Raw genomic sequence first — 57,671 nt, 5'->3', positions numbered from 1 at the left:
TGTTGCGAGTGCCGGATTTTTTGTAAACAATGCCGACGGTTAAGAATAGTAGCGCCGAAATTAAGCCGTGGCTAACCATTTGTAAAACAGTTCCCAGCATACTAATCGGAGTAGCTGCGGCGCTAGCTAACAAAATGTAGCCCATGTGAGCGATCGAACTGTAAGCTACAATTTTTTTCATATCTTTTTGGGCGATCGCGCAACTCGCCCCGTAAAGCACACTCACCACCGCCCAACTCGCCAAAATCGGCGCCGCCACCGCCCACGCATCCGGAAACAAACCCAAACCAAAGCGCAGCATCCCATAAGTTCCCAGCTTCAAAAGCACCCCCGCCAGCAGCACCGAAACCGGCGTCGAAGCTTCGACGTGAGCATCCGGCAGCCAAGTATGAAAAGGCACCAAAGGCATCTTAATGCCAAAAGCCAGCAACACCCCTGCCAGCAAAATAATTTGCCTTACCAAAGGCAATGGCAATCCTCCTTGCAAATGCGATGCGCCCGCTGGACCAACCATATCGAAACTTGAAGCACCGCTAAGCCAACCAGTCCCCAAGAAAGCAGCCAGCAGCACAATTCCCGAAAATGCAGTATAGATTAAAAACTTAGTAGCAGCATAACCCCGGCGCTCGCCTCCCCAAATCGCAATTAACAGGTAAAGCGGAATCAATTCTACCTCAAAAAACAGGAAAAATAGCAGCAAATTTTGAGATAAAAAAGCCCCTGTTACGCCGCCAGTAATTAACAGAATCAAAGAATAATAAAGTCGAGGTCTGCGGATCGACTCATCCGTAGCGTAAATAGCTACCGCTGTCAGCAGAGTATTTAAAATTACCAAAGGCAGAGCCAAACCATCAACACCGAGATTGTAATTCAATCCCAAAACATCTATCCAAGGAATAAATTCCGAAAACTGCAACTGACTGGTACTGGCATCAAACTGAACTGCCAAAATCACCGATAGAATAAAAGTTATACCCGCAATGGCGATCGCGACATTCCGAACTATTTTAGAACTCACTGAACCGGGCCAGAACCCAATCAGGGCAGCAGCCAACATTGGTATCCAGATTAAAGCACTGAGCATCAATTAATACTTTCCTTTGTTACACAGTATTTAGAGCTATATTTAACATTAACGCAAAGCAACTACATATAAAAGCGATCGGCTGATTTTCTTGTTAACATAGATTCCAATGTCTCTGGAATCCTCCTATGACCTCAAGTCTTACAGATCGAGAAGATTTGCAAATTAAATCCGGTTCTCCTTCCACCCGCCTCACCGTTGCCGACTTGGAAGAACTGCAAGCTATACTCTCGGAAGCAAATCTCGACTACCAACTCGAACTGGTAGACGGGAAGATTATCCTTATGGGCCCATCAGACATTGTATCGAGCGAAATTGGACTTGAGTTTGGCAGACTTTTGGGGAACTGGGTCAAACCTCGCAAACTCGGACGAGTTTTTGAGTCCAGGGGCGGGTTTATCCTTCCCAATTCCGATATCAGAGCACCCGATGTTTCGTTTGTGGTAGCCGCTCGCCTCAAACAAAGTAAAAGGTATTTTGCCGAACTCGTTCCCGACTTAGTTGTAGAAATCAAATCTCAGTCCGATCGCCTCAAACCCCTGCGAGAAAAAATTTTATCATTTATCGAACTCGGAGCCAAAGTAGGAATATTAATCGACCCAGACAAGCGCACAATAACAATTTACACTCCGACAGCCGAGCCAGTTGTATTGAGAGACGGCGACATGATTTCAATTCCCGAACTTTTGCCCGGTTGGGAAGTTGCGGTGACCGAATTGTGGCCGATCGATTTTGAGTAAAACTAGATAAAAAAGGAGACAAACCCCGACTAAAATCATCTGCGTTCATCCGCCCTCATCTGCGGTTTAAGATTAAATAACATCAGACAAAAAGCAGACAAACCCCGAAAAATTAATCTGCCAACCTCTACAGTTTAAAACTGCCAAATAATCAACGCCAGCAACACAGCAACCCCCGCCACAATAGTCAACACATAAAACTGCGACTGACCGGTGCCGCTGTACTTCAACCCTTCGCCGCTGAAAATTGTGGCAAAACCAAACAAATTCACCGCCCCGTCCACCACATACTTATCAGTCCAAGCGCTGATTTTAGAAATCGAAGCCACAGCCCAAACAACAGTCAAGCGGTAAACTCGATCGATATAAAAATCGTAAGCAAACAAATCCTGCACCGCCGGCACCGGCAGCCGTACCGGTCGAGGTAAAACCCCGTACCAATAAATCGCCACCCCAACCGCAACGCCAATCAACCCAGATAACAACAACAGCGGCGTATCCAGCGTCTTCAAAAGCAAATTTAAAGCATCAAAATCTCCCGTTTCCGCCCAAGGCCCAGTCCAACTAATTAATAGTTGCCACTCCTGCAACATCCAAGGCACCAACAGCCCCATCACTGTCAAAATTACCATCGGCAAAGCCATCGGCCAACCAACTTCTGGAGCTCTGCGAGTTTTCGGCTGCGGTTTTCCCACAAAAACTAAACCGAATATGCGAGTTAAATTTAGTGCTGTCAAACCATTAACTAAAAGCAGCACAATTACCAGCCACAAAGGCACCGTCCAAAAACCGTTGAGCCAGCGCCGCATCGCCCAAAAGTTGCCCAGAGGCAACAGGGCTACCATCCCCGCAGCGCCTACTAAATAAGCCGTAGTCGTGGCAGGCATCTTCGACCACAACCCACCCATTTCTGTTAAATCCTGAGTGTTAGTTGTGGCAATAATTGACCCTACGCTCATGAATAATAGGCCCTTGGCGATCGAGTGGGCGAACAGCAACAGCAAAGCAATGTCAACTTGATTTAGCCCCACGGCGATAAACACCAAACCCATAGAAGCGCTGGTAGAATGCGATAGTGCTCTTTTGATGTCGATTTGGGCGATCGCCACCAAGGAAGCGCCAACAGCAGTCACTGCACCCAACACCACCAGCACCGCATCAGTCACGGGCGACAGCGCTAAAACAGGCTGAAGTTTAATTAAAACATAAGCCCCAGCGCCCACAACTACCGTATTCCTCATAATCGAAGCCGGGTTGGGCCCTTCCATCGCCTCGTCGAGCCACAAATGGAAGGGAAATTGAGCGCACTTGGCCGTAGGTGCGGAGATTAAAGCCAAACCTAAAAGAGTCGCCACTAGGGGAGACAAAGTTGCAGTTTCCGCCCATGTTTCCAAATCGGAAAAATTCAAACTTCCTGCTAAAGTTGAAAGCGTCACTACTCCCATCAGCAGTGGCACGTCTCCTACACGCTTGGTTAAAAACGCATCTCTAGCGGCTGTTACTACCAGCGGTTGAGCGTACCAAAACCCGACTAGCAAGTAAGTTGAAAGCGTCAGCACTTCCAACAAAGCGTAAGTTAGAAGCAGCGAGTCGCTAATGGCAATGCCGCTAATTGCTGCTTCAAAAAAACCCATCAGCCCAAAAAATCGAGCTAGCGCCCAGTCTTTTTCCATGTAGCCAAGAGCGTAAATTTGTGCTAGCAAACTCAGAACACTAACTAACTCCATTGCTCCGACGCTGACGGTGGAGATTTCTATTGCAAAAGACAAATCTAAATCTGCTGCTTGCACCCAGTGCACTAGCAACTGTTGGGGTGGTTGATCCCAAGTCGCTGTAAAAATAACTGACCCGTGTATGAAAGCCACCACCGTCATCAGCAAATTGAAGTAAGCTGCAGGTCTCGGGCCTGTTCTGCGAACGGTTCCCGTAGACCACGGCAAAGTTAAAATTGCGCCTATCAAGCCATATAAAGGTACCCACCAACAGGCTTGGAGGAGAAATTGAGTCATTTAATTTATCCCTTAAACTTGAAATTACTGGCTGCCTTTATACAAAAACAGTCGCGGGCGATCGCACGAGGCCCTAAAACTTTGACTAAAGCCGATCGTATAGTTGTGGCAAAATAATTTGCACTCCAGATTAACTATACATTAAAGCATCAAAACTGATAATTATCTCAACACAAAATTACTGGCTGAGCAGAAGAGGCACTCAAAGAAAAAAATCCCTGCCGAGGGGTCAAGACTGCCTTTTTTGCCGATTTCCCTGCGATCCCCCTTTTGAAATCCCCAATTTTCCAGGCAGTGATCAGCTCCGGCTTCACATACCGAACTCTACTTTATGAGTATTCTTACTTACTTTAATCCCCCCTCGCTCTCGGTATCTACCCCTCTAAATATTAAGATTATTAAATAAATATTAAATTATTTTAAGTAACATAAAAAATTTTAATTTTTGTTATTAAACATTATGATGTTAGTTTATATTGTCAAGGTGGACAGATTCCCCTATTCTTATAGGATAGGAAGCTTTACACTGCATTACTAAAAAATGTGGGCCTCCCCGTCCAAATTTTTAGATTTCTCAAAGATTTGTAACGGTAATTTCGCTCATCCTCAAAGGAGATTCAAAAATGTCAATTGCCGTGGGAATGATTGAGACAAAAGGTTTTCCCGCTGTTGTGGAAGCGGCCGATGCTATGGTCAAAGCTGCCCGCGTTACCCTCGTGGGCTATGAAAAAATCGGCAGCGCCCGCGTCACCGTAATTGTGCGCGGCAACGTGTCGGAAGTCCAAGCCTCAGTCGCAGCAGGAGTGGAATCAGTCAAGCGGGTCAACGGCGGAGAAGTCGTCTCTACCCACATCATCGCTCGCCCCCACGAAAACCTAGAATACGTTCTGCCGATTCGATATACAGAAGCAGTAGAACAGTTCCGAGGCTACTAAGTTCTTAGCGCACAAAAATTTCGTTTAAGGAAAATTTGTGCGATCGTCAAAAATTAACTGTTTAGTTCCCCAAATATTCAATCAGGAGTAAAACCAATGGCAATTGCAGTTGGCATGATCGAAACATTAGGCTTCCCGGCAGTGGTAGAAGCCGCTGACGCGATGGTCAAAGCAGCCCGCGTCACCTTGGTAGGCTACGAAAAAATCGGTAGCGCTCGCGTTACGGTCATTGTAAGAGGAGATGTCTCCGAAGTGCAAGCTTCCGTCGCCGCCGGAGTAGAGTCAGTGAAGCGCGTTAACGGCGGACAAGTGATGTCCACCCACATTATCGCCCGCCCTCACGAAAACTTAGAGTACGTGCTGCCGATTCGCTACACCGAAGCTGTAGAACAGTTCCGTGAAGGCGTGAGCGGCATTCGCCCCCTCAACAGATCATAAGATAGGCGATTCCCTACGGGATAGCTTCGCTTCACGGCGGTGAGGGGCGTTTGGTAATTAAAAATTAAAAATCGCGAGGTTTTTGATTTAGCATTTTTAATTTTTAATTGAGGTGGGTATGGGATATTGGTTATTAGTCATGAGTCATGAGTCATTAGTCATTAGTTACTAGACGAAGATCTAAAAGGCGGACAGCGGACTGAGGACAGAGCTAATAAAAAAAAGACAAGTGACAGTGTAAAAATGACAATTACCAATTACCTATTACCTATTACCTAAAATGCAAATGGCCAAAGTTCTCGGCACAGTTGTCAGTACCCAAAAAGAGCCGACGCTGAGAGGATCGAAATTTCTACTGCTGCAATTCATCGATGAGGAAGGTTCGCCAGTTCCCGGCTATGAGGTAGCCGCTGATTGTGTGGGTGCTGGTATCGATGAATGGGTTTTAGTAACCCGAGGCAGCGCAGCCCGGATTGCACCCGGAAGCGAAAACCGTCCGATCGATGCTCTGGTAGTAGGCATTATAGATACTGTCAATGTAGAAAACCGCCTCATTTACAGTAAAAAAGACGACCCATACGGCTAGTTGCAACCGTTAGCAGTTAGCAGTTAGTGGAAAAATAACTAACAACTAACAACTAACAACTAACAACTACCAACTAACAACTAACAAAAAGATTTTTCAGCTTAGGAGAACTTAATTTATGGCAGTCCGCAACGTTGCGGCTCCCCCGACGCCTTGGTCGAAAAACTTGGCTGAGCCCAAAATTCACGATACCGCCTTCGTACATTCCTTTTCTAACATTATTGGGGATGTGCATATCGGTTCTAATGTGATGATTGCCCCCGGGACATCTATTCGCGCCGATGAAGGTACTCCTTTTTATATCGGACAAGGAAGCAACATTCAAGACGGAGTAGTGATTCACGGCCTAGAACAAGGCCGAGTCACAGGAGACGACGGCAAATCCTATTCTGTGTGGGTGGGGAAAAATACTTCCCTCACCCACATGAGTTTAATTCACGGCCCTGCCTACGTGGGCGAGGATAGCTTTATCGGCTTTCGCTCTACGGTGTTCAATGCCAGAGTGGGCAAAGGCTGCATTGTCATGATGCACGTACTAATTAAAGATGTGGAGATTCCCCCGGGTAAGTACGTGCCTTCGGGAGCCATCATCACTAATCAGAAGCAAGCCGATCGCTTGCCAGACGTTCAAGATTCTGACGTTCAATTTGCAACCCATGTCATCGGCATCAATGACGCTCTGAGAACGGGTTATCGCTGCGCTGAGAACATCGCCTGTCTAGCACCAATTCGCAACGAGAAAAGTACAAACCCAAACATGAATCAAACCAAATATTCTACCCATGCCGGCACCCAATTGAGTCCAACTCTTGCCGATAGCATCCGCAATTTACTAGCCCAAGGATACAGCGTGGGAGCCGAACACGCCGACGCGCGCCGCTTCCGTACCGGTTCTTGGCGCACTTGCGGCCCGATTTCCTCAACCCGTGACTCAGAAGTAATCGCGGCTTTGTCAGCTTGCATGGCTGAACACCAAGGAGAATACGTCCGCTTGATCGGGATTGACACCAAAGCCAAGCGCCGCGTACTAGAAGAAATCGTCCAAAGACCGGGAGACAACGGCTCTAACGGTTCTAACGGTGCGAAAACTCACCAATCTAACGGTAAAGTTGCACAAGCTTCCAACCACAATAGCGGTTCCGTGTCAAGCGGAAAATTGAGTGCCGAAACAGTGGCTCAGGTTCGCGGCTTGCTAGCTCAAGGCTACAAGGTGGGGACGGAACACGCCGACGCGCGCCGCTTCCGCACCGGTTCTTGGCAAAGCGGGGCTTCGCTGCAAGTGAGAAACGAATCTGAGGCGATCGCCGCTTTGGAAGCTGTGATGAACGAGTACCCGGGCGAGTACGTGCGCTTGATCGGGATTGACCCGAAAGCTAAGCGACGCATAGTTGAAGAAATTATTCAGCGTCCCGACGGCCCGGTTGGTCAATCGGCTAACCCGGCAGGAACATCTAAGTCGGCAGCAACATCGGGATACAAAGCAGCTTCGACTGGTTCGGCGAGCAACGGAAGTTTGACCGGCAAGACGATCGACCAAATCCGCAACCTGCTTTCCCAAGGCTACAAAATTGGCACGGAACACGCCGACGCGCGCCGTTTCCGCACCGGTTCTTGGAGCAGTTGTGCCCCGATCGCATCCAACCGCGAATCTGAAGTGATTTCTGCCCTCGAAAGCTGTCTCAAAGAACACAGTGGCGAGTACGTCCGTTTGCTTGGCATCGACTCCAAGGCGAAGCGCCGGGTCCTCGAAGAAATTATCCAACGACCTTAATTTGCCTGGTAATTAGCTTGTTTCTCCCGTTAAGCCCTCGCACAGGTGCCCACGGGAGAAATCCAAGCGGATTGAAGTTGGATTTGAGATAGTTAAAAAGCTCGATTGAGAAGGGCTGGCCAAAATCTAGAATCTTCTGGAACTTTCTAGAAAACGTTAAAGCATCAATCTTCTCAGTATTAGTAAATTATCGTTTCTTAGATTGACATGGTTAAATTTATTAGTCGAAAAAACCCATAATTTAAAGTCCTTTGATCTAAAAAAATAGCTCCTTTCATGGTGAAGTTGAATGTATTTATCGCCACTGCAATTAAGTAGCAACTCTCAGATTTTGATGAGTGGCGATGTAGTTGTGAATGAGGGTGCGGCGATCGCCCCTGGAGCAATCCTGCAAGCAGCTCCGGGCAGCCGGATCTCGATCGCCGCCGGTGCCTGTATCGGTATGGGAGTTATCCTTCACGCCCGTGAAGGTACTCTGGAAATCGCGGCGGGCGTTATTCTGGGTGCAGGGGTGCTGGTGGTAGGTGCGGGAACGATCGGGGAAAATGCCTGTATTGGCGCCGGAACGACCCTAATCAATCCTTGTATCGAAAAAATGCAAATTATGCCAGCAGGTTCTCTAATGGGAGATACCAGCCGCCAAGCCGCTGCAGAAGAAGCAACCGCAACAGCGCCAACAGCAGCGCCAACATCACCAGAAACCCCCGAAGCGACTACGCCACCAGTCGATCGACCGATCGAGCCGATCGAGCCGCCACAACCCGCCCCAACACCGCCTCAAACGGAGCCGGAGACTGCCCCAGACCCGCCGGAATCCACCACCGCAGAGCCTCCCCAACCAGGGGAAACGCCGACTATTCTCTACGGTCAAGCTCACATCAATCGGCTGTTGGGGACGCTGTTTCCGCACCGGCAAGCTTTTAATCGATCGGACGAAAACGGCCAAACTCTATCGGGCGGTTCCGGGTAGCCGTCATTTCGGCAAAAGGCAGCTATGCTGAAGGCAGAAAGATCAAATATAAATAGGTAATCTCATATTATTGGTAGCTCAGCAATTTGTCAGGCCTTGCAGCAGCAATCAGTGTCTTGTAGCTCGTGCAGTCTGTCTTCTCATCTGAGAAACTAAAACTATCAACAAATTTTTATTTTGGGAAGTTTCTAAGGGTAATAGAAGATGGACGGACAAACAGATCGTAACAGTCACGAAGAGCGATCGCAGCGCCAGGAATACTTCAAAGACACTGCTTTGGGTTTGGTATCCACCAAGAGTTTTCCGGCAATTGTGGGGACTGCTGACATGATGCTGAAGTCGGCAGGAGTGATTTTAGTAGGATACGAAAAAATTGGTTCCGGTCACTGTACCGCGATCGTCCGGGGCAGAATTTCGGATGTGCGTTTGGCTGTGGAAGCTGGAGCTCAAACTGCCGAACAGTTCGGGCAGTTTGTTTCTAAGTTGGTGATTCCTAGACCTTTGGCTAATTTGGAAGTGGTTTTGCCGATCGGCTTTCGGCTGACTGAACTTTCCGAAAGTGGCAATTATTCTCGGCTTAGCAATCAGGCGATCGGTTTGCTCGAAACGCGGGGATTTCCGGCAATGGTCGGTGCTTGCGATGCTATGCTCAAATCCGCAGACGTACACTTGGCAGCTTACGAGAAAATTGGCGCCGGTTTGTGCACGGCAATTATTCGCGGTGCAGTTGCAGATGTAGCAGTAGCCGTAGAGGCCGGGATGTACGAAGCTGAGCGAATTGGCGAGTTGAACGCGGTGATGGTAATTCCGAGGCCTTTGGAAGATTTGGAACAAACTTTACCGCTGGCGAGTTGCTGGATCGAGCACCGTAAACCTGTGATGATGCCCGTGTCGGTTAAGGAAAAGGAACAAGAATTGATTGAACTTCCAGATTTGGAGAAATTGACTGTTTATGTGGAAGAGGAAATCAATCGGTAATTGGTAATTAGGCAACAAAAGTTTGTAGAGACGTACTGCAGCAAATAATGGGACGAAGTTTGTCAAAAAAATATAGAGTTTACTCGGTAGGACTGCTGGCAACAATTTATACTGAATAGCGGTCTCAAACTTAATTTGGCGATCGAGCCGATCGCCGTCGCATCAAGAGACACACAGCACCAAGTAAAACTAGACTTTTGAGATCCAGTCGATCGTCGGGTAAACAATCGAACTGACTAATAAGTAAATCCAGCCGACGTGCACAGCCTTTCAACAGGATTTAACTACTGTTAAAATGAACCTAAAATCCTGTTTCCGGTAGATAGCCTACAATCAATTTGAGGGTAATCTAATAACGGGTGGCAAAAAAAGAGAAGTTTAACAGTTATTTAACTCAAAACTGACAGCACAGGAATCAACCCCCAGCATCAAGCAATCCTGAAAGTTGACCTATGAACCTCAAACAATTTTACAAGCGTGGTTTGCACAGCGCCAAGAAAGGAAACTATGAAGCAGCACTTGAGGACTTCGATCAGATACTGCAAGTCAATCCCGCCGATGCCAAAGCCTATAACAATCGCGGCTTGGTTTACTACTACATGAAAGACTACCAAAAAGCGATCGCAGACCTCAGCCAAGCCCTAGATATCAATCCTAATTTCTTCGAGGCTTACTTGAATCGAGGCAATGCTTGGCGTCATCTCGGAGAACACGAAAAAGCCATTGAAGATCTCAACTGCGCTTTAGCAAATAAGCCTAACAGCCATGCTATCTACAACAACCGGGGACTTGTACTTGCTAATTTAGGAAATTACGAAGAAGCAATAGAAGACTACAATCGAGCTCTCTCTCTCAATTCCCACAATTATAAAACCTATTACAACCGGGGGCGCGCTTACTACCTTTTGGGAGAAAAAGAGGCAGCAACAGAAAACTTTAACGAAACGCTGCGGTTGAATCCTAAATATATCAAAGCTTACATAAATCGAGGTCTCTGTTACCACCAATTAGGAGACAATACGCAGGCGATCGCCGATTACAACACTGCACTCGGCATCGATCCACAAAATGTTTATGCCTATTATAACAGAGGTTGCGTTCGCTATAAATTAAAACAAATGCAGCTTGCAATTGAAGACTTTGACAAAGCAGTGGAACTAGAACCCAACTATGTTAAAGCTTATCTCAACCGGGGTTTAGCGCTGTATAAACTTGGAGATGTGACGGCAGCAAATAGAGATTTTTACCACGTAATGTGCATTAATGCTGAAGCTTATGTATACTACCAGGCCCAGCGGTGCACGCCTGATATTAATTCGTACTTTAAGGAAGCGCCACAGGTAGAACTTAATAATGCTGTCGAATACTACAACACAACCTTAAATACGATGTCAACTTCTTTAAGTTCAGCAGCATTAAACGCGGTCTGGAATCAAGAAGATTTGGAGAACAGAGACTCGATTATCTGTGAAGGTGAATTTATTAATGATTGATTTAGTCAGTAATCAGGAAGCTTGCGTACTTAGTGGGCTAAAATGTTACAATAATATCCAATTTTAGGACACTAAGTACGGAAGAACCATAAACATTAACTGAAACTATTCCATAATGCCATTCAAGATTTTAAGTTCAGCCGTTCTCCGGCAAGGGGAACTTCAATTTCCGTTTAACACTTCAACAATTGAATCAGTAAGTTCCTGAAAGCTTGCTCTCCCAAGCCGCCCGACAGCAGCAAGGGCTAGGTTCTCTTCGATATGTTTTGGCGCTTTCATCCCTACAAGGGCACTCAGGAGGCCAGGGGCGCTCCGGGTATATTGGAGCGCCCGCTGGCAGTCTGTCCGCAAGCTTTCGCCAAAGGCAGAAGCAATCTTTTCTGGGATCTGACCGATAACCTGCGCTTCACAGATCGACCTACTGGCGATCGCCCAAATGCCTAAGCGATCGGCAGCTTCCAATACTGAGACTTGTTCTCCTTCGATTGTTTGAGTTGGAGTTAGCACCGCTTCCGGCATCCCCATATTCAAAGGAAGCTGGATAAACCGAAACCGATCCTCTTTGTTCCCAGCTACTTCCCGAGCAATGGACTTCGCACGCGCCAAATCGATATGGTTTGTTTCAGTTGGAAGTACGCGAAAAGCATTCCAAGTTGCCAGACCGTAATTGGCAATTTTTCCAGCTAAAACTGCACCTTCAAGTACCTCAAAAACTTCTCGCAACCGATTGTAAAAAGTATCTGGTTCAACTTGAGAAAGTAGCTTTTCTGGATTGTGAAGATAGTAGACATCGATTGTCTCAATGCCGAGGTTGGCGAGGCTCCAATTAAGCTGATCTTTAATGTATTCTGGGTGGATGCAGTAACGCTCCTGGGCCAAATCTGCCATGCTGACAGTAGAGTTGCTTGGCTCGACGTACTGCTGATAAAACCAGTCTACATGGTTTGGATTTGGATGCGGAACAACGCCGCCTTTCGTACAGATAATTAGTTCATCCCTTGAAGCTTCTCCCGATTCCAGGAGACGCCGGATAGCCTTTCCGACACTCCGCTCTCCGTACTGGTAGCGGTAGTTGATTGCTGAGTCAATTACGTTGGCACCCCGCCGAACCGATTCAACTACAGCTTCCGCCACCAGAGTGTCAGTATACTCATCTGGTTCGCCAAGGTAAGTGCCAATTCCAATCGAGCTGACAACAAGCGAACCAGTTTCTCCGAAGTGATCAGCTGCACAATTTTTGTTGTGCCGTTCCCTGTAACGCCGCGTTCCTTCTGCGGTAGCTCGGCCTGTGATCGCGATCGCATTACTACTTCCTAACATAAAAATCTTTTGCCTTCTGTTACATAAAATAATCAGGAATTCCGCAAGTCTAAGTAATGCTTGATTTAAAATCCTCCTCAAAGTGAGCAAGGTAGAAGCGCGATCGCTCGCGCGTCTACATTTTTAGACCAGATGTTTGGAAGCCTCTATTAACTGGCGATCGACGAGATAGGAAAAATAAGTCCGAAACAAACTCGCATCCGCTTGCGGGCAGATAATGTCCGTTCCAGAAAGTCCCTTCAACGCATTCTGGCAATCGAATTGCAGCGTGGCAGATTTAGCCATTTCTGCTTCCGAAACTTTTTCCGAGAAAAGACCGACAAGCGGATACAACGCATTTTCTGGAGAATATCCAGCGCGATTGATTATTTCTGCTTGCCAAGTCTCAGACGAAACTCGTTTGATTGGATAACCCATGGAGCAAATCCAGCCAAGCAATTCACTCATTTGAAAGGACTGAGGGTTGACTAAATGAAAAGTCTTTCCGAGCAATTCTTTTTGGCTCGAAAGATGAACGATCGCTCGGCTCACATAGTCAACAGGCGCTACATTCATCAGCTTATCGTCATCGGGCGCACATCCAAGTTGCACGCAACCAGCGATTAACCTGTACAGTAAGTCACTGGGATTGCAAGCCCCTGTTTGGCTGTCCCCAGAAATGCGACCTGGCCTGTAAATGCTAACAGGAACGCCCCGACCGCGCGCGACCTCTACTAACTTTTCTGCCACCCACTTAGTCTGAGTGTAAGCGCCTTTTAGACCCTCTCCGGGAGTTAGTTCATCCTCCTCTCGCACCACCTTAATCCCAGATTCCCCCATTGCCGAGAAAACGGAAATCGTAGAAATTAAATGGACGGGTTTTAGCTTAGTTTGACTCGCCAATCTCAGAACTTCCTGCGTCCCCAAAACGTTAGCGGGTTTGAGAACAGAGTAGGGATAAGTAAACTTGACAAACGCGCCATTGTGGTAAATGACATCAATTTTACTCGCTAAAACTCGGAACTGCTCCTCGGAAAGCCCCAAAAGTGGTTGAGACAAATCTCCAGCAATTGGGATAATGCGATCGCTGCTGCTTTCATCCCAAATTAAATAGGATTCGAGGCTGCTTTGAATCCGCTTTTTAGCTGATTCTGAATCGGCAGAACGGACTAGGCAATAAATTTCTGCTTGAGTTTGTTGCAAGAGGTCGCGGAGTAAAAAGGCTCCCAAAAAGCCCGTCGCCCCTGTTAAGAAAATGCAAGCTGGTTCAGTTTTTGGCTCGCTCAATGGAGTTGCAGGGCGAATTGCCGGATCTAAAACAACTTCAGCGTTAATATCGAAACTTGCAGTGCGATCGCCCGCAGAATCCGCCCCATGCTTCACCTCAATATTCTTTGCTAAAGCAGCGATGGTAGGCGCTTCAAAGAAACGGCGCAAGGGCAATTCCTTTTGGAAAGAATCTCTTACCTTTGCTAGCAACTGAGTAATCAGTAATGAATGTCCCCCCAAATCAAAGAAATTGTCATAAATTCCCACTTTTTCCAGCCCTAGCAGTTGGGCCCAAATCTCAGCCAGCATTTTCTCAATGGGAGTGCTAGGAGCGACAAAAGTATCTGCTAAATCGGCTCTCGCCGCCTCCGGCGCTGGCAGCGCCCGCCGGTCTATTTTTCCATTAGCAGTGAGGGGCAATGCTTTCAGTACGACAAAAGCAGAAGGAACCATGTAGTCGGGCAGTTTTTCTTTTAAAAATGACCGCAGCTCGTTAATAGCGATCGCTGATTCCCTCGCGGGTACAACATAGGCAACTAAGCGCTGATTCCCCGGTTCATTTTCCAGTAGCAAAACTACTGCTTCGCGCACAGCGGAATGTTGAGATAGCGCTGCTTCTATTTCCCCCAATTCAATGCGGAACCCTCGCAGTTTAACTTGGCTGTCGATCCGTCCTAAAAACTCAATATTTCCGTCCGGCAAATACCGAGCCAAATCTCCTGTTTTATACAGACGCGCTCCTTGTTCGGCGTCGAAGGGGTTGATGATGAATTTTTCTGCTGTTAATTGGGGTTGGTTTAGATAGCCGCGAGCTAAAGAAGCACCGCCGATGTATAACTCGCCGGACACGCCAATGGCAACTGGCTGCAAGTGCGAATCAAGTAAATAAATCTGCGCGTTATTGATAGGGCGACCGAGGGGAACTGTCTCAGAAATACAATTTTCTCGGTCTTTGATGGGATAAGCCAGCACGCCTACGGTTGCTTCTGTTGGCCCGTAATGGTTGAAGACTGAACAGTCTGGGGCGTATTTCTGAATAGTTTCGAGCAAATTCCAACTTAAGGGCTCGCCGCCAAGGATTAATCGCTTTTTCGGCAAAACCTGCGCCGGATCAGAAGCAGTTAATAAAGCTTTTAGATGGGAGGGAACGATTTTGAGACAGTCAATGGAATGCTGCTGAAAGTAAGTAGCGATCGCCTCTGGATCGGTGGCGCGTTCCTGGGAAATTATGTGAAGGCTTCCTCCCGTACATAAAGCTGGAAAAATTACTGTATTTCCTAAGTCTGCTGCCAAGGTAGAAACGGTTGCGAAACTGCCACCTGATGGCAGGTTTAGCCGTTCCTGAATGCTGTAGAGGTAATTGACCAGCGATCGGTGTTCAATTGCCACTTTCTTTGGCGTGCCAGTGGAACCGGAAGTATAAATGACATAAGCTAAATTTTCAGGAGAGAGAGGAGGAGAGGGAGAGGGGGAGACAGAGGGAATTTCTGCATCTAAGCAAACGATTTTTGCCTGAGTTTTTGGCAATTTTTCGATTAGCTGTTGTTGCGTTAATAGCACTGCCACTCCGGCATCCTGCAACATCAAGGCGAGGCGCTCTTTTGGCATGGCCGGATCGAGTGGCAAGTACGCGCCGCCTGCTTTGAGAATGCCGAGCATTCCGGCGATCGCATCCACAGATCGCTCAGCACAAATTCCCACTAATCCTTCGGATTTTACTCCTAATTGTTGTAGGTAATGAGCGATTTGGTTGGCGCGGGCGTTGAGTTCTCGGTAGGTGAGTTGCTGATTGTCACACACAACCGCAAGGCGATCTGGTACGCGCTCCACTTGTTGCTCAAATAGCTGGTGAATGCACTTGTCTTTTGGGTAATCTTTCTGTGTTTGGTTGAACTCAACTAAGACTTGGTGGCGGGCGCGATCGCTCAGAATTTCCAACTCGCCGAGAGCGGTTTCTGGCTGATTAGCAGCACTTTTTATTAAGGTGTAGAATTGCTCTGCTAAACATTGGATCGCTTGTTCCCCTATCAAGGCCGGATCGTAGTGAAACTCAGCGATGAGAGCATCCTCTCGGCGCACGCAGGAGAGTTTAACTTTGAAGTGATCGCCGCAGACATATTGCTGGTAAATTGAAAAATCTACGCCAGCCGCCGCATACTTTTCTACTTGTTCCTCGAACTCAAAGCAAAATGGCAATCCAGCCGATCCGTTTATATCATCCCGGTTGAAATATTCCTGCCATTTATAAGCCTCGCTTTCGGATTGCTGAATTTCCTGCCAAACTTCCTGAAAGGTAAAATTTTCTTGCAGTTGGCTGCGAAGCGGTAAAAACTTGGCAAATAGACCGAGTGCTGGTTCTAATTCTTCATATTTGCGATTGTCGAAGGCGGTGCCAATAATGATTTCTGCCTTTCCCGCCCGCCGCCAGAGCAACGTTTTCCAGCAAGCTAGAAAGAAAGCAGATATTGAGGTTTTGTAGCGGCGGGCGATCGCTTCTATTTCTTCTAGTAAACTCAGTTCTATTTTAACCTCAAAAAAATTCGGTTCAAATGGATCAGACGCGCTGCTCTTTTTATTTTCAAAAGGCAATTTTAAACTGGCTAGCGCCGAGTAATCTGGATCAGTCCAATATTTTTTGCCCTCTGCCGCCTCTTCATCCTCAATCAATTCATTCTGCCATTCCGAATATTGGACATATTGCACCACTTCGTCGGCCAGTTCCTCACCTTGCAAGCAAGCTGCATAACACTGGCTAATGTCTCGAATTAAATTTTTGATGGTGCGGGAATCGGCGCACAGGGAAGGCAGGCTAACAAGCAAAATGTGCCTGTTTGCTGATAGAGAAATTAAGAATAACCGCCAAATTGGATTTTGCTCGAAGTTGAAAACTGAGCGCTTTTCGTTTTGAAAAATTTCAGGGAGTTTAGCCGCTTGTTCTGGCGGGGTCAAGCATTCGAGATTAACGATCTGCCAGGAAATTAAGCTGCGATCGCCAATCACTTGAATCGGAAATTTAATCCCAGAACGTCGCTGAAAGCTCGTCCGCAGAATTTCGTGGCGATCGCTGACTTTTTGCAGCGCTTCTTTTAAGGCATTAGCTTGGAGATTGCCCTCGATCAAAATCGCACATTGAGCGCGGTAAGCGGGACTATCTTGTTGCAACAGCCACAGATATTTTTGTTGAGGAGAAAGCCGAAATCCATTAATTGTTTGCATGGGTTATATTGCTTTATGTTTTAGGATCGCTAGGGACTTAAGTCCAAAGCTGATAGATCAAGTCCGTTAAAACTCACATCTTGCACCATTCTCAAGAACAGGCTTTCCGGCCTGTTCCACAAAGAGTATATTTTCTTGTGGGGTGGGCATCCTGCCCGCCCATAAAAGGCTGATTGAGAAGGGTGCAACATAGGATTTAAAACAGACTATGGGAAAGGCGTTGAAGTGGCGAATACTGGCAATTCTAACTTCCTAGCAGAGTTGGAGAAAACCGAATTTTGCGCGATAGAAGCCAGCTTTTAAATCTCTGCTTCACCGATCATTTCGCCCATCGCTACCACAATTTTGCGCGGCCCGACAAATGGATTGCGACTGTGAGCAGCCAACATATTATCTAACATTAATATGTCGCCAGCTTCCCAAGGGAAACTAACGGTTGCCTGCTGATAGACGGCCTGAATTTCTGCCATTACCGAGTCTTCAATGGGAGTGCCGTCGCCGTAATAAACATTGCGAGGCAGGTTGGCTTCTCCAAAGACAGATAATAAGGAGTTGCGGACGGCGGGATCTAAGCAGGAAATGTGGTGCAAAGGAAGTTGGTTGAAAAATACCATCTCTCCAGTTTTGGGGTGCTTGGCGATCGCGGGCCTCCGCTTGCTAGTTCTGAGCTTATTTCCGTCTTTCCACTCAAATTCAATCCCCGCTTGACGGCAATATTGTTCCACCTCTGTTTTATGGGCCGTTTTGAAAAATTCTTGCCAGCTTACATCGAGTCCGTCGGTGTAATTGCGGACGTACATCAGTTGCTTTTGGGCGAATTTTTCTCGGAGTTTGGGGTCGAGCAACTGGTAAACTTTCCGACAATCAACGATCGGGGTTTCGCCGCCTGACTGCGCGGGTTGAACGCAGAAAAACCAGATTTTCATGGGCCAACGGTGCAGGTGCGAACTTTCGTTGTGAAAGAAGATGGTTTGCTCGGCAGGATAAGGGGTCGAACCGTAAACTTTTCCGCCGATTCCTTCGCGCGGCAAATCTCCGTACTCGCCGAACAGTTGCGGACAAATCCCCAAGGCAAACTGCTCGAAAGTAGAAACTAAGGGCTCGGTGAAGCCTCGAAACAAAATTGCGCCGTGTTGCTGCAATTTTGTTTCGATCAAAGTTCGGCTGTTTTTTGCCCAATCAATGAGATCGACATCGCTGGCAGCGGGTTTAATGACTAGCGGCAATAGTTCCCCAGGCTGGAGAAATTCGGTTTTTATCAACTCGCCGTCTGGCAGAGTGACTACTTTCGGTTTAACACTCTTAAACTTGCTAAAATTCAGCTTTTCGCGCTTGACTTCTTGCATTGCTTGTTGTTCCCTTTCCGCTTTTGTGAGAATTTCTAAGTTATTTAACCGAGTCTCAGGCTCCGCCACAATGCTGTTGAGTAAGGTTTCAAAACGGCTGGACATTTGCTCGATGGCGGCGGCATCGAAAAGGTCAGTGTTGTACTTCCAAGTGCCTGCAATTCCTTGCTCGGTTTCTCCCACGAAGAGAACTAAATCAAATTTAGCGATGCCGCTGTCAAGTTCTAAGGGACTCAAAGTTAACCCGCCTAGTTCTAAAGCAGGCATGGGCATATTTTGCATGACGAATAAGACTTGAAAGAGCGGTGTTTGATTCAGGCTGCGATCGGGCCGCAATTCCTCCACCAATTTGTCGAATGGTAAATCCTGGTGAGCGTAGGCTTTTAAGGTGACTTCGCGCACGCGATCGAGCAATTCAATAAAAGTAGGATTGCCGCTGAGATCGCCGCGCAAAAGCAAGATATTGACAAAGAAACCAATCAGAGCCTCTGTTTCCAATTGGGTGCGGTTGGCGAGGTCGGTGCCGACCACCATGTCATCCTGATTTGTCGATCGATATAGCAGCGTTTCAAGAGCAGCTAGCAACGTCATAAATAGGGTGACATTTTGTTGGTGGCTCAGCTTGTTGATCGCGGCGGAAAGGTTTGGGGAAAGCTGGAAAGGTTGAACGGCAGCGCGATAGGTAGAAACAGCGGCGCGCGGTTGTTTTGCAGGCAGTTGCAGCACTGGTAAGCGATCGCCTAAATGTTGCTTCCAATAAGAAATTTTTTCTTCTAAAACTTCCCCAGAAAGCCAGTTTCGCTGCCACACGGCATAATCGGCGTATTGGATGGAAAGTTCGGGAAGTGGCGAGGGTTTGCCAGTACAAAAAGCTTCGTAGAGCGTTGCCATTTCTCGCACGAGTACCCCTAGGGACCAGCCATCTGCAACGATGTGATGGATGGTTAGCAATAAGATAAATTCTGTGTCGCCTAACTGTAGCAAAGTGACTCGCATTAATGGCCAGTTTGCTAAGTCAAAAGGTTGTTGCGCTTCCTCGGCGGCGAGCCTCATAGCTTCTGCTTCTCGCTGAGATTGAGGAAAGTGCTGCAAATCTATAACTGAGAGCGCGAAAGTAGGGGAGGGAATTATCAATTGAATGGGCCGCCCTTCCACCGCGCCAAAAGTTGTCCGCAAGGCTTCGTGGCGATTTATAACTGCTTGGAAACTGCGCTCTAATGCTGTCACGTCGATCGCACCTTTCAAGCGCAGGGCTGCGGGGATATTGTAAGCCGGATCGCCCGGTTGCAACCGATCGAGAAACCAGAGCCGCTGTTGTGCGAAAGAAAGCGGCAATTCTGGGCCTCGCGGTGCGCGATGGATGGGGGGTGCTTCGAGTTTTTGCTCGCTGCTGCTGATTTGGGAAATGTGATCGCTCAAACTTGCCACTGTTGGCGATTCAAATAAGACGCGCAGGGGCAATTCAATTTTAAAGGCTTCTCGCAGGCGCGCGATCGCCTGAGTAGCTAATAAGGAATGTCCTCCCAATTCAAAGAAGTTATCGTGAATGCCAACTCGCTCTAAACCGAGAACTTCAGCCCAAATTTCTGCTATTAATTGCTCGTCGGGAGTTCGAGGCTCGGTAAAATTGCTCTCGAATTCCGCTGTGTTTGTGTCAGGTGCAGGTAGCGCTCGCCGATCGATTTTTCCGTTAGGCGTTAAAGGCATTGCTTCCAGCAGCACAAACGCTGACGGCATCATGTACTGCGGCAGTTTTTGTTTGACAAAGACGCGCAAGTGATTAATAAATTCTGAATGCGTAGGAGTAGTGTCCCCGTGTCCGCCCCGGAGTTCTGAGTTAGCAACGATATAAGCTACTAAACGCTTGTCGCCCGGATTGTCCTCTCGAACCAGTGCGATCGCTTCTCGCACGGCTGGATATTGGCTGAGTACCGCTTCAATTTCGCCTAATTCGATGCGAAATCCGCGAACTTTCACCTGGTGGTCGCTGCGCCCTATAAATTCAATGTTTCCATCTGGGAGATAGCGAGCCAAGTCTCCGGTTTTATAGAGGCGTTCTGAAAGAATAAACGATGAAGGATGAAGGATGAATGATATCAATTCCGGTTGCACCGGAAGGATTGTTGACTGTTGACTGTTGACTGTTGACTGTTGACTGTTGACTGTTGACTCGATTTTATGATTCCGATGCAACCGGAAACGATATGAAGCATGACTTGGGTTCTCTGCAAAGGGGTTAGGAATAAACTTCTCTGCGGTCAGTTCCGGTCGGTTTAGGTAGCCTCTAGATAAGCCGGCACCGCCGATGTGCAGTTCGCCAAATACGCCAACGGGAACCGGCATTAAATAGGGGTCTAATATGAAAATTTGAGTGTTAGCAATTGGGCGACCGATGGAAACTGATTCATCTTTGCAATCAACCTGATAGAGAGTAGACCAGATAGTGGTTTCTGTAGGGCCGTATAAATTCCACACAGAAGCGCAGCGCAAAAGCAACTGATTGGCGAGCTGTTGGGGTAAAGCTTCTCCCCCGCACAGTATTTTTAATTGATTGTTTCCCTGCCATCCTGCTGCTAAAAGCATTTTCCAACTGGCTGGAGTAGCTTGCATGACTTTCGCGCCAGAATTCGTTAATGTTTCTAAAAGCTTTTCGCCGTTAGATGCCACTTCTCGGCTGGCTACAACAACGCGAGAACCTGTTGTAATAGGCAGGAACAGTTCCAGCGCTGCAATGTCAAAAGATAAGGATGTTACTGCTAGCCAAACATCGCCGTCTGCGATCGCGAGTTGTTGGCGCATAGAACTCAAGAAGTTAACGACAGAGGCGTGGGAAATTTGCACTCCTTTGGGTTTACCTGTTGAGCCTGAAGTATAGATGACATAGGCTAAATTGGAGGAATTTTGTAAACCCACGAGTGGCTCGTCGCTGCTCGATATGCCTTCCAAATCTGCATCCAGAAACACGAGGGAGGTGCTATTCTTGGGCAGGGTTTTTAATAGCTTTTTCTGAGTGAGTAACACGGAAATTTTCGCGTCTTCCAGCATGAATGCAAGGCGCTCTGGTGGATACGCTGGATCGAGGGGAACATAAGCGCCACCGGCTTTGAGAATGCCGAGAAGCCCTACCATCATTTCTAGGGAACGTTCGACATAAATTCCCACCAAAACTTCTGGTTTGACACCGATTTTTTGCAAGTAACTGGCGAGGTTATTTGCTTTTTGGTTCAGTTCCCGGTAAGTCAGACATTCATTTTCAAAGACGACAGCGATCGCATCCGGCGTCCGCTCTGTCTGCGCTTCAAATAGTTCATGTATGCACTTATCTTGCGGAAAATTCGATTGAGTATTGTTCCACTCGAACAGCAGTTGCTGCTGTTCAGGTTTCGTCAATATTTGCAAATTTGAAATCCGCTCTTCGGGATTAGCAGCTATACTTTCTAGTAAGGTTATAAAATGTCCGGCTATCCGTCGTGCAGTGCTAGCATCAAACAAATCTTGGCTATACTCAAGCGTTCCATTAATACCCTCTAATCCTTCCTCCAGGTCAAGCGCTAAATCAAATCTCGCCGTTTTTCGTTCTATTTCCAAACTGCTCAACGTCACTCCTGGCAATTTAATCTGCGGCGTCCGAACATTGCGCAGAGAAAACAACACCTGAAATAGCGGATTATGACTTAAATCACGTTCGTGATGTATGATTTCTACCAGTTTCTCGAAGGGCAAATTTTGGTGGTTATAGGCGCCGAGAGCTACTTCTCGCACGCGACCGAGTAACTCTTTAAAAGTCGGGTTGCTCGACAGATTGGTGCGGAAAACTAAGGTGTTAGCAAATAAGCCAATTACTTCCTCGATTTCGCGTCGGTTGCGGTTAGCAATGGGGGAGCCGACTAAAATATCTTCTTGCCCGGTGTAGCGATAGAGCAATGTTTTAAACGCTGCCAGTAGGGTCATAAATAAAGTAGCTTTTTCCCGCTGGCTTAATTGGGCGATTTCCTCTGCGATTGCCTTGGGAATGGTGAATTTATGCACGGCACCTCGGAAGGTTTGTACTGCCGAGCGGGGGCGATCGGTTGGCAAATTTAGTACCGGGAGATTGCCTCCTAGCTGTTTTTTCCAGTAAGCAACCTGCGTCTCTAAAACTTCTCCCTGCAACCACTGGCGCTGCCAACTTGCAAAGTCTGCGTACTGTACCGACAGTTCGGGAAGGGGAGAAGGTTTGCCAGTGCAAAAGGCTTGATAAAACGTTGCGAGTTCCTGGATGAATATTCCCATTGACCAGGCATCGAAAATGATGTGGTGCGTACTCAATAGCAGCACCCAGTTGGAATCGCTCAAGTGCAGCAATTTGGCACGCAATAAGGGTGCTTGTGACAAATCGAAAGCAAGCTTTGCTTCTGCGGCGATTAACCGTTCTACTTCGCGAGATTGTTCAGTTTCAGGAAGACCTCGCAAATCTATTTCTAAAATTTTCAATTCCAGGTTTGAAGCGATCGCCTGAACGGGTTGCCCGTTTATTGTCTTAAAAGCCGTTCGCAAAACTTCATGACGCTTGACAAGTTCGTTGAGACTGCGATCGAGGGCTCTCGCGTCGAGTGTTCCCGTCAAACGCACGCCGGCGACGATGTGATAGGTAAAGTTGCCTGGAGTTAGTTGCTCAAAAAACCACAACCGCTGTTGAGCAAACGACAGAGGAAAAGTGTTAGACTCTCGACTTTGAGGCAGAATTTTTTCTAGCGAAACGCTTTCTTTTTTCTGGTTGAGTCGCTGCAACAGCAACTCGCGCTTTTGGGGAGAAAGAGCCGCGATGCGTTCGATTAAATCACTCATTTGCTGACTCCTTGGGCGAGAATTTCCTGAATTTGTGCTTCTGACAGTTGATCGAGGTCTGCTAAAACTTGAGCGAGCATTTCACTGTCTGTTTGTTCGGCTTGCTTGTGCGCGATCGCTACAGCAAAATCGGCGACAGTGGCCGACTCAAATAAACGGTGCAAAGGCAACTCGACCTGAAATGCTTGGCGCACTCGGGAAATTACTTGAGTTGCTAATAGGGAATGCCCTCCTAATTCAAAAAAGTTGTCGTAAATGCCGACTTTTTCAATTTTGAGAACTTCAGCCCAGATAGCGGCTAAAACTTCCTCGATATTTGTGCGAGGCGCGACAAAGTTTTCTGTCAACTCAGGTCGCATTTCGTCAGGTGCCGGCAGCAATCGTCGGTCTATTTTTCCGTTAGAAGTTAAAGGAAAACTTTTGAGGATCACAAAAGCAGAAGGCACCATGTACTCCGGCAATTTTGACGTTAAAAAAGTGCGAATTTCCTTATGGGTAGGTGCTTGTTTCTGCTCGGAAATCAAATAAGCCACGAGGCGCTTTTGTGCCATCTCGTCTTCTGGCGCCACAACTACAGCCTGCGCGATATCTGGATGTTGCCCCAGCACCGCCTCAATTTCTCCCAATTCAATGCGGAAACCGCGAATTTTTACTTGGCCGTCAATTCGCCCAATAAATTCGATGTTTCCGTCTGGCAAATAGCGAGCCAAGTCGCCGGTTTTGTACAGTCGCGTCTTTGCTTGCGCGTCAAATGGATTGGGAATAAATTTTTCTGCGGTTAATTCAGGGCGGTTAAGATATCCGCGTGCCAAATTATCACCGCCGATGTAGAGTTCACCAGGTACGCCTATCGGCACCGACTGCAAGTAAGAATCCAAGATATAAATCTGAGTGTTTGCAATCGGAAGACCGAGTGGAACTGTGTCAAAATCGCACCCAATTTTATCAAATTCGACTTGATAAGTCAGCACACCTACAGTTGTTTCTGTTGGTCCGTAGTGATTGAATACTGAGCAACTGGGAGCAAGATTGCGAAGTGTTTTAATTAAGCTCCAGTTGGCAGATTCACCTCCTAAAATAAGCCGTTTACCAGGCAAAATTGACTTGGGTTGAGAGGAATTTAAAAGGGCGGCTAGGTGAGAAGGAACTATTTTGAGGCAGTCGATGGGATGGCGGCAGAAATATTCACCCAGTGCCTCTGGATCGGTGGCGCGTTCTTGGGAGATAATATGTAGGCAACCGCCGAAACAAAGGGCGGGGAAAATCGCTGTGTTTCCTAAGTCGGCGGCGAAGGTGGAAACGGTAGCAAAACTGGCATCGGCTGGTAGGTTTAATTTTTCCTGAATGCTGTGCAGGTAATTGAGCAGTTGCCGGTGTTCGATCGCGACTCCTTTGGGGATGCCAGTGGAACCGGAAGTATAGATGACGTAAGCTAAATTGTCACAAGAGGCGCGAGCGGTGTAAGATGCAGAAACAGTGGGAATTTCTGTATCGATGCAAACAATATTTGCCTGAGTTTTCGGCAAGCTTTCGATGAGCCGCTGTTGTACGAGCAAAACCTTCACCTGAGCGTCTTCTAGCATTAGCGCTTTGCGCTTTATTGGGGTCGTTGGATCGATGGGTAAATAGGCACCACCGGCTTTGAGTACGCCCAGCATTCCTACGATTGTTTCTAAGGAGCGATCGAGGCAAATGCCAACAACGACCTCTGGCTCAACTCCCAAGTTTTGCAGGTGATGGGCGAGTTGATTGGCGCGATCGTTGAGTTCTCGGTAGGTGATTTGTTCACTTTCAAAGACGACGGCAATGCTGTCTGGGTTGCGTTCTGCTTGTTCTTCAAAAAGCTGATGAACGCATTGATTTTTCGGGTAATCTTTTTGAGTTTGGTTAAAGTCAATGAGAAGTTGCAGCCGATCGCGATCGCTCAGTATGTCTACCTGACTGATAGCGACTTCTGGATTTTTGACTATGCTTTCTAAAAGCGCCTGAAAGTGTTCTGACAAGCGCTTTATATCTGCTGCAGCAAATAAAGCGGAATCATAGTGAAATTCAGCGCTTATGGAATTGCACAGGCGAAGGCAGGAGAGCTTAAGTTTGAATGGCTCTAGGCAGGAATCTTGCCGAACAAGGGAAAATGAAACGCCTGAATTACCATAGTTCTTAGGCTCTGCTTGGAAGTCAAAGCAGACAGACCAAAAGCTGCTGCTTTTTTCGTTTTCTAGGATTCCTTCCCAGCTAAAATATTCTTGCCAGTTGTACATCTCGTTGAGATTAAGCTCAACTTGCTGCCTCTGTTGTGAGAAATTTAAGTCGTCTTGCACTGGGCATCGTAGGGGTAAGTATTTGCACAGCAGCCCCAGAGAGTGTTCTAATTCTTCATATTTTCTGCCGTCAATCGCTACGCCGATTATCGGGTTTGGATCTCTGGTAAGTCGCCAAATGAGAATTTGCCAGCAAGTCAGCAGGAAGCCAGAAATATCGCTTTTGTGCTTTGGGGCGATCGCTTCCAGGCTGTTCAACAAATCACCCCGAATTTCCACCCTTTCTACTAGCGGCTTAAATTCCGCTTCTGCATTCTTCTTTTCCCAAGGAAACGTTAATAAATCCAAAGATTCAATGTTCAGCTTTCGCCAGTATTCTTGGCCGATTGCCGTTTCTTCTGATTCGAGTAACTCATTTTGCCACTCAGCAATATCGGCATATTGCATTGGCTCATCGGCCGGTTCTTCTTGGCACGCACAGGCTGAGTAGGAAAGACTGAGCTCGCGGGTAAAATTTTTCAGGGTGACGCTATCTGCAATTAAGGCAGAGAAGTTCGCCACCAATAGCTGCTTGTCTTGGGCGAGAGTGACTAAAGAGATGTGCCAAAGTGGGCCGCGCTCAAAATCAAAAGGAAGCAGACTTAGTTGCTGAAAAAGCGCTGCGATTTTAGCTTCTTGTTCTTCTGGAGACAAACCGCTCAGATTGTGTTCCGAGATAGGAACTTGACCAGTGCTGGCTATCGCTTGCAGGGGTAGTGTCATCCCAGGCAAGCAGTGAAAGCTAGTACGCAGGATTTCGTGCCGATTTACGACATTTTGCAGCGCCCTTGTAAAAATCTCTCGATCGAGGTTTCCGGTAATTAAAACTGCACCTCGAACGCGATAAGTCTGTTGGCTTTTATTTTGCTGTAACCCCCAAAGATGCCGTTGCTGTGGAGAGAGTCTAAACCCTTCGATTGTTTCGTTTTGCATTTCTAAAGTTCCTTTAATAAGCCTAAATATCTTGACAGCTAAACGCTTCTGCCATACCGACAACAACCCGACGCGAACCAGAAAATGGCGTGCGTCCGTGCGCGGCTAGCATATTATCTAACAGCAAGACATCTCCTTCTTCCCAAGGGAAAACAATCGTTTCTTGCTGATAGCAGCGACGAATTTCGTCTAATATAAAATCTTCAATGGGCGAGCCATCGCCGTAATAAGCATTGCGGGGTAAATCTTCCTGCTTAAAAGAAGTTAAAAGCTCTTTGCGAACGGCGGGTTCGAGATTGGAAATGTGGAAGAGGTGAGCTTGATTAAACCACACCATTTCCTGCGTGTGTGGGTGTTCAGCGACAGCTTGACATATTTGCCGAGTTCTCAAGCGATCGCCACTTTTCCATTCTAACTCTATTCCCGCTTTTTGGCAAGACTCTTCTACCTCAATTTTGCTATCAGTATTGAAGACATTTTGCCAGGGTAAATCTACGCCACCGCCGTAATTTCGCACATACATAACCTTTTTTTGAGCAAACTTTTCTCTAATCTTTGAATCCAGGGTTTCAAACACTTTGCGGCTATTAGCGATCGGAGTTTCTCCTCCCTGTTCGGCTTTTTTGACGCAGAAAAAAGCGATTTTCAGCGGCCAATTTCGAGAATAAGCCATTTCATTGTGCAGTGGGATGAATTGCTCGGCAGGATACTCGGTGGAAGTGTAGATATTTCCGCTCACCAGGCTACGCGGAGTCGAGCGAAAAGAATATTCCAACAAGTCGCCAGCAAGAGTTTGAATAAACTGCTCGAAACCATTCACCCCGCCGACTTCAAAGCCTCGAAAAAGTATTCCTCCGTGCTTCCATAACTGCGTTTCAATTGATGAGCAATTGTTCTGTGCCCAACCTGCGAGATTTAATTTTTCTACGGTTGGCTGAACAACTAGAGGTAGAAGGTTTTCGGGCTGGAGGTGGGCGGTTTTGACTAATTCCTCTGAGGACAGGCTGACGGCTTTGCGCCTAACCGATCCTAACTTTTGGGAATTGAGATTCTTTGTTTCTGTATTTGTCATAGTTTTTGCTTTGGTGAGGACTTTATCCCTTTTTCCCGAAAAAACATGAGAGATTGAGCCATCATTTTCAACTTTTCATAACTTTGCGTTTAGCCATTTTTAATTTTTGAATTCCCGAAAGATGAATTTGTTTTTGCTGCTCGATTTGGTGCTGCCTTTCTGCTTCGGCAAGAATTTCTGCCAAGTCGTCAATCTTGATATCTGGCTGGATGACTACCTGGTTGAGGAGGATTTGAAAACCTCTCACCATTCGGGCAACAGTCGCAGCCTCAAATAAGTCTGTTTTGTAGTCAAATAAGCCTTGAATTCCTTCTGAACTCTCCCAGAGAGTGAGGCTTAAGTCGTGTCTCGACATACCGACATCGGATTCCAGAATGCTCAAGGTCAAACCAGCTAACTCCAGGGGTGGCATGGGCGCATTCTGGAGTACAAACCACACTTGAAACAGCGGATTATAGCTGAGGTTTCGCTCCGGCTGCAATTCCTCCACGAGCTTTTCAAAAGGAACATCCGGGTGAGCGTAAGCTGCTAACGCTACCTCGCGTGTTCGATTGAGTAGTTCGCGGAAAGTTGGATTACCTGCGGTGTCAACTCGCAGCACTAAAGTATTGACAAAAAATCCAATCAGTTCCTCTAATTCAAGGCGGTTGCGATTGGCAATGGGAGAGCCAATAGCGAGGTTATCCTGCTTTATTTGGCAGGATAGCAAGGATTGAAATGCTGCCAACAACGTCATGAATAGGGTGACATCTTGCTGCTGGGCGAGCGTTTTCACTCTTTCTGTTAAAGAAGCAGAAATCACAAAAGATTGCTGCGACCCTCGGAAAGTTGGCACGGGAGAGCGCTGCCTATCTGTTGACAGCACAGCTAAACCGCCTCCCAATTGCTGTTTCCAATAAGCGAGCTGTTTTTCTAATTTCTCTCCGTGGAAATGCTGCCGCTGCCAACTGGCGAAGTCGGCATACTGTACGGGAAGTTCAGGCAGCCCAGAGGGTTTGTCAGTGGAAAAAGCTTCATAAAGTGCGGCTACTTCTCGCACCAACACGCCCATAGACCAACCATCAGAAATAATGTGGTGTATCGTCAGCAGCAACACATATTCTGCCGAACCAAGTTGCAGCAAAGTGCGACGCAGTAAGGGCGATCGCGTTAAGTCAAAGGGCCGTTGGGCTTCTTCAAGAGTACGCTGCTCAATTTCAGCTTGCTGCTCAGTTTCTGGTAAATGTTGCAAGTTTACCACCGACAAAGCGAAATCCAAGGAAGGAGAAATCAGTTGAACAGGTTGCCCGTCCACTTCTGCAAAAGCAGTGCGTAAAACTTCGTGACGCCTGACAATTTCATTGAGTGTTTGTTGCAGGGCTGACAAATTCAATTGCCCTTGCAAACGCACAGCAGCAGGAAGGTTGTAGGCAGGGTTTTCGGGAGATAATCGATCGAGAAACCACAGCCGTTGCTGGGCAAAAGAAAGGGGAGCAGAATTTTGCTGCGATCGCCTGGGAATACGCTGAGATTGCTCAGCCTGTACTGCCTTTTTGCCCAATGCTTTGAGGAGGAGCGCTCGCTTCTGGGGCGAGAGGTTTTTCAGTCGTTCTGAACGATTAGTAGACATTATAATTCACCTCCTCGGAGTGGTCGCTGTTTGTGATAGTTAAGGAAAGCTTTGCTGCTATTTTTAGCTGGTCGTTTAAAACAACGTTGATATCTGCTTCAGTGGTGAGGGGGTTGGCAAGGACGACTCGAAAAGCAACAATGGGAATGGTTTTGCCATAACAGGTGTTTTGCACGGTTGTTCGCGATACGAAGGTGTGACCGGCTCGCCGCTGGGCCTCCTGAAGGCGCTCGTTAAATTGATTAATGAAGTGGTTGTCTGCTTCGGTTAGTTGTTTTTTGGCTGCTTTTTCCCTGAATTTTTGTGGAATGTAGCGGTATAAAAGAATATTAATTTCGGGTTCTAGCAGCAATTCAAATGCTGGATTTTCCCGAATTAAATTAGCCAAGTGCTGCGTTTTATGGATGCCTGCATCTATCAAAAACTCATAGCCTTGATGGCCGATAATATTCAACGCGGCTTGCAAGAACAAACTCGCACCTGGTCGAGAGCCTTCGAGAGAGCGTTTGCCTAGATCGATGGAGTCTTTTCGCACCGTGTAGGGCGCGTGTTTTTCAATAACTTTGGCGGTTTGGGGATTGCAGAATAAAACCAGACCGATTCCCATTGGCAAATACATTTGTTTGTGTCCATCTATGGTGACGGAATCTGCTAGTTCAATGCCTGCGAATTTGTGCCGATGACGTTTGGAAAAAAGCACGGGGCCGCCCCAAGCGGCATCGACGTGAAAGTGAGCGTTTGCTTCTTGGGCGATCGCGGCTATTTCTGGAAGCGGATCGATACTTCCCGAATCGGTGCTGCCTGCAATACCGATAATTGCCAGAATGTGCAGATTGCGATCGCGACATTCGGCTACAGTTTGGCGCAGCGCTGCCAAATCCATGCGGTGATTGGAATCGGTAGGAACTTTTAGGAGATTGCGATCGCCAATGCCTAATAAACCGGCAGCCTTTTCAAAAGAATAGTGCATCAAACTCGAGCCGATTATCACCATTCCCTTGTAGCCGTAAAACTCTAAAGCTGCGTACAAGCCTTCCTTTTCAATGCCACTAAAGTTATTTTTTGGCCCTAAAGAAGCGTTGCGAGCGCACCACAGGGCTGTGATATTAGCTAGGGTGCCGCCCGTTACCATGATACCGAGCGTGCTGTCATTTTTTTGAATGTGCTGGTTATAAAAATCCTCAGAAAAATCGTAAATTAATCGGTGCATCATTGCCAAAGTCTGGCGCTCGCAGGGGCTTAAAACTTTGGCAGTTTCCATCTTTACTAAATTTTGATTCATCGCGGTTACAAGCTTCGCGATCGGGCGCACAAAATAGGGAAGTGCGCTCGTCATGTGACCGATATATCGGGGGGAAGATGTGTGAATGGAATGGGCAACGAGGGTTTGGGTCAAATCATCAATATAATTTCCAACATCTGTAGGAAGGGCGGGAATTTTGTTTTCCCTAAACTCCTGAATAATTAACTCTAAGTCAATATCTGTACTAGCGGTTTTTGCGTACAAAAAGTCTTGAACTAGGGCAGAAATTCGCTCCTCCATAGCTTCTTCTGCCAAAAATGACTTTTCTGAGGCACTGAATAGCTCCATTAACTTTTCTTCAAGTGGGGTAACAGAGGCTTTTAATTGCTCCATAACATCTTGAGAATCTTTGGCTTTGACTGTTAGTTTACTCATCCCGAATCCATCCTTTTTAATGGGCTTTTTTGCTTTCCTATCCCCAATCAAAGCTTTAAGGGGATAGGGCTTTTTATGCTTTTTTACAAACGCGCTCTTTACTCAGTCAGCATCACAGTTTGTGCTTCCTCTTTTTCTAAGAGGTCGAGCAATTCATCTATCTGGTTAGAATCGGCGTTTGCCAGAATTTCTTCCTCGACCATTTCAGCTAAATTCTGAATTGTGGGAGCGGCAAAAAAATCGCACAGCGCTAACTCTATCCCAAAGCACGATCGCACTCGCGATATTAACTGTGTTGCCATCAGAGAGTGACCGCCGAGGTCAAAAAAGTTTTGGTTAGTTCCTACTTTTTCTAGCCCTAAAAGAGCAGTCCAAATCTCAGCAATTTCTTCCTCTGTGGGCGTTTGTGGCTCAGTGAAGGCTGTTTCATCAGAAACGTAATCGCACCTTTGAGATAAGGCGAGGCGGTCAATTTTTCCGTTGGGCGTTAATGGGAGCGCATCTAATAGCACAAAAGCTGAAGGCACCATGTAATCGGGCAGTTTGTGCTTCAAGAATGAACGCAGTTCGGAAATAAGTTCTGGGTGCTGGTTTCTGAACCCTGAGTTAGGAACTAGGTAAGCGACTAGGCGTTGGCTGCCTAATTCATTTTCTTGAAGCAAAACAGCAGCGGTGGAAACAGAAGAATGTTGAGAAAGTGCTGCCTCTATTTCTCCTAGTTCGATGCGGAAACCGCGAATTTTTACTTGGCAATCGCCACGACCGAGAAATTCTATATTACCATCCGGCAGGTAACAACCGATATCGCCTGTTTTGAACAAAACTTTTTGATGAAAATTACCGAGAAAATCTAATTTTTCTTGCCCAAACGGGTTAGAAATGAATTTTTCCGAGGTTAAGTCGGGGCGGTTTAAGTAGCCCTGTGCCAATCCATCGCCGCCGACGTAAATCTCGCCGGGAATTCCTATGGGAACGGGTTGAAAATTGCGATCGAGCAGATAAATTTGCGTGTTGGCGATCGGGCGACCGATTGGAACTTTCTCGACACAGTGAGTTGCATCGTACCACGTCACGTCCGCAGCTACTTCAGAAGAGCCATAAAGATTGATTAATACCCGCTGGGGCATCTGCTCTCGAAATTGCTGGCAAAGTTCCAGCGGCAGAGTTTCTCCGCTGCAAATCCAATATTTTAATTGAGGCAAACGCCTGTCTAAATCAGGGAATGAATCTAAGATAGCGCGCAACAAAGAAGGAACCAGCACCAGTCGCGTTACATTTTGCTTCGATAAGGTTTGAAGGAATTGGTTAATATCTTTGACGGCTCGATCCCGAATAATGACAGTTGGCAACCCATGCAGCAAAGGAGCAAAGATTTCCCAAACCGAATCCACAAAATTTAAGGACGTTTTTTGACAGCAAATATCTGCTTCGATAAAAGGGTAGGGGTTCCAAAAACAGCGATTGACTGTGCCTCGGTGGGTGCCGAGTACGCCTTTGGGAGTGCCTGTCGAGCCGGAAGTGTAGAGGACGTAAGCGAGGCGATCGGCTTCCACTTTAACAGCGGGGTTGCGATCGCTCTGCCGGGAAATTTCCTGCCATTCGGCGTCGATACAGACGACTTTTGCGCTGTGTTCGGGGAGGGTTTCTAGGAGGTTTTTTTGAGTCAAAAGCACCGGAACTTTTGCGTCGGCCAGCATGAATGATCGGCGTTCTTGGGGATAAGCAGGATCGAGAGGAACGTAAGCGGCACCGACTTTTAAAATGCCCAAAATGGCCACCAGCATGGACAGCGATCGCTCTAAACAAATTCCCACCAAAACTTCGGGTTTTACACCGATAGTTTGCAGGTAATGCGCGATTTGGTTGGCTTTGGCATTCAATTCGCGGTAAGTCAATTGTTCATTTTCGCAAATTGCAGCCACTGCATCTGGGGTTCGCTCTGTTTGCGCTGCAAATAATTCGTGAATTGAGGAATTTTTGGGGTAATCCGCTTGGGTGTCGTTCCACTGAACAAGTAATTGCTGGCGTTCGGAGGCGCTCAATAGGGGCAATTCTGACAGTTTCCGCTCAGGATTGGCAGTCATTCCCTCCAGTAAAGTTTGCAGGTGTCCGAGCATCCGTGCGATCGCAGCGTCTTCAAAGCGGTTGCTATTGTAACCAATTTTCAGCGTCAATTCCGCACCCGGTATTGCCATCACCGTTAGAGGATAATTCGTTGTTTCCCAGGAGCGAATATTCTCTACTTTTAAGTTTTGAATCTTCTCCCGCAAAGAAGCATCCAAAGGATAATTTTCAAAAACGACCAAACTCTCAAATAGAGGCAAACTCCGAGGAACTTCGCTCCACCCCTGCACCTCAAGGAGGGGGCTGTACTCATATTGTCGCGCCTCAACTTGTTGCGCTTGGAGTTCTTTCAAGCAGGATAAAATAAAATCCTGTGGGTCAATTTTAACGCGCACTGGCAGAGGATTTACGAACAGCCCCACTACCGATTCAGCACCCATTAACTCTGGCGGTCGCCCGGAGACAACCGTACCAAAAACCACATCTTCCTCGCCGCTGTATCGGCTCAAAAGTAGCGCCCAAGCTGCCTGTACGAGGGTATTTAATGTTAGCTGATGCTGCCGCGCTAAGGATTGCAGTGCGGCGGTGGCTGTTGCAGAAAATATTACCTGCTGTTCGCCACTACTTTCTAAACGGTTTCCCGCGACAATATTGCCCCGGGCGATCGCAGTTGGAGCTACAAAACCTTTGAGAGTTTGCCGCCAAAATGACTCAGCCGCAGATAAATCTTGCTGGTGCAGCCACGCGATGTAATCCCGATAAGGGCGAGGGCGTTTGAGGTGCAATTCCTCGCCCTGGGAGAAGGCTTGATAAAAGCCAAAAACTTCATCAAGAACGATCGCCAGCGACCACCCATCTAAAACTAAGTGGTGGTGGCTCAAAATAAACTGGAAAGTATCTGTTTCTAACTGGGCCAGTGCAATGCGAATTAAGGGAGCTGATGTCAAGTCAAAGCCCTGCTCGCGATCGGCTTTTAGGAACGTTTCTAGCTGCTGTTGTTGTTCGGAGGCGGAGAGCGATCGCCAGTCCATCTGCTGCCAAGATAATGCAGCCTGCTTACGCACCGCTTGCACGGGTTCTTTCAAATTTTCCCACACGAAACAAGTCCGCAAAATGGGATGCCGGTCTACAACTTTTTGCCAACTATTTCTCAACGCAGAAACATTGAGATCGCCGCGCAAGACGCACAGCAGTTGCCCGAAATATACGCCCGATTCTGGCTGGTAAAGGGAATGAAAGAGAATGCCCTGCTGCGCTGGGGAGAGGGGATAAAAATCTTCGATATTGCCTTTGGTCATATTAAAGCTCTGCCAAAATTGCGGTAATGTTGTCTAAATCGTCCTGGCCCCACTGGCTCCACTTAAACTCTGCAAAGTCAGAAGGAGTGCAACCGCCGGCGTCGGGGGACTGACAGTATTTAATTAGCGATCGCAGCGATTCTATAAAGCCCGTTGCCAAATTTTCAATGCTTTCTCGTCGGTGAATGTTTTCGCTGTACGTCCAATCTAATTGCAGCTTGTTGCTGGCAATAAATCCGTTAATTTCTAGCAGGTAACACCGATTTCCGCGCGGGCTGCGGATGGGGCCACTAGGCTCGGAAGACAGCATCAACAAAGAAGATTTCGGCAGCACTTGGTCAAACTGTCCGAGATAGTTAAAGCTTACCTCAGCTTGCGGCAATTTGTGCAATTTTTTAGCAATTTCTGGGTTTAAATATCCTAGGACACCGCACCCAATACCGCGATTTGGCACTGCGCGTAACTGCTCTTTCACTGATTTGATTTCCGCCCCTAGATCGGCAGGTTTTTCTAAATTTAACAGAACGGGAAAAACTGCTGTAAACCAGCCAATTGTGCGCGACAAATCTACTCCGTTAAATATATCTTCGCGCCCGTGACCTTCTAATTCAAGTAAAAGTGAGTTATTGCCAGTCCAGCGTTCAAATGCTTGACCTAAAGCAGTTAGCAATACATCATTAATTTGAGTGCGGTAAGCGGCAGGTACTTCTTGCAGGAGCAGTTTGGTTTCTTCAACACTCAAAGCAACGGATACTGTCTTTTCAGATGCAACTAAATTGGCTGCGTTTGGGAAATCCACCGGCAAGCGAGAAGTTGGTTGGTGAGAAAGGGCGAACCAGTAATCGAACTCTCGCTGCAATTCGGGCGATCGCGCCCACTCATGCAAGCGTTCTGCCCACTGCTTAAATGAGGTTGTTTTGGGCGGCAGCGCCACTGTTTCGCCGCGGCTAATCTGCCCATAAGCTGTCTGGAAATCCTCAATTAAAATTCGCCACGAAACCCCATCAACCGCTAAGTGATGAATGGCTAATAACAAGCGATTTGGCTGATGTTTGCCCAAGTCAAATAGGGCAGCGCGAAGTAATGGCCCCTCTGACAAATTCAAACTGGCTTGCAACTGAGTGGCGGCGGTTTGGAAAGTGGCTTCTCGCTCCTCTGGAGGTAGCGACGACAAATCAATGCAGGTAAACGGAGCAACCTCGTCGGGATTGGCGAGATCCTGCTGCCAGCCAGATTCTCCTCGCACAAAACGCAGGCGCAGCGCGTCGTGGTGCTTGAGCAATTCTTGCAAAACTGACTCAATTAATGCAGGTTCGAGAGGTTGCCGCAACTCTAAAAGCACCGCCTGATTCCAGTGGTGCGGATCGGAGAGATTTTGTTCAAAAAACCAGTGCTGAATCGGCGTGAGCGGAACTTCGCCAATGATTAATCCCTGTTCCGATTGTTGGGTTTGAGCTGTATCGGCGACGGTGGCTAACTGTGCAATGGTTTGGTGTTGAAACAGTTGTTTTGGAGTGAGTCGCAACCCGGCTTGATTGGCTTTAGAAATGACTTGAATGCTGAGGATAGAATCGCCGCCCAATTCAAAGAAATTGTCGTCAATTCCCACTTGTTCTAACCCCAATACTTGCGCCCAAATTTCTGCCAGGATTTTCTCACTAGCCGTGCGAGGCGCGGCGAATGCCTCTTCGAGTTCTGGGCGATCGCGATCCGGTGCAGGTAGTGCTTTGCGATCGAGCTTGCCGTTAGGCGTTAGAGGCAGTTTCGACCGCAGGACGAAGGCAGACGGCACCATATAATCTGGCAAGCGTTCTTGCAGGAACTGGCGCAGCTCGCTAGAAGGCAGTGAAGAATTTTGCTCTCGGGTCTCGGGGACGACGTAAGCAACGAGACGCTTGCGAGCGTTCGCCTCGGACCACACCAAAACCGCACTTTCCCGCACTGCCGGATGCTGGGAGAGTGCCGCCTCAATCTCTGCGAGCTCGATGCGGAACCCGCGAATTTTTACCTGATTGTCAATGCGACCGACATATTCGATGTTGCCATCTGGTCGATAACGAGTTAAGTCTCCAGTTTTGTAGAGGCGCGAACCAGGTTCATTGCTAAAGGGGCTGGGGATAAATTTTTCTGCCGTCAGCTCGGGACGGTTGAGGTATCCCCGTGCCAAACCAGCGCCGCCGATATGCAACTCGCCCGGAATGCCAGTGGGTACAGGCTGCCCGTGACAATCTAGGATGTAGGTTTGGACATTGCCAATAGGACGCCCGATCGGCAACTCCCTCAATGTGGCGTCGGCTGCCGATAATTCGCATATCGTTCCCACCACAGTGGCTTCTGTAGGGCCGTAAGTATTCACCAGACGTACTTGTTGCCCTACACGCTCAATCCAAGTTTTCAATCGTTCGGGAAGCGCTTTTTCTCCGCCAATGATTGTCAAGCGTAATGACGGGGCAAGTACCAAGGTTTCTTGGCTCAATAAGGCTGTCAGTTCGTGCCAGTAGGCTGTCGGCAAACTCAGAACAGTTAAGTTCCAAGTCCTGCACTTTTCCCAAAATACACCCGCTGAATCCAGCATGGAATCAGTACGCAATACGAGTGTTGCGCCCGAAGTCAGGCAAGGGTAGATTTCTTCGGCACTGGCATCGAAACTAATAGAGGCAAACTGCAAAACGCGATCGCGCTTTTCTATTCCATATTCAGCGATCGCAGCCGTCGTGTAATTGACTAGCGATCGGTGTTCGATTAAAACGCCTTTGGGTTTGCCTGTAGACCCTGACGTGTAGATAACGTAGGCCAGGTTTTCTGGCTTTACGCCGCTGCGAGGGTTTTCTGAGCTGTAAAAAGCAATTTCTTCCCAGCCCGAGTCCAAGCAGACAACACGCGCCGAGTGTGGGGGAAGTTTTTCGAGCAGCTTTTCTTGCGCCAGCAGCACCTGCACTGAAGAGTCTTCTAGCATGAAAGCCAAGCGCTCTTTAGGATAGTTTGGATCGAGCGGGACGTAAGCACCGCCCGCTTTGAGGATGCCCAACAAGGCGATTACCATCAAGGGCGATCGATCGACGCAAATCCCCACCAGCACTTCTGGCTTCACTCCTAGCGACCGCAGGTGGCGCGCCAACTGGTTTGCTCTCGCGTTCAGTTCCCTATAGCTGAGTTCTTCTCCTTCAAAAACCACTGCCACAGCGTCGGGCGATAGCGAGACAGCCTCCTCAAATAACTGATGGATGCACTTATCCTGGGGATACTGGGCAAAAGTATTATTCCACTGCAGCAGTTGCTGCTTTTCGGCTGCTGTCAGCAGGGGCAAGCTCCAGAGGCGCTGCTCTGGATTAGCGGCGATACCTTCCAACAAGGTTTGCAAGTGTCCGAGCATCCGGGTAATGGTGGCGCGATCGAACAAATCCGTGCTGTATTCCACTGAGGCTTGCAGCCTTTCCCCCACTTCTTCTAAATCCAAGCTCAAATCACACTGCGTCGTATTCGTTTCGACCTCGAGCAGACTTAAAGTCAATCCGGACAGATCCAAGGGCGGCATGGGGTTATTCCGCAACTGGAACATAACCTGAAATACCGGGTTATAACTCAGACTGCGCTCGGGTTGCAGTTCCTCAACCAGTTTCTCAAATGGCAAGTCTTGGTGCGCGTAGGCTCCCAAAGTCACCTCGCGCAAGCGTTGAAGCAATTCTCGAAAAGTAGGATCGCCGGAAACGTCAGTCCGCAACACCAGCGTATTGACGAATACGCCAATGAGCCCTTCAATTTCCGCGCGGTTGCGGTTGGCGATCGGCGAGCCGACTAGCAAGTCTGTCCGCCCTGTATAGCGGTAAAGCAGCGCTTTAAATGCCGCCAGCAGCGTCATAAACAGGGTAACATCCTCCCGCTGGCTGAGGTTTTTGAGGGCGGCTGTCAGCTCCTGAGACAGCAATAGCGACTGGGTTGCGCCTTCGGAGGTCTGAATTGGAGGTCGGGGTCGATCGGCAGGCAGTTCCAGCAAGGGAGGTGCTCCCTCCAACTGTTGCTTCCAGTACGCAAGCTGAGTTTGCAGCACTTCGCCGCAGAGCCAGTTGCGCTGCCAGATCGCAAAGTCGGCATACTGCACGGGAAGCTCTGGAAGCTGCGGTTGGTTTCCGGCGGATAAGGCTTCGTAAATTGCCGCCAGTTCCCGCGCCAGCAATCCTATCGACCAGCCATCTGAAACGATGTGGTGCATCGTCAGCAGCAGGACGTATTCTTCTTCGCTAAGCTGTAGCAAAGATGTTCGCAGCAAGGGGCCTCGTTCTAAGTCAAAGGGCTGTTGCCCTTCCTTTGCAGATAGCTGCTTTACGGCTGCCTCTCGATCGCTCTGGGGCAGTTCTCGGAGGTCTATTACTGGCAGCGGCAGGCGAGAAACAGGGGGAGCAATGACTTGAATGGGCTGTCCCTGAACCTCAGTAAAAGTCGAGCGCAAAGCTTCGTGCCGGTTGACGATTTCGTTGAAAGTTTGCTTCAACACGGTCACATTTAATTTGCCTTTGAGCCGGATAGCGCCTGGGAGATTGTAGAAAGATTTTCCAGCCTCGAACTGGTCGAAAAACCACAGCCGTTGCTGGGCGAAAGACAAGGGGATCGAGTCGCCTTCTTTCCTTCTAGGAATTCTGCGATCGCTTGAGGATTCTACCCCCTTTTCTCGTAGCATCACTTCCAGCAATGCGCGTTTTTTTGCAGATAGTTTCAAATAGCTCATTGGACTTTTGTTTGTTTTGACTGAATTGCTGGGATTAATAACTAGAAAAAGCGGAGACCGTCAATTCCCGATCGCGGAGAGAAGTTTTCTCGGCGAGCATTCGCTCTACTTCTTCATCGGAAAGTTCCGCAAGACTCAGCAGCAATTGAGCGGTATTTTCAACGTTCTCTCGCTGCGCGGGATTTTCCACCAGGGCAGCGGCTTGCTCGGATGCGGTAGGCGACTCGAAGAAGGAGCGCAGGGGGACATCTACCCCGAAGGTGTCGCGCACGGCTGAGATGATTTGCGTTGCTAGTAGGGAGTGCCCTCCTAAATCGATAAAAAAGTTGTCGTGAATGCCGATTTTTTCCAATCCGAGTATTTCAGCCCAGATGCCTGTGAGAACTTTTTCAACCGGGGTGTTAGGCGCGACAAAGGTTTTCGGAAGGAAGGCGGCATCCGGTGCGGGAAGTGCTTTGCGGTCTACTTTTCCATTGGCAGATAGCGGCAGCGCCTCCAGCATGACAAATGCAGAGGGCAGCATATATTCGGGCAGCTTTTGGCTGAGAAATTGCCGCAATTCGCAAGTTTCTGGCGCTGCATTTTGTTGGGGAACCACATACGCTACTAACCGTTTCTGACTGCGATCTTCCCCGAATGCCGTTACTACACACGATCGCACTGCCGGGTGCTGGTTCAAAGCAGCTTCAATTTCTCCCGCCTCGATGCGGTATCCCCGAATTTTGATGCGGAAGTCTTCTCGCCCTAAAAATTCGATGTTGCCGTCAGGGAGGAAGCGCCCTAAATCTCCCGTTCGGTACAAGCGTTCGCCCGTGACGGGGTGCGTGAGGCAACTGGCGCGAGTTTTTTCTTCATTCCGCCAGTATCCTTTTGTCAGTCCAACTCCGGCACAGCACATCTCGCCGGCAACCCAGACGGGACAGTCTTCTAGCCTTTGATTCAAAATGTAATAGCGTGTATTAGCGATCGGCGATCCGTAGGGAATGCTTTTCCAAGAAGGGTCAACAGTTTCTACCGGATACCAGATGTTCCAGAGAGTGGTTTCAGTTGGCCCGCCGACACTGACAACGCGGCATTCACGGGCGATCGCCCTTAACCTCTCAGGCAGCGTTACTGGAATCCAATCTCCGCCGAGAAACGCCCAGCGCAAGCACTCTGGCAACACCTCAGAACGTCCGGCAGCGTAATCGAGCAGCATTTCCATCATCGGGGGAACCGAGTTCCAAATGGTGACGCGCTCTTTTACCATCAATTGATTCCAGTGAGCGGGGTCTAGCCGTTGTGCGGCATCGGGAATGACGATCGCTCCCCCGGCTGCTAGGATGCCGAAGATATCGTAAACCGACATATCGTGGTGCAGTGCGGTGAGTGCGATCGCGCGATCGCACTCGGCCACATTAAACACTTGATTGGTCTGAGCGATCGCATTGACTGCACCTCGGTGCGCGATCGCCACGCCTTTCGGCAAGCCAGTTGAGCCGGAAGTATAAATCACATAAGCTAAATCTTCCGCTTCCTGCACCGATTCCAAAGCTTCGTTGCTTTCGGCCACCAATTCGTCGGTATCGAGACAAATTCGCCGCACATTTTCCGGCCATTCCAATCGCTGATTTAACTGAGATTGCGTCAAAACAATCTCAACTTCGCCATTTTCCAGCAAATACCACAGCCGTTCTTTTGGCAGCGCCACATCTACGGGCAAATAAGCTGCCCCGGATGCGAGAATGCCCAGCACAGCGACGATTTGCTCCCATCCTTTTTCCATGACGACGGCAACCAACTGGTTAGGGCGAGTTCCCAGCTTCCGCAATCGGTGAGCGACTTGATTCGATCGCAGATATAGTTCCTCATAAGTAAGGGTGCGCGTTGAAGCAATCACGGCGGATTGCTGCGATCGCAAGGCTACTTGCTGAGCAAATAGTTCGTGCAGCAGTGCATCGGGAATCGGTGCATCGATGCCGTTAGCGAGGGCTTGCTGCTGCAACTGCGCCGTTCCCTGCCAAGCTGACTCCGAGCTTGCGAGGCGCTGCAACAGGCTGCAGTAGGCGTCAAACATATCGTCAATCATCCCTTGGGGGAAGAGTTCTTCCACCGCATCCCAGCTAAAAGACAGCCCCTGGGCGGTTTCGGTAAATTGCGCGTCTATCCAAACTTGCGGAGTTTGACCGATGATGTGAACCAGTTCTCCCAATTCTTGAATGAGAGAGAAGATAGAGGAATCTTCCCCAGGCGCGTTTTGCGGATCGATCGTAAACACGACTGGCATCAGCGCTGCGGTTGTACCTTGCGCTTGAGCGAGTTCTCGCAAAACCCGCACGCCGCTGACGTACTGGTGTTCTAAATCTTGCCAAAGCTGTTCTTGCAATCGCTTAGCCCGTACTTCAAAACTCTCTCGCTTCGAGTTATCTACTTCTAGCAAAGTAAACGAGGCAAATTCTCCAATAATCTCCTCAACTTGAGGGTGCAGGGGAAGGCGATTAAAGCGCGGCACGTTGAGGGTAAACCGAGGCGTTTTGCTCCACAGTCCGAGAACCTCGGCATAGGCGGCGAGCAATAAACCCGTAGGAGTGAGGCTGGCCCGAGCTGTGCGCGTTTTGAGGCGCTGCCAGGTTTGCAAGTCTAAGCGATCGCTCCAGCGTTTAAATCGCGGCTGCGTTAAGGAATTCGGGTGCTTGGCGAGGGGCAATTCCGGCGCTGGTGGCAGGGTTTTGAGGCGAGGGAGCCAGTAATCTAAGGATTGCTGGTAAAATGGGGAGTTTTCTAAGGCGATCGCAGCTAACACGCAGTCGCGGAAAGACAGTTGCAAGGGCGAGATCGCAGTATGGGGATTGCGGTAAAACTTTACCAAATCGCCAAACAAGATTTGAAAACTCCAGCCGTCTATGCACAAGGCGTCAATGCTGATGTGGAGGCGGATGCGGCGATCGCCCCTTTGCGAAGCGCAAATCTCGAACAGCGGCCAGCGATCGAGCGGCAGCACTTGGTGAGAAAGGCGATCGCGGATTGCTTCGAGTTGTTCGCCGACAACCTCTGGACCGAGCGATCGCAAATCCAAAACCTCAATTTTATAAGCGGGTACGTTTTCCAGAATTTGCTGCTGTCCGTTGGGAAGTACGATCGCCCGCAGCATATCGTGACGCTCTACAACTCGCTGCCACGCGAGGCTAAACCGCTCTAAATCTAACTCGTCGCTCTCAATTTCTACATAGCCGTGAATGGCAACATTCCCCATTTCAAAGAAGCTATTTCTCCCGATCCAGTACGCCTGCTGCATTTCATTGAGGGGAAATGGTTTGTAGCGATTTTGAGGATCGGGGGCGATTGTCGGCAGTAATTTAATAGGTTCTTGATCGGGGTCGCTTTTAGTTTCCGCGATCGTCGCTGCTAGACTAGCGACTGTGGGGGATTGAAACAGACAGCGCAGCGATAGCTCGACTTGAAAGCGATCGCGCACCTTGGCAATCAGTTGAGTTGCCAGCAAAGAGTGACCTCCCAACTCAAAGAAATTGTCATTCATTCCGACCTGTTTTAAACCCAGAACCTCAGCCCAAATATCAGCTAATACTTGTTCTTCTAAAGTCTCAGGAGCGATATAATCTGCCTCTGAACTGTTGGTTTCCGGCGCCGGAAAAGCTTTGAAATCTACCTTGCCGTTTGGGGTTAATGGCATCGCTTCTAAAAACATGAAACTGGCAGGCACCATATAATCGGGCAGTTGTTCCCGGAGAAAAGAGCGCAGATTTTTAATCAGTGCCGAGTTCCCAATGCTGACTGCTGATTTTAAAACGAGGTAGGCGATTAAGCGCTTTCCGCCTGAATCTTCCTCACGCGCGAGAATGACTGCTTCTTGCACGTCTGGATGTTGGCTGAGTGCGGATTCGATTTCTCCTAACTCTATGCGGAAACCGCGAATTTTCACTTGGCGATCGGTGCGATCGAGAAATTCTAAATTGCCGTCGGGGAGATAGCGGACTAAATCGCCTGTTTTGTAAAGGCGATCGCCTTGGACGCCGCTAAAAATATCGGGAATAAATTTTTCTCGATTCAGATCCGAACGGTTGATATATCCTCTGGCAACTCCCGCACCTCCGATATAAAGTTCGCCGGGAACTCCGATCGGAACGGGTTGCAAATTAGCATCGAGTACATAGGTGCGGGCATTTGGAATTGGACGACCAATCGGCAAGGTTTTTGGGGAGTTTTTAACCGCAGAGGGCGCAGAGGGCGCAGAGGGGAGAGAAGAGGAGGAAGTGGGGAGAGTGTCGCACCACGTGGCGACAATTGTTGTTTCTGTGGGGCCGTAAGTATTGACGAGCCGCACTTTTTCTGATACGCACTTTTGCCACTGGTTCAGGGATGCTGAAAGTGCGGTTTCTCCGCCAATAATTGTCAAGCGCACTGAGGGGGGAAATTCTGCTTTTTCGGCGCTGAGTCTGGCAGTTAATTCGCGCCAGTAAGCTGTGGGCAAATCTAAGACGGTGATTTGCCATTCCCGGCATTTTTGCAGGAAGGAAGTAATGCTGTCTAACATGGAGTTTCCGCGCAGTACCAAGGTGGCACCTTGCGTTAAACAGGGATAGATTTCTTCGGCGCTGGCGTCGAAGCTGAGGGAAGCAAATTGAAGAACGCGATCGCCTGCTTTAATGCCATATTCAACACTTGCCGCCTGTGTATAATTTGCCAAAGATTGATGCTGCACCATCACTCCTTTTGGCTTGCCGGTAGACCCGGATGTATAGATGATATAAGCGAGGTTTTCTGGCAAAACGGCGCTATCAGGATTTGACTTATTTTGTTGAGCAATATTCTGCCATTCTGCATCCAAGCAAATCACAGAAATATTATTTTGGGCTGGCGTTTCTGCTTTTAATTCTGCTTGCGTCAGCAATACCCTGACTCCGGCATCTTCTAACATGAATGCGAGGCGTTCTTTAGCATATATGGGGTCGAGGGGCAAATAAGCGCCGCCTGCTTTTAATATGCCTAAAATTCCGACGATCGCATCGAGCGATCGCTCAATGTAAACGCCGACGATCGCATCTGGTTTTACGCCGAAAGAGTGCAAGTAATGGGCAAGTTGATTCGCGCGATCGTTCAGTTCTCGGTAGGTCAAACTTCGGCATTCAAATTGCACCGCAACAGCCTCAGGGGTTTTCGCAGCCTGCGCTTCAAATAAGCGGTGAATGCACGCATTTTGAAAAGAATTTATGCGAGTATTATTCCACTCAAATAGAAGTTGCTGGCGCTCTGTTTCTGCAAGCAGCGGTAAATCTGATAAACGCGCGGAGGGATTCGCAACGATGCCTTCTAATAAGTTCTGAAAGTGTCCTGCCATTCGCGCGATCGTAGCCGATTCAAATAAGTCTGCGCTGTATTCAAACCACCCTCTAATACCTGTTGCTGTGGCTTCTAATTCCAGGGTTAAATCGAAATTTGCTGTCCCGCTGTGAATCTGTTGGCAGTTCAGGCTTAAACCTGGCAATTCTAAGGCGAATTCAGAGGCATTTTGAATGGCAAACATCACCTGAAATAAAGGCGAGTGACTTAAATCTCGATTCGGCTGCAATTCTTCTACGAGTTTTTCAAATGGCAATTCTTGGTGTGCATAAGCGCCTAAAGTTACCTCCCGAATGCGAGCCAGCAACTCTCGAAAAGAGGGATTTCCGGTTAAGTCAGATCGCAGGACTAAAGTATTGACAAAAAATCCAATTAATGATTCGGTTTCGCTGCTGTTGCGGCTGGCAATTGGTGAACCGACGAGGATATCTTCTTGCCCCGTGTAGCGGTAAAGCAGCGTATTGAATGCTGCCAGCAATGTCATAAATACAGTGCTTTTTTCGCGGCGGCTCAATTGCCTAATTGCCTCGGTTAAGTGTTCTGGCAATTCAAATAATTGCCGACCTCCCTTGTAACTTTGAACAGCGGGACGAGAAAAGTCTGTTGGTAAATTTAGCACCGCTGCGCTGCCACTTAACTGCTGCTTCCAGTAAGTAAGTTGAGTTTCTAATATTTCTCCCTGCATTTGTTGGCGCTGCCAAGCTGCAAAGTCTGCATACTGAATGGGCAGCGGTGGAAGCGAGGCTAAATTTTTATTAGTAAACCCTTCATAAAATGCCGCTAGCTCCCGTAAAAATACGCCCAAAGACCACCCATCAAAAATGATATGGTGGGCGGACAAAAGCAGAGTATGTTCTGTTTCTGATAGGCGCAGAAGTTTGGCACGGAGCAGATTTGGTTGAGTTAAATCAAAGGGCAACTCGGCTTCTTCCGCAGACAGTTCTTGCGCTTTTTTCTCGCGTTCCCCAGGGGAGCAATGGCTCAAATCTATCAGCGGCAATGGGAAATTTTTCGCATCAAAAATAACTTGTATCTGTTCTTTTTCCCTACCAGCAAACGCAGTTCTTAAAATCTCGTGCCGCTCGATAATTTTTTCAATACTTTGCCTGAGTGCTTCTGCATTGAGCTGCCCCGTCATCCGAACCGCACCGCAGAGGTTGTAAAAGGGGTTTCCCGGTTCCAATTGGTCGAAGAACCACAAGCGCTCTTGGGCAAAAGATAGGGGGATGTTTTGTAAGCGAGAAACGGTGTGAATAGACGCCATTGTCGGCGCTTCTGCCAATTTTCCTAAAATTTTGGCAGCCAGTTGAGTAAAGCTTAATTCCTGGAAAAAGTCTTCTACTGATAAAGCTATTTTCAGATCTGTTTCGATCTGATTTTTAAACTCAAATGCCGCCAATGAATCGAAACCAAAATTACTAAAAGCCTCTGCCGATTGGATTTGAGAAAGGCTGACTTTCAGCACCCTCGCTACCTGCTGTCGCAAATAGCTTTCTAACTGTGCCTGCCGTTCTTCTAACTCCGCTGTCAGCAGATTTTCTCGCGTGAGGCGGTTCTCGATTTCCACCGAATCAGCTAACTCTAAAACGCTACTGGCGACAACTTCCAAATTGTCAGCTAGAAAGTCAGCATAGGCGGCGCGACGTTGGATTTTACCGCTGGTCGTTTTCGGAATGCTTCCGGGCTTAATCAGCACTATTCCATAAACTTGCACTTCATATTCTTGAGCAATGCGGGATCGGATGGCGCTGATAATTTCCTCGGCATTATCCGGCGCTTTGCGAGATTCTAATTCTGGCACGATAACGAGCTGTTCTTCGCCTGCGACTTCCACCGAGAATGCCGCGATCGCCCCCTGCCGCAAACTCGGATGGCTGCGCTCTGCCGTTCTTTCTATATCTTGGGGGTAAAGATTGCGACCTCGGATGATAATCAAATCTTTGAGTCGCCCTGTAATAAACAGTTCTCGATCGCGTAAAAAGCCTAAATCTCCTGTTCGCAAAAAGGGCCCTTCGCTGCTATCTGAAAGATATGCTTGAAAGGTTTTTTCTGTCTCTTCTGGGCGATTCCAATAGCCTCGCGCAACTGTTTCGCCAGCTACCCAAATTTCTCCGACTTCCTGCGGCTGGCACTGCGTCAGAGTTTCGGGATTGACGATCGCAACTTTAGTGCCAAATTCCGGGAAACCGCAGCCGACTAAAGTTCTCGCGCTACGATCGCCTTCCAAAACTTCTACAATGTAATTATTTTCCAGCGCCCCAGCGTCAACAGGTAAGAAAGTCGGTGTTGTTCCGCTGCGAACTGTTGCAATTTTTAGTGTAGTTTCTGCCATTCCGTAAGCAGGACAAAAGGCATCCGCCTGAAAACCGCAGGGTTCAAAAGCTTTGGTAAATCTTTCTAGGGTTTCTTTGTTGATGGGTTCTGCGCCGTTATAAGCCACGCGCCAACTACTCAAGTCGAGTATTTTTTGGCGATCGCCCAAGGTTTTGCTTATTTTGCTAGCACACAAGTCGTAAGCAAAATTTGGCCCGCCGCTGTGGGTAGCTTTGTAGCGCGAAATCGCTTCCAACCAGCACATCGGGTCCTGAATAAACGCCGCTGGTGGCATGAAGTAAGAGGGAATTCCTAGATACAAAGGTTTGAGCAATCCGTCAATTAACCCCATGTCGTGAAACGGGGGAAGCCAGGTTACGGCAACGCTCTCGGCATCGTGGTCAAAGCCTCGGTGAATGTATTCGATGTTGTACAAAACGTTGGCGTGGCTCACCATTACGCCTTTGGGGGTGGAGGTTGAGCCGGAAGTGTACTGAAGATAAGCCACTTCGTCGGGATGGATGGGTGGCTGCTGCCACTTTTCGCCGTCATCGGAAAGCGCCTCTGCACTCAGCCAGCGCATCGCTTTGAGTTCCGGCGCTTGCTCGCATAGCTGCTCTAAATTTTCCAAGTGTCGCGCGGGAGCGATCGCAACTGTTGCTCCTGCGTCTTTGGCGATCGCACTAATTTTCGCTAAATTCCGTTTCAGCTTCGGCGGATAGAGGGGAACTGCGATCACTTTGGCGTACAAACATCCAAAAAAGGCGGCGAGATAGTCCAATCCTGGCGGAAAAAGCAGTAACGCTCGTTCGCCAGTGACTCCCAATGCCTGAAGCCGCACGGCCTGCGATCGGGCGATCGCATCTAACTCTCGATAAGTCAAACTGGCGGTTTCAGTTTTTCCGTCTAACAGAAATGTATATTTCTGCTCTGGTTGGTGTAATGCCCTATTTTGCAGGAGTTCTACTAAATTGGTACAACTTTCGGTGAGTTGGTTTCCCTTAATGCTTGCGTCACTCATCGATTCTTTTTACCTATAAGTCTTGTTTGCAGTACGCCAACCAGTTCCGCCCAATTCTTTCCACATAGACTTTCTGTGAACAGTTGTCGGGCGTTACGAGTCTCCCATCAGCGCGTTTGAGTCTTCAATTCGGGTATTAGCGCTTGTTTTCACGTTTTGTTGTCGATCGCGCTGTTCGGCAATGGCTCCGGGGCGATTTCAGTCCGAGCCAGCTTCGATATCAGCTTCAGGGGCTTTACGGCTATCGACTTTAAGTATCCTAGGCTAGATGACATTAATTGTCAAGAGATCTTTAGCAAATTGGTTTAGTCCTATCGTTTCCTATATGACAATCTTTTCTAACTCTTGCCATAGCATTTTAGGCGATCGTTTGTCTAGCCCTGACACCAAAGATAATAAACAAGTGGCAGACAACTAGCGAGAGGGGTCACACCCCCTATATTGAAATGAAATTAGTTTTCATTAGTTAACTCTTGACAGATGCAAGTGCTCTGTTATCTAATTAAGTCACTTTCTCATTAAGACCCCAGCGACTACTTCCTTTAACCGAGGAAAGTGCCCACCGTGGGCGATCGTCCAGAGCGCCACCGGACTGAGGCTTTCGCCCTCACGCGCTTCCTGCCAGACAAAGGCGGATACCGACGGGAGAATCGGATCGAACTGCGCCCGACAACTGGGCCGGATCTTCCGCAGGTCAGTTTCACTCCTGCCCACAAGAGCAGCAACGCTGCCACAAATCATGTTGTGCAAACAACGCAAACCACATATCCGAAGTTCTATCAATTGTTGATTCAAGACTAATGAACAGATCGCAGAAATTATTAAGTAGCCTTGGGCTGGCAGGAGTCGTGTCGGCGGTAGTAGCTCAGTCGGCGTGCGCTTCCAACATCGCGCAGGTGACGGGCGTTCGCCTCAACCCCACGTCAGAAGGAATCGAAGTCATCCTAGACACTGAAGATGGAAGACCCCTGCAAGTCTTCAGCACCAGCTTTGGCGAAACTTTACAAGTTGATGTCATCACCGCTCAACTGCGACTACCGGGGGGAAATGAGTTTCGTCAAGACAAGCCTGCTGCGGGAATTGCTTCTGTCACCGTTACTCGTTTAGATAACAACAGCATCCGAATCAAAGTCATTGGCGAGAGGGGTCAACCAGTGGCACGGGTGATTCCTAATGCTGCGGGTCTGATTCTCAGCTTAAAACCCACCTCGGAGATGACTGCTCGCCCGCCTGCACCTGCTCCTACAACACAGCGGCCGGGGACACCCGCAGAACCCTTGCCACCGACAGGGCAGCAGGTAGAGATACCCGCAGAACCTTTGCCACCTACAGCCCAGCCACCAGGGACACCCGGAGAACCCTTGCCGCCGACAGCGCAGCCACCAGGGACGCCCGGAGAACCCTTGCCGCCGACAGCCCAGCCACCTGGGACACCCGGAGAACCGTTGCCGCCGACAGCGCAGCCACCTGGGACACCCGGAGAAGCCTTGCCGCCTACAGCGCAGCCACCTGGGACACCACAGGCGGGGAGAGACCCGATTGAAATCGTTGTCACTGCAACACGAACCGCAGAAAGAGTGACGAACGTGCCACGCTCTATAACGGTGGTAGACTCACAAGAAATTCAGCAGCAGGTAGGGCAATCGAGAAATGTCGGGGAAGCTCTGGCAAATCAGGTTCCCGGTTTCGCGCCCCCGACTCAAACTACTGCCACTTATGGACAAACTTTGCGGGGTCGCGACGTTTCCGTTCTGATTGACGGCGTGCCGCAAACGACCAATATTCAATCTTTTGGTAGAGAATTTAGAAACATCGATCCCAGCGCGATCGAACGCATTGAAGTAGTGCGGGGGTCTACCGCAATCTACGGCGCTCAGGCTACAGGTGGCGTGATTAATATCATTACTCGTCGGCCAACTGAGGAAAGGCTAACTGCTGTTACTGAAGTGGGCGTCAGTAGCGCCTTAACAAACACAAGAGATGCTCTAGGCTTTAACGCTCAGCAGACGATTTCTGGCCGAACGGGCAATTTCGATCTGACGGGAACTGTCTCGCTCTCTAGAAGTGGAGCTTTTTACGATGCCAAAGGCGATCGCATTCCCTTTTTTGAACTCGGCGGAGACAGCAGCACCCTCTTCAACGTGATGGGCAAAGTCGGGGTAGATTTGGATACCGAACAGCGGCTGCAACTAACTGTCAATCACTATCGGGAAACCCAAGATCCCAATGTGATTCCAGACTTTAGTGTTGACGACCAGGAAGGACGGCAAAAAGCCCGCGCCATCCGAACCGGGGAGTTGGATATTGACGGGGAAACACCGGGGAATAAAAGTACACAGCTCAACCTAAGTTACACCAACCAAAACCTTTTTGGCAGCAGCCTTCAAAGCCAAATCTACTATCGAACAAATTCCAATGTAGGTGTTCCTTCAGATTACCGCACGTCCGATTTCTTTGGGCCGTTTGTCGGTGTTACTCGTTCGCGAGCGGAGAGCGAACAGATAGGAGGTAGACTGGCGATTACCACTCCTTTATCCCGTGCCGAAAATCTTCGATTAACTTGGGGTTCTGACTATATTACTGAAGATAGCAAACAGCGTTTCGACTTGTACGATCCGGAGAGATTTGACGCAAGTGGTGGCCGGGTTTACCGGAAAATCTCCGAGCGTCCTTTCGTTCCTCCTTACACTTATGACAGCCTTGGCTTTTTCGGTCAATTGGAATGGAATATTGACGATATCGTCATTCTAAGTGGCGGGATACGTCACGAACGGGTCGGGTTAAACGTCAATGATTATACCACTTTTAACGATCGCCAGATCGAAGGAGGCGATCGCAATTTTAACGCCACCCTATTTAATACAGGGGCTGTCTATAAAATTACTGACACCTTCAACATATTTGGCAACTTTTCTCAAGGTTTCTCAGTCCCTGATTTCGCCCGCATCCTCCGCCAACCCCCCGACAATTTTGTCGGAATTGAATCTTCGTTAGAAGTAACTCAACCGCAAAAAGTCAACAACTACGAAATTGGCATTCGAGGAGGGTGGCAATCCGTGCAAATGTCGCTTGCCGCTTTTTACAATACCTCCGATCTAGGAGTCAGTTTTCAACCAGTTGGCAACACAGGCCGCCTGGAACTCATCCGCGCCCCAGAACGCATTTACGGCTTAGAAGGGACTGTGGATTGGCAACCTGGACGAACATGGTCGATCGGGGGGACTGCTACTTATATTCAAGGCGAATATGAGGAGGACAACCGTTACATCGCCCTCGATAGCAGCCGAATTCCACCGCTCAAGCTAACAGCTTATGTTCAAAACGAAACTTTGCCGGGATGGAACAATCGGTTACAGTTCTTATATTCTGGAAATCGCGATCAGGCCTTCAAAGACGGCTCGGATGGCGGCCCGATTAGCAGCTATCTCACTGTGGATTACGTCAGCGCGGTTAAAATTGGCTCTGGGCTGCTACAAGTCAAAGTCGAGAATTTATTGAATAATCAATATTTTCCCGTGATCTCCCAATACTTAGCTGGATTTGGATCGGACAGCGCTAATTATGCAGGCAGAGGTTTGACTCTCAGTGTTAATTACCGCCTTAACTGGTAATTACAGCAGATTGCAGGTTTATGAGGTAGATTCAATATCCTCGTAGGGACACTCCAAGAACCCATTGGTGTCAATTTAAGCTGTTAGTCTGCCAGTCCTCGCGGCCACCCGCTAGTCCGCCAGTCCGCCAGGGGTTGAAACCCCTGTCTAATAGCTAAAGTCCTCTCAAGAGAACTAATGAGTTGAAAAGTGTTTTTCTCAGTCCTCATAGCGAGGACTTTAGCTTTGAGACAGGGAATTCATTCCCTGTCGGACTATCGGTTTTACCTTAATGAGAACAGTTAACGGCTTTGAAAAAAAATTCGAGATGAAGTTCCGCAAACTCGCATTCAAACTGCACTTGTATTTGGGGTTGGTGGTAGGAATATTTCTAGCAGTAATTGCTTTAACGGGCAGCTTGCTGGTTTTTGGTCCCGAAATCGAGCGGTTCTTCAATCCCCAACTCCTGCAAGTCATTCCTCAAGCCGAACGAATACCGCTAGAAAATGTCCTGCAAATTGTCGAAAAAGCTTATCCGCAAAATCAAGCTCTTAGTATCTTGCTGCCGCGATCAGCCAAGGAAGTTTGCCAACTTTCGATGCTTTCAAAGAGTGAGGAAATAGTTAGCGTTTATGTCAATCCTTACAGCGGAGAGATTAAGGGTGCGCGCCTTTGGAAAGAAAGTTTTACAGGTTTTATTTTTACGTTACACGCGGAATTAGCGGGAGGAGAATTCGGTCATCTTTTTGTAGGTATTTGCGGTCTAGTAATGCTAGGGCTAACTTTTACTGGCTTGGTATTGTGGACTGGTTGGCGCAATTTGGCTCGCGGCTTTTCTATTAATTGGAAAGCTCACTGGCAGCGGACTGTATTTGATTTACATAACGTTTCTGGCATTGTATCGGTCGCTTTTCTCATACTCATCTCCGCTACAGGGACAGCGATAATTTTTTACGCGCCGGTTGAATCGACTTTGTATTGGCTAACGAATGAAAAGCCACAGCCAGCATTGACTTCTCATCCTCACTCTAGCAGATCGAGGCAAAACCTTGACGAAATATTACACCAAGTTAATACCGTTTGGCCAGAAGCTAAAACCACTTTTATTTCTCTGCCTTTGACGCCTGAAGCAATTTTAAAAGTACGGAAAAAATTTCCCAATGAGTCGCACCCAAACGGGGTTAGCACCATTTATCTAGACCAATACAGTGGCGAAATATTGCAGGCTGACAGTGTAAAGTCAGCTTCTGTAGCAAATCGAATTCTCAACTCGCTTTATCCGCTACATATTGGCAGCTATGGCGGGATTTACTTGCGGCTGGCACACGCGATCGCAGGATTAGCAGCGATTATACTGTTTATGACGGGTGTACTGATGTGGCGGCAGCGGCATTTGGCGAAATTTTACAGTAAGGAGGCGAGACAGCAATATGAAGAATTATCTCCCCTTAGCCAGCAATGGCCTTGGTTTTAATGAGAGGGGCGTGCGGTTTTATGTGGGTGTCATTCTCCTGCCTAAAAACCCCTATCCTCTGAATTTTAAATCCTATCAATCGCTTATTTAATGCAAAAATTTATTCAACTCTGGCTCGGACAAGCTGCTTCGATGATTGGCAGCGCTATGTCCGCCTTTGCGCTGACTATTTGGATTTGGGAGTCCACCAGTCAAGTGACGGCTTTGGCTTTGTTGATGTTTTTTATTCAATTGCCGCGCATCTTGCTCGCTCCGGTTGCTGGCATTATCGTCGATCGCTGTAATCGAAAATTTTTGATGGCGATCGGTGATGCGGTTTCAGCTTTGTTAACGCTCACTATCCTATTACTTTATATCAGCCAAAACCTGCAAATATGGCATATATATGTAGCAGGTGCGGTTAACGGAATTTTTGACCAAATTCAGCAGTTAGCTTACTCAGCAGCCATCGCCACAATGATGCCAGAAAAGCATTACAGCCGCGCTAGCAGTTTAAGTTTTTTGGCAAGTTACGGTGCGAGTATTATTGCTCCGACGCTGGCGGGGATTCTCTATTCTGCGATCGGGTTGAGCGGGATTTTTACGATCGACCTGGCAACTTTTACAATAGCGATCGCCACGCTAGTATGTGTCAAAATACCCCAGCCCGCGATCGCCTCCAATCCCCAGCCGACTCGCCCCCACCTATTGCAAGAACTCAGCTTCGGATTCCGCTACATCGTCGAGCGTCCCAGCCTGCTTGCCTTGCTGGTGTCAGTTTCGCTATTCTGGTTCGCCCACGACATCGGCGCGGCCCTCTACTCACCGATGATTCTGGCACGCACCGGCAACAATGCCAGAATCCTAGGTACTATCCTTTCAGCCGCCGGCGCAGGTGGCGTTTTAGGAGCATCGATCATCAGTATTTGGGGCGGTCCCAGACGCCGAATCCGGGGCTTCCTGCTCGGCATGGCAGGTGCGGGCTTGAGTAAAATAGTCTTTGGTTTCGGCCAGGCGCTTTCCATCTGGGTTCCCGCTCAATTTTGTTCGTCTTTCAATTTCCCCATCCTCGGCAGTTCCAACGAGGCGATTTGGCTGGCGAAAGTCGCACCAGAGGTACAGGGGCGTGTTTTTGCTACCAGAGCAGTTATCGTGCAATTGGCGTCAGCGATCGGTTTATTGATCGCAGGGCCACTTGCCGATCGCGTCTTTGAACCCGCCATGCAACCGGGAGGTTTTTTAGCTGCTATTTTTGGCGGAATTCTGGGGACAGGTGCCGGTGCTGGCATGGCTTTGTTATACGCTATCTCCGCGCTGGGCTTATTGCTCGTTGCAGTCGGTGGGTATGCTTGCCGACTGCTGCGCGATGCTTCAGTTGACAGTTGACAGTTGATAGCGACCTCTATCTGGAAGGAAGAGGATTGGAGTAATGAACAGTCTTCTTTTAATTTCTCCCGCTCAGGGTTCCGGCTTTAAACCAATTCTTTCTGGTAAAGGGGAAACGGAGAGAGGTCTTTTAATATCGTTTCCGGTTTCATCGGAATAATAAAATCGAGTCAACAGTTAACACTCAACCATTCAGTTTTTCGACCCGCCCGTCAACAGTCAACAGTCAACAGTCATTCCGGTGCAACCGGAATTGATATTATATCATTTCTGGTTGCATCGGAATTACTCACGGTGGTGATGGCAATTACTCATTACCAATTACCGATTACCCAATAACACTAATCATTCCGATACCACAGGATTTGATATTAAATGCTGATAGCCTTGAAAGGGTGATCGAGGTATAAGCCAACACCACCTTCAAGACTATTTTTATAATCACGCCCCTGTCTTTCTATAAGATATTGAAAACATGAATTTGATAGACACGCAACAAACCAAGCTATATGATCAAGAGGATCATTAGATAAGTGTTTTTGCCATACTCTGTTTCCATTTTCTACTCCTATTTTATAAAATCCTCGACCTGGAACACATAGCATAGAGACTATGCCGGATAACGGATCAATATTAATGAGTTCACTCTTCATAACAGAAATGAGTCTTTTAAGTTCTGAATCTTGACCAGATTTCAAATCGGATTTATAGGCAAATAAAAAATTTAAAGCTGCAGTAAATTGATTCGTACAACCGTCTCTAACATCGAGTTTTAGGGTGGCTATTTCTTTTGCCGCTACAACAAATTTAGTTAATTCAGTGTTGTTAAGGCAGGATTTAACCTCGATCCGGGCTAAAACACTATTGTAAAGAAAGACACCTTCTGGTGCATACTTTGAGACAAGAACAGGTGGACAGAGGCTCTTTGCATAAAGAACCACATCATCTTGGGTAGCTTCTTTTCGCTCATTATTGCTTGCAACTATCATTCCTGTTCCACAATGTACATCTGGTGGAAGCCAAGGAGACAATATATTATCAATTAGCAACTCTCGGAAGCGCCCTTTAACCCCTGGGTGCTTTAACTTTCCCTCATTTTCCGCTAAGGACAATAAGTGAGCTGCGTCAGCTCTTAGTCTCTGAAGAAGATACTCGTTCACGTGGCTCTCCCCTCCCTTATTTAGGATGATAATAAAATATTCTAGGTAGTCCTGCATAGTAAGGATAATTGGGGGGTAAAATGGTTGACCCACTTTTATCAAAACCCTGATATTGCAACACTACCATATTCTATAGCAATCCCAAGCCCGATGTGATATCAATTCCGGTTGCATCGGAATGATTTAACCGCAGAGAAAGCAGAGGAAGAGGAAAAAGAGATGAATAATTCCGATGCTAACGGATTTGATATAACTTCTTCCTGACATCCGTTACATCCGTTACAGAATCCGTTGCCGAACTTCCTTCTGCTATAGTTTCTGGCGCGAACTCAGGTGAGCTTCAATTTCCGATCGCGATCGCCATACAGGGCGCAATTCCTTGCGAGCAAAGAGCTGCAACTGATCGCCTGCGTGGGGCGAACCAGGTTGACTGGCGTTGCCGTAACTGTTTAGCGCCATCGCTTTCACCGGATTCGAGAACTCAATCGCAGCGACAAAAGAATCGCCCGCAACCGCTTGAAAGCGATCGTCTTTGCCAGGAGCGAACCAGACTGAGCGAAATACACCCAAATCACCGTCACCTCCATTTGCAGGCAGATTCGCCTCCCCAGGCAATCGGAAGACTTCCCCCCATGCGACATCTAACGCGCCATAAGTTACCTCAACTTTGGTTGCTGTCGCTTCCAGCACCCGCACCGCCTCCGCAGGATTTGCCAACCCGTCTGGCGTCGTTAGCGGCGCATCTTCGCTCCAAGGTTTAGCGAATAACCGATCGGCATCCATCGCTTGTTTCCAAAAGGCAAACAGCACCGCACCGCGACTGTCAGCATCGACTTTGCGATCCCAAGTGGCGAGAACTTCCGCAGCGCGGCGCGCTTTTTCACTGCCTTGGCGTGCGGCGGGAATTAAATCATCGAGGAGGCGATCGGCGAGTTCTACCTGAGTGGAATGTTTGTATTGCATCAATTCATCGAAAGAGATTTTTTCATCTTCTAAGAGCATTTTTGCCGATCGCTGCGATCGCAAATCCATCGGACCGCGCGGTGCCATGTAGGCGGGATAATTATCGGGTGCGATCGCGCTGGGAAACGTCGTCGTCCAAGGAGGATCGTTGGTATTTTGCAACCAACCGCTGGGCGGATCGACAACGCGCGGCAAATCCGCATAGGGATGATTTTTGCTCCACAAAGTTTCTGATGTATTGCCTGCGATCGTGCCTGACCAGTATTTAAAATCTCCGTTTTTGCGTATGGGGACTTGACCGTTAAACAAGTGCATGATATGCCCTTCACGATCGGCATACATGACGGTAAACATGGGAATTTCCAAGCGCTTTAAAGCGGTTTCAAATTCAGAAAAATTCTTTGAGCGTGCCATATCCCACCACTGCTCAAGGGCTGCTGGTTTATCGAGTCCGACAACGCGCAGGGCGATCGCTTTGCCCTGTTTTTCTGTGAGAATCGGCCCGTGAACAGAACGCCGCACTACTAGAGATTCCGATCGCAAATTCCCATTCTTTTCTTTGACTTTTAAAACCTTCTCTTCCCTGTCAAAACTTCGGATTTTGCCATTGAAGCGATAGCCATCGTTAGCGAGGGGCAATTCGTAGGCATCCCAGCCATCGTGAGTGTTGACAGTATGAGTCCATCCCAAGTTGTCATTAAAGGCGATCGTTAATACAGGAAATCCGACGAGAGTCGCTCCGTAAGCGTTAATTTCTGGGCCAATCAGTTGCGCTTCGTACCATAAATATAAATCCGACCAAGGAAGGTGAGGATTTGCTAATAGCATGGCATTGCCGCTTTGAGAATGGGAAGGAGCGATCGCCCAACCATTAGAGCCTTTGGGGGTGTCATTTTCAGCGATATCTTCAAGGCGCTCTGGATCGACTACAAAAGTAAAATTGATGACGCGCTGCGCGTGTGCCAATACATCTGCAGGTTTGAGGGGCAATGCTACCTTTAATTCTTCGGTGAGTGCCTCTGGGTGTTCTTTTGCATAGGCATTCATTCCGCCAACAAAAGCATCGATATAGTTGCGAAAAATAGGATTTTGTGATTCATACCACGCATTAGCGCGATTAGGAATTCCCATAGTTTGCACCCAGCGATCGGATTCCAGATAATCGTCGCCCCAAAATTCCGCAGCTAGCCCGCGAGCTTGCCCGTAAAGACGCAAAATCAGATTACCGTGACTTTGCATCTGCGCCCACCCAAAAGCGTAAAAAAGGCTTTTACTATTCTCTGCGTAAATATGTGGAATTCCATAGGTATCCCAAAGAATTTGAGTGCCGATTTCAGGCGCGGCTTGAACCCCATTATTGAGGAGCAAAACTAAAATAAAACTCATTAATAAGGAGACAATCCGCCGGCCTTGTTTTTTTAGTTGTATAAACACTGAAAATTAATTTGCTAGGGTTAAACTGAGACATTGCAGCCTTGTCAACAAGCTGCATGAACAAAACGCCGAGGATTTAGACCCCTTTTATGGAGAACAAGGGAAAAAATTCTACCAAATCCGATGCCCAAAAACGTAACCTATCTACGTCTATCTGCGTCGATATGCAGTAAAAAAAATAACACCTCTGTGAGAAATCCAGAAAATCAGAAAAAACACCCTGTGTAAATCGGATGTGAAATTAAAAGCCCTCCCCTACGCTCACCCAATTAAATAGGCTATAAAAAGCCGATGTGTCGGCTGTAAAGCTCATTATGTTATTGGTGAGGAGGGGGGGGTAAACAAGTAGGGAGAGATAGGTTATAAGGTTATTTTT

At 48.1% G+C, this 57,671-nt stretch carries 28 protein-coding genes (2 of these 28 running past the window's edge); 13 read left to right on the top strand and 15 right to left on the bottom strand.

Features of this window, described 5'->3' with window-relative positions; translation table 11 throughout:
• Positions 1 to 1,084: the 5' portion of an NADH-quinone oxidoreductase subunit M gene (locus tag QUA70_RS04920; RefSeq protein WP_333345314.1), read on the bottom strand. Its footprint begins 431 nt before the window's first position; only the first 1,084 of its 1,515 coding nucleotides appear in the window; the start codon lies at positions 1,082 to 1,084; its stop codon lies beyond the left edge, outside the window.
• A 128-nt stretch (positions 1,085 to 1,212) separates the two neighbouring features.
• On the opposite strand from QUA70_RS04920, the gene QUA70_RS04915 reads away from it, so the two are divergent.
• Complete coding sequence (locus QUA70_RS04915; RefSeq protein ID WP_333345312.1) at positions 1,213 to 1,824, top strand: Uma2 family endonuclease; 612 nt, start codon at positions 1,213 to 1,215, stop codon at positions 1,822 to 1,824.
• A 134-nt stretch (positions 1,825 to 1,958) separates the two neighbouring features.
• Here the strand turns inward: QUA70_RS04915 and QUA70_RS04910 are convergent, their stop codons facing one another.
• Positions 1,959 to 3,833, bottom strand: coding sequence for an NAD(P)H-quinone oxidoreductase subunit F (locus QUA70_RS04910; protein ID WP_333345310.1), 1,875 nt, complete (start codon positions 3,831 to 3,833; stop codon positions 1,959 to 1,961).
• Here QUA70_RS04910 and QUA70_RS04905 point away from each other — a divergent pair.
• From QUA70_RS04905 to QUA70_RS04870, 8 genes are all read left to right on the top strand, one after another.
• Positions 3,825 to 3,950, top strand: a complete 126-nt coding sequence (locus QUA70_RS04905; protein ID WP_333327720.1) for a hypothetical protein — start codon at positions 3,825 to 3,827, stop codon at positions 3,948 to 3,950. The genes QUA70_RS04910 and QUA70_RS04905 overlap by 9 nt on opposite strands.
• A 506-nt stretch (positions 3,951 to 4,456) precedes the next feature.
• On the top strand, positions 4,457 to 4,768 hold the full coding sequence (locus tag QUA70_RS04900) for a carbon dioxide-concentrating mechanism protein CcmK (protein WP_006635059.1): 312 nt from the start codon (positions 4,457 to 4,459) through the stop codon (positions 4,766 to 4,768).
• Between the two features lie 96 nt (positions 4,769 to 4,864).
• Positions 4,865 to 5,206 (top strand): carbon dioxide-concentrating mechanism protein CcmK, encoded by a 342-nt coding sequence (locus tag QUA70_RS04895; RefSeq protein WP_006635058.1) that lies wholly within the window; start codon positions 4,865 to 4,867, stop codon positions 5,204 to 5,206.
• Between the two features lie 280 nt (positions 5,207 to 5,486).
• Complete coding sequence (locus QUA70_RS04890; protein WP_006635057.1) at positions 5,487 to 5,792, top strand: EutN/CcmL family microcompartment protein; 306 nt, start codon at positions 5,487 to 5,489, stop codon at positions 5,790 to 5,792.
• Positions 5,793 to 5,910: 118 nt separating this feature from the next.
• Positions 5,911 to 7,563 carry a ribulose bisphosphate carboxylase small subunit gene (locus QUA70_RS04885; protein WP_333327717.1) on the top strand — a complete coding sequence of 551 codons (1,653 nt, stop codon included), beginning with the start codon at positions 5,911 to 5,913 and terminating at the stop codon, positions 7,561 to 7,563.
• A 289-nt stretch (positions 7,564 to 7,852) separates the two neighbouring features.
• A complete protein-coding gene (locus tag QUA70_RS04880) occupies positions 7,853 to 8,533 on the top strand; it encodes a carbon dioxide concentrating mechanism protein (RefSeq protein ID WP_333345308.1) in 681 nt (226 codons plus the stop codon).
• A 204-nt stretch (positions 8,534 to 8,737) separates the two neighbouring features.
• On the top strand, positions 8,738 to 9,511 hold the full coding sequence (locus QUA70_RS04875) for a BMC domain-containing protein (protein WP_333045652.1): 774 nt from the start codon (positions 8,738 to 8,740) through the stop codon (positions 9,509 to 9,511).
• A 452-nt stretch (positions 9,512 to 9,963) separates the two neighbouring features.
• Positions 9,964 to 11,004, top strand: a complete 1,041-nt coding sequence (locus QUA70_RS04870) for a tetratricopeptide repeat protein (RefSeq protein ID WP_333327711.1) — start codon at positions 9,964 to 9,966, stop codon at positions 11,002 to 11,004.
• A gap of 162 nt (positions 11,005 to 11,166) precedes the next feature.
• Here QUA70_RS04870 and QUA70_RS04865 read toward each other — a convergent pair whose 3' ends face one another.
• The 10 genes from QUA70_RS04865 to QUA70_RS04820 all read right to left on the bottom strand — a co-directional run bounded on the left by QUA70_RS04865 (position 11,167) and on the right by QUA70_RS04820 (position 47,309).
• Entirely contained in the window at positions 11,167 to 12,324 is a 1,158-nt protein-coding gene (locus QUA70_RS04865) for an aldo/keto reductase (protein WP_333345306.1), read from the bottom strand.
• Between the two features lie 123 nt (positions 12,325 to 12,447).
• Positions 12,448 to 16,788, bottom strand: coding sequence for an amino acid adenylation domain-containing protein (locus QUA70_RS04860; RefSeq protein WP_333345304.1), 4,341 nt, complete (start codon positions 16,786 to 16,788; stop codon positions 12,448 to 12,450).
• Positions 16,789 to 17,087: 299 nt separating this feature from the next.
• Positions 17,088 to 22,961, bottom strand: coding sequence for an amino acid adenylation domain-containing protein (locus QUA70_RS04855; RefSeq protein WP_333345302.1), 5,874 nt, complete (start codon positions 22,959 to 22,961; stop codon positions 17,088 to 17,090).
• On the bottom strand, positions 22,958 to 26,194 hold the full coding sequence (locus QUA70_RS04850) for an amino acid adenylation domain-containing protein (RefSeq protein WP_333345300.1): 3,237 nt from the start codon (positions 26,192 to 26,194) through the stop codon (positions 22,958 to 22,960). The genes QUA70_RS04855 and QUA70_RS04850 overlap by 4 nt, the downstream gene beginning before the upstream one ends.
• Before the next feature lie 22 nt (positions 26,195 to 26,216).
• Positions 26,217 to 27,266, bottom strand: coding sequence for a TauD/TfdA family dioxygenase (locus tag QUA70_RS04845; RefSeq protein WP_333345298.1), 1,050 nt, complete (start codon positions 27,264 to 27,266; stop codon positions 26,217 to 26,219).
• 67 nt (positions 27,267 to 27,333) lie between these two features.
• Positions 27,334 to 28,875, bottom strand: coding sequence for a condensation domain-containing protein (locus tag QUA70_RS04840; RefSeq protein WP_333345296.1), 1,542 nt, complete (start codon positions 28,873 to 28,875; stop codon positions 27,334 to 27,336).
• The gene (panP, locus tag QUA70_RS04835) at positions 28,865 to 30,553 is read right to left on the bottom strand and encodes a pyridoxal-dependent aspartate 1-decarboxylase PanP (RefSeq protein WP_333345294.1); all 1,689 of its coding nucleotides are present in this window, start codon (positions 30,551 to 30,553) and stop codon (positions 28,865 to 28,867) included. The genes QUA70_RS04840 and panP overlap by 11 nt, the downstream gene beginning before the upstream one ends.
• Before the next feature lie 98 nt (positions 30,554 to 30,651).
• Positions 30,652 to 33,915: an amino acid adenylation domain-containing protein gene (locus tag QUA70_RS04830; RefSeq protein ID WP_333345292.1), complete on the bottom strand. Its 3,264-nt coding sequence runs from the start codon at positions 33,913 to 33,915 to the stop codon at positions 30,652 to 30,654.
• A gap of 1 nt (position 33,916) precedes the next feature.
• A complete protein-coding gene (locus QUA70_RS04825) occupies positions 33,917 to 38,638 on the bottom strand; it encodes an amino acid adenylation domain-containing protein (protein WP_333345291.1) in 4,722 nt (1,573 codons plus the stop codon).
• Positions 38,639 to 38,672: 34 nt separating this feature from the next.
• Complete coding sequence (locus tag QUA70_RS04820) at positions 38,673 to 47,309, bottom strand: amino acid adenylation domain-containing protein (protein ID WP_333345289.1); 8,637 nt, start codon at positions 47,307 to 47,309, stop codon at positions 38,673 to 38,675.
• A 564-nt stretch (positions 47,310 to 47,873) separates the two neighbouring features.
• On the opposite strand from QUA70_RS04820, the gene QUA70_RS04815 reads away from it, so the two are divergent.
• The 4 genes from QUA70_RS04815 (at position 47,874) to QUA70_RS04800 (ending at position 53,738) form a co-directional block, all read left to right on the top strand.
• Positions 47,874 to 48,110, top strand: coding sequence for a hypothetical protein (locus QUA70_RS04815; RefSeq protein WP_333345287.1), 237 nt, complete (start codon positions 47,874 to 47,876; stop codon positions 48,108 to 48,110).
• A complete protein-coding gene (locus QUA70_RS04810) occupies positions 48,110 to 50,920 on the top strand; it encodes a TonB-dependent receptor domain-containing protein (protein ID WP_333345285.1) in 2,811 nt (936 codons plus the stop codon). Before QUA70_RS04815 ends, QUA70_RS04810 begins: the two co-directional genes overlap by 1 nt.
• A gap of 271 nt (positions 50,921 to 51,191) precedes the next feature.
• Positions 51,192 to 52,373, top strand: a complete 1,182-nt coding sequence (locus QUA70_RS04805) for a PepSY-associated TM helix domain-containing protein (RefSeq protein WP_333345283.1) — start codon at positions 51,192 to 51,194, stop codon at positions 52,371 to 52,373.
• Between the two features lie 90 nt (positions 52,374 to 52,463).
• Positions 52,464 to 53,738: an MFS transporter gene (locus tag QUA70_RS04800; protein WP_333345281.1), complete on the top strand. Its 1,275-nt coding sequence runs from the start codon at positions 52,464 to 52,466 to the stop codon at positions 53,736 to 53,738.
• Between the two features lie 371 nt (positions 53,739 to 54,109).
• On the opposite strand, the gene QUA70_RS04795 is transcribed toward QUA70_RS04800, so the two are convergent.
• The 3 genes from QUA70_RS04795 to QUA70_RS04785 all read right to left on the bottom strand — a co-directional run.
• Positions 54,110 to 54,898, bottom strand: a complete 789-nt coding sequence (locus QUA70_RS04795; RefSeq protein WP_333410320.1) for a DUF6602 domain-containing protein — start codon at positions 54,896 to 54,898, stop codon at positions 54,110 to 54,112.
• 309 nt (positions 54,899 to 55,207) lie between these two features.
• Positions 55,208 to 57,295: an acylase gene (locus QUA70_RS04790; protein WP_333345277.1), complete on the bottom strand. Its 2,088-nt coding sequence runs from the start codon at positions 57,293 to 57,295 to the stop codon at positions 55,208 to 55,210.
• A 368-nt stretch (positions 57,296 to 57,663) separates the two neighbouring features.
• Positions 57,664 to 57,671, bottom strand: partial view of a hypothetical protein gene (locus tag QUA70_RS04785; RefSeq protein WP_333410318.1) — the final stretch only. It continues 1,078 nt past the right edge of the window; only the last 8 of its 1,086 coding nucleotides appear in the window; its start codon lies off the right edge, out of view; its stop codon occupies positions 57,664 to 57,666.

This window comes from Microcoleus sp. LAD1_D5, from assembly GCF_036702115.1.
Taxonomy (GTDB): domain Bacteria; phylum Cyanobacteriota; class Cyanobacteriia; order Cyanobacteriales; family Microcoleaceae; genus Microcoleus.
This window is presented reverse-complemented; position numbering and strand designations above follow the sequence as displayed.

Bases quoted from the DNA above. Each gene is read 5' to 3' on its own strand.
- QUA70_RS04915 (WP_333345312.1), top strand. From the start codon at position 1,213: ATGACCTCAAGTCTTACAGATCGAGAAGATTTGCAAATTAAATCCGGT.
- QUA70_RS04910 (WP_333345310.1), bottom strand. From the start codon at position 3,833: ATGACTCAATTTCTCCTCCAAGCCTGTTGGTGGGTACCTTTATATGGC.
- QUA70_RS04900 (WP_006635059.1), top strand. From the start codon at position 4,457: ATGTCAATTGCCGTGGGAATGATTGAGACAAAAGGTTTTCCCGCTGTT.
- QUA70_RS04895 (WP_006635058.1), top strand. From the start codon at position 4,865: ATGGCAATTGCAGTTGGCATGATCGAAACATTAGGCTTCCCGGCAGTG.
- QUA70_RS04890 (WP_006635057.1), top strand. From the start codon at position 5,487: ATGCAAATGGCCAAAGTTCTCGGCACAGTTGTCAGTACCCAAAAAGAG.
- QUA70_RS04885 (WP_333327717.1), top strand. From the start codon at position 5,911: ATGGCAGTCCGCAACGTTGCGGCTCCCCCGACGCCTTGGTCGAAAAAC.
- QUA70_RS04880 (WP_333345308.1), top strand. From the start codon at position 7,853: ATGTATTTATCGCCACTGCAATTAAGTAGCAACTCTCAGATTTTGATG.
- QUA70_RS04875 (WP_333045652.1), top strand. From the start codon at position 8,738: ATGGACGGACAAACAGATCGTAACAGTCACGAAGAGCGATCGCAGCGC.
- QUA70_RS04870 (WP_333327711.1), top strand. From the start codon at position 9,964: ATGAACCTCAAACAATTTTACAAGCGTGGTTTGCACAGCGCCAAGAAA.
- QUA70_RS04865 (WP_333345306.1), bottom strand. From the start codon at position 12,324: ATGTTAGGAAGTAGTAATGCGATCGCGATCACAGGCCGAGCTACCGCA.
- QUA70_RS04860 (WP_333345304.1), bottom strand. From the start codon at position 16,788: ATGCAAACAATTAATGGATTTCGGCTTTCTCCTCAACAAAAATATCTG.
- QUA70_RS04855 (WP_333345302.1), bottom strand. From the start codon at position 22,961: ATGAGTGATTTAATCGAACGCATCGCGGCTCTTTCTCCCCAAAAGCGC.
- QUA70_RS04850 (WP_333345300.1), bottom strand. From the start codon at position 26,194: ATGCAAAACGAAACAATCGAAGGGTTTAGACTCTCTCCACAGCAACGG.
- QUA70_RS04845 (WP_333345298.1), bottom strand. From the start codon at position 27,266: ATGACAAATACAGAAACAAAGAATCTCAATTCCCAAAAGTTAGGATCG.
- QUA70_RS04840 (WP_333345296.1), bottom strand. From the start codon at position 28,875: ATGTCTACTAATCGTTCAGAACGACTGAAAAACCTCTCGCCCCAGAAG.
- panP (WP_333345294.1), bottom strand. From the start codon at position 30,553: ATGAGTAAACTAACAGTCAAAGCCAAAGATTCTCAAGATGTTATGGAG.
- QUA70_RS04830 (WP_333345292.1), bottom strand. From the start codon at position 33,915: ATGACCAAAGGCAATATCGAAGATTTTTATCCCCTCTCCCCAGCGCAG.
- QUA70_RS04825 (WP_333345291.1), bottom strand. From the start codon at position 38,638: ATGAGCTATTTGAAACTATCTGCAAAAAAACGCGCATTGCTGGAAGTG.
- QUA70_RS04820 (WP_333345289.1), bottom strand. From the start codon at position 47,309: ATGAGTGACGCAAGCATTAAGGGAAACCAACTCACCGAAAGTTGTACC.
- QUA70_RS04810 (WP_333345285.1), top strand. From the start codon at position 48,110: ATGAACAGATCGCAGAAATTATTAAGTAGCCTTGGGCTGGCAGGAGTC.
- QUA70_RS04805 (WP_333345283.1), top strand. From the start codon at position 51,192: ATGAGAACAGTTAACGGCTTTGAAAAAAAATTCGAGATGAAGTTCCGC.
- QUA70_RS04800 (WP_333345281.1), top strand. From the start codon at position 52,464: ATGCAAAAATTTATTCAACTCTGGCTCGGACAAGCTGCTTCGATGATT.